This is a genomic window from Arthrobacter sp. 05T420 (assembly GCF_056396305.1).
In genome coordinates this window covers 1-55548 of record NZ_JBFTLG010000025.1, presented here as the reverse complement: position 1 = coordinate 55548, position 55548 = coordinate 1, and the positions used below count along the sequence as shown (strand labels likewise).

General features: G+C 63.3%; 53 protein-coding genes and 2 pseudogenes (1 of these 55 only partly in view). 21 read left to right on the top strand and 34 right to left on the bottom strand.

All coding sequences use genetic code 11. The annotated features are described in order from the left end of the window. Positions 1-1977, top strand: partial view of a DEAD/DEAH box helicase gene (locus AC1DEM_RS20370; RefSeq protein ID WP_476886102.1) — the 3' portion only. Its footprint begins 1143 nt before the window's first position; only the last 1977 of its 3120 coding nucleotides appear in the window; its start codon lies off the left edge, out of view; its stop codon occupies positions 1975-1977. Positions 1978-2057: 80 nt separating this feature from the next. Here the strand turns inward: AC1DEM_RS20370 and AC1DEM_RS20365 are convergent, their stop codons facing one another. After that, positions 2058-3812 carry a hypothetical protein gene (locus tag AC1DEM_RS20365; RefSeq protein ID WP_476886099.1) on the bottom strand — a complete coding sequence of 585 codons (1755 nt, stop codon included), beginning with the start codon at positions 3810-3812 and terminating at the stop codon, positions 2058-2060. 577 nt (positions 3813-4389) lie between these two features. Here AC1DEM_RS20365 and AC1DEM_RS20360 point away from each other — a divergent pair. Both AC1DEM_RS20360 and AC1DEM_RS20355 read left to right on the top strand, forming a co-directional pair. Continuing rightward, positions 4390-4986 (top strand): NYN domain-containing protein, encoded by a 597-nt coding sequence (locus AC1DEM_RS20360; RefSeq protein ID WP_476886098.1) that lies wholly within the window; start codon positions 4390-4392, stop codon positions 4984-4986. A 24-nt stretch (positions 4987-5010) separates the two neighbouring features. Further along, positions 5011-5388: a BRCT domain-containing protein gene (locus AC1DEM_RS20355; RefSeq protein ID WP_476886097.1), complete on the top strand. Its 378-nt coding sequence runs from the start codon at positions 5011-5013 to the stop codon at positions 5386-5388. An 88-nt stretch (positions 5389-5476) separates the two neighbouring features. Here AC1DEM_RS20355 and AC1DEM_RS20350 read toward each other — a convergent pair whose 3' ends face one another. The 9 genes from AC1DEM_RS20350 to AC1DEM_RS20310 all read right to left on the bottom strand — a co-directional run bounded on the left by AC1DEM_RS20350 (position 5477) and on the right by AC1DEM_RS20310 (position 22546). After that, the gene (locus AC1DEM_RS20350; RefSeq protein ID WP_476886096.1) at positions 5477-8629 is read right to left on the bottom strand and encodes a DEAD/DEAH box helicase; all 3153 of its coding nucleotides are present in this window, start codon (positions 8627-8629) and stop codon (positions 5477-5479) included. Continuing rightward, positions 8619-10499 carry a phospholipase D-like domain-containing protein gene (locus AC1DEM_RS20345; RefSeq protein WP_476886095.1) on the bottom strand — a complete coding sequence of 627 codons (1881 nt, stop codon included), beginning with the start codon at positions 10497-10499 and terminating at the stop codon, positions 8619-8621. The genes AC1DEM_RS20350 and AC1DEM_RS20345 overlap by 11 nt, the downstream gene beginning before the upstream one ends. Then, positions 10492-11700: a DUF6361 family protein gene (locus AC1DEM_RS20340; RefSeq protein ID WP_476886094.1), complete on the bottom strand. Its 1209-nt coding sequence runs from the start codon at positions 11698-11700 to the stop codon at positions 10492-10494. The genes AC1DEM_RS20345 and AC1DEM_RS20340 overlap by 8 nt, the downstream gene beginning before the upstream one ends. A gap of 99 nt (positions 11701-11799) precedes the next feature. After that, positions 11800-15012: a type III restriction-modification system endonuclease gene (locus AC1DEM_RS20335; protein ID WP_476886093.1), complete on the bottom strand. Its 3213-nt coding sequence runs from the start codon at positions 15010-15012 to the stop codon at positions 11800-11802. A gap of 5 nt (positions 15013-15017) precedes the next feature. Beyond that, entirely contained in the window at positions 15018-16868 is a 1851-nt protein-coding gene (locus AC1DEM_RS20330) for a site-specific DNA-methyltransferase (protein ID WP_476886092.1), read from the bottom strand. A gap of 18 nt (positions 16869-16886) precedes the next feature. Next, entirely contained in the window at positions 16887-17549 is a 663-nt protein-coding gene (locus tag AC1DEM_RS20325) for a DUF4391 domain-containing protein (protein ID WP_476886091.1), read from the bottom strand. Next, on the bottom strand, positions 17542-20820 hold the full coding sequence (locus tag AC1DEM_RS20320) for a helicase-related protein (RefSeq protein ID WP_476886090.1): 3279 nt from the start codon (positions 20818-20820) through the stop codon (positions 17542-17544). Before AC1DEM_RS20320 ends, AC1DEM_RS20325 begins: the two co-directional genes overlap by 8 nt. A 257-nt stretch (positions 20821-21077) precedes the next feature. Continuing rightward, positions 21078-22040 carry a GIY-YIG nuclease family protein gene (locus tag AC1DEM_RS20315; protein WP_476886089.1) on the bottom strand — a complete coding sequence of 321 codons (963 nt, stop codon included), beginning with the start codon at positions 22038-22040 and terminating at the stop codon, positions 21078-21080. Further along, positions 21980-22546, bottom strand: a complete 567-nt coding sequence (locus AC1DEM_RS20310) for an alkaline phosphatase D family protein (protein WP_476886088.1) — start codon at positions 22544-22546, stop codon at positions 21980-21982. The genes AC1DEM_RS20315 and AC1DEM_RS20310 overlap by 61 nt, the downstream gene beginning before the upstream one ends. A 167-nt stretch (positions 22547-22713) precedes the next feature. On the opposite strand from AC1DEM_RS20310, the gene AC1DEM_RS20305 reads away from it, so the two are divergent. Beyond that, entirely contained in the window at positions 22714-23481 is a 768-nt protein-coding gene (locus AC1DEM_RS20305) for a hypothetical protein (protein ID WP_476886087.1), read from the top strand. A gap of 22 nt (positions 23482-23503) precedes the next feature. Here AC1DEM_RS20305 and AC1DEM_RS20300 read toward each other — a convergent pair whose 3' ends face one another. After that, positions 23504-24073 (bottom strand): hypothetical protein, encoded by a 570-nt coding sequence (locus AC1DEM_RS20300; RefSeq protein WP_476886086.1) that lies wholly within the window; start codon positions 24071-24073, stop codon positions 23504-23506. A 174-nt stretch (positions 24074-24247) separates the two neighbouring features. Further along, positions 24248-24406, bottom strand: a complete 159-nt coding sequence (locus AC1DEM_RS20295; protein WP_476886101.1) for an HNH endonuclease — start codon at positions 24404-24406, stop codon at positions 24248-24250. Between AC1DEM_RS20295 and AC1DEM_RS20290 the strand changes: the two genes are divergently transcribed. Together AC1DEM_RS20290 and AC1DEM_RS20285 are read left to right on the top strand one after the other, a co-directional pair. Then, positions 24353-24523 (top strand): hypothetical protein, encoded by a 171-nt coding sequence (locus tag AC1DEM_RS20290; RefSeq protein WP_476886103.1) that lies wholly within the window; start codon positions 24353-24355, stop codon positions 24521-24523. The two genes, AC1DEM_RS20295 and AC1DEM_RS20290, sit on opposite strands and share 54 nt — an antisense overlap. Positions 24524-24537: 14 nt before the next feature. After that, positions 24538-24663 (top strand): annotated as a pseudogene (locus tag AC1DEM_RS20285) (VOC family protein); the annotation flags it as partial. Positions 24664-24709: 46 nt separating this feature from the next. Here the strand turns inward: AC1DEM_RS20285 and AC1DEM_RS20280 are convergent. Further along, the gene (locus AC1DEM_RS20280) at positions 24710-25183 is read right to left on the bottom strand and encodes a BBE domain-containing protein (RefSeq protein WP_476886085.1); all 474 of its coding nucleotides are present in this window, start codon (positions 25181-25183) and stop codon (positions 24710-24712) included. 828 nt (positions 25184-26011) lie between these two features. Here AC1DEM_RS20280 and AC1DEM_RS20275 point away from each other — a divergent pair. Next, a complete protein-coding gene (locus tag AC1DEM_RS20275) occupies positions 26012-26914 on the top strand; it encodes an amidohydrolase family protein (protein WP_476886084.1) in 903 nt (300 codons plus the stop codon). Between the two features lie 249 nt (positions 26915-27163). Here AC1DEM_RS20275 and AC1DEM_RS20270 read toward each other — a convergent pair whose 3' ends face one another. Continuing rightward, complete coding sequence (locus tag AC1DEM_RS20270) at positions 27164-27559, bottom strand: winged helix-turn-helix transcriptional regulator (RefSeq protein WP_476886083.1); 396 nt, start codon at positions 27557-27559, stop codon at positions 27164-27166. 98 nt (positions 27560-27657) lie between these two features. Between AC1DEM_RS20270 and AC1DEM_RS20265 the strand changes: the two genes are divergently transcribed. Then, complete coding sequence (locus tag AC1DEM_RS20265) at positions 27658-28521, top strand: SDR family oxidoreductase (protein WP_476886082.1); 864 nt, start codon at positions 27658-27660, stop codon at positions 28519-28521. Between the two features lie 142 nt (positions 28522-28663). Here the strand turns inward: AC1DEM_RS20265 and AC1DEM_RS20260 are convergent, their stop codons facing one another. Continuing rightward, complete coding sequence (locus tag AC1DEM_RS20260) at positions 28664-29410, bottom strand: haloacid dehalogenase type II (RefSeq protein ID WP_476886081.1); 747 nt, start codon at positions 29408-29410, stop codon at positions 28664-28666. Positions 29411-29454: 44 nt separating this feature from the next. Between AC1DEM_RS20260 and AC1DEM_RS20255 the strand changes: the two genes are divergently transcribed. Then, on the top strand, positions 29455-30075 hold the full coding sequence (locus AC1DEM_RS20255; RefSeq protein ID WP_476886080.1) for a flavin reductase family protein: 621 nt from the start codon (positions 29455-29457) through the stop codon (positions 30073-30075). 84 nt (positions 30076-30159) lie between these two features. Here the strand turns inward: AC1DEM_RS20255 and AC1DEM_RS20250 are convergent, their stop codons facing one another. Continuing rightward, positions 30160-31551 carry an SLC13 family permease gene (locus tag AC1DEM_RS20250; RefSeq protein ID WP_476886079.1) on the bottom strand — a complete coding sequence of 464 codons (1392 nt, stop codon included), beginning with the start codon at positions 31549-31551 and terminating at the stop codon, positions 30160-30162. 12 nt (positions 31552-31563) lie between these two features. After that, positions 31564-32382, bottom strand: coding sequence for a maleate cis-trans isomerase family protein (locus AC1DEM_RS20245; protein WP_476886078.1), 819 nt, complete (start codon positions 32380-32382; stop codon positions 31564-31566). Positions 32383-32558: 176 nt separating this feature from the next. Between AC1DEM_RS20245 and AC1DEM_RS20240 the strand changes: the two genes are divergently transcribed. After that, a complete protein-coding gene (locus AC1DEM_RS20240) occupies positions 32559-33344 on the top strand; it encodes an IclR family transcriptional regulator (protein ID WP_476886077.1) in 786 nt (261 codons plus the stop codon). Positions 33345-33639: 295 nt separating this feature from the next. Here the strand turns inward: AC1DEM_RS20240 and AC1DEM_RS20235 are convergent, their stop codons facing one another. Together AC1DEM_RS20235 and AC1DEM_RS20230 are read right to left on the bottom strand one after the other, a co-directional pair. Continuing rightward, positions 33640-33918 carry a hypothetical protein gene (locus AC1DEM_RS20235; RefSeq protein ID WP_476886076.1) on the bottom strand — a complete coding sequence of 93 codons (279 nt, stop codon included), beginning with the start codon at positions 33916-33918 and terminating at the stop codon, positions 33640-33642. Between the two features lie 115 nt (positions 33919-34033). Beyond that, positions 34034-35332: a flavin-containing monooxygenase gene (locus AC1DEM_RS20230; RefSeq protein ID WP_476886075.1), complete on the bottom strand. Its 1299-nt coding sequence runs from the start codon at positions 35330-35332 to the stop codon at positions 34034-34036. A gap of 434 nt (positions 35333-35766) precedes the next feature. Between AC1DEM_RS20230 and AC1DEM_RS20225 the strand changes: the two genes are divergently transcribed. The 3 genes from AC1DEM_RS20225 to AC1DEM_RS20215 all read left to right on the top strand — a co-directional run bounded on the left by AC1DEM_RS20225 (position 35767) and on the right by AC1DEM_RS20215 (position 36992). After that, positions 35767-36264 carry a hypothetical protein gene (locus AC1DEM_RS20225; protein ID WP_476886074.1) on the top strand — a complete coding sequence of 166 codons (498 nt, stop codon included), beginning with the start codon at positions 35767-35769 and terminating at the stop codon, positions 36262-36264. Positions 36265-36465: 201 nt separating this feature from the next. Then, positions 36466-36669: an antitoxin MazE family protein gene (locus AC1DEM_RS20220; RefSeq protein WP_091564276.1), complete on the top strand. Its 204-nt coding sequence runs from the start codon at positions 36466-36468 to the stop codon at positions 36667-36669. Further along, positions 36666-36992 (top strand): type II toxin-antitoxin system PemK/MazF family toxin, encoded by a 327-nt coding sequence (locus AC1DEM_RS20215; protein ID WP_476886073.1) that lies wholly within the window; start codon positions 36666-36668, stop codon positions 36990-36992. Before AC1DEM_RS20220 ends, AC1DEM_RS20215 begins: the two co-directional genes overlap by 4 nt. Positions 36993-36997: 5 nt before the next feature. Here AC1DEM_RS20215 and AC1DEM_RS20210 read toward each other — a convergent pair whose 3' ends face one another. Together AC1DEM_RS20210 and AC1DEM_RS20205 are read right to left on the bottom strand one after the other, a co-directional pair. Then, positions 36998-37195 (bottom strand): Wadjet anti-phage system protein JetD domain-containing protein, encoded by a 198-nt coding sequence (locus tag AC1DEM_RS20210; RefSeq protein WP_476886072.1) that lies wholly within the window; start codon positions 37193-37195, stop codon positions 36998-37000. After that, entirely contained in the window at positions 37188-37334 is a 147-nt protein-coding gene (locus tag AC1DEM_RS20205) for a hypothetical protein (RefSeq protein WP_476886071.1), read from the bottom strand. The genes AC1DEM_RS20210 and AC1DEM_RS20205 overlap by 8 nt, the downstream gene beginning before the upstream one ends. 399 nt (positions 37335-37733) lie before the next feature. On the opposite strand from AC1DEM_RS20205, the gene AC1DEM_RS20200 reads away from it, so the two are divergent. After that, entirely contained in the window at positions 37734-38471 is a 738-nt protein-coding gene (locus tag AC1DEM_RS20200; RefSeq protein ID WP_476886070.1) for a hypothetical protein, read from the top strand. On the opposite strand, the gene AC1DEM_RS20195 is transcribed toward AC1DEM_RS20200, so the two are convergent. Next, positions 38468-38860 (bottom strand): TfoX/Sxy family protein, encoded by a 393-nt coding sequence (locus AC1DEM_RS20195; protein ID WP_476886069.1) that lies wholly within the window; start codon positions 38858-38860, stop codon positions 38468-38470. The genes AC1DEM_RS20200 and AC1DEM_RS20195 overlap by 4 nt on opposite strands. Before the next feature lie 322 nt (positions 38861-39182). On the opposite strand from AC1DEM_RS20195, the gene AC1DEM_RS20190 reads away from it, so the two are divergent. Both AC1DEM_RS20190 and AC1DEM_RS20185 read left to right on the top strand, forming a co-directional pair. Continuing rightward, positions 39183-39386 carry a cold-shock protein gene (locus AC1DEM_RS20190; RefSeq protein WP_011690916.1) on the top strand — a complete coding sequence of 68 codons (204 nt, stop codon included), beginning with the start codon at positions 39183-39185 and terminating at the stop codon, positions 39384-39386. A 156-nt stretch (positions 39387-39542) separates the two neighbouring features. Then, positions 39543-41177 (top strand): alkaline phosphatase D family protein, encoded by a 1635-nt coding sequence (locus AC1DEM_RS20185; protein ID WP_476886068.1) that lies wholly within the window; start codon positions 39543-39545, stop codon positions 41175-41177. Positions 41178-41217: 40 nt separating this feature from the next. On the opposite strand, the gene AC1DEM_RS20180 is transcribed toward AC1DEM_RS20185, so the two are convergent. The 3 genes from AC1DEM_RS20180 to AC1DEM_RS20170 form a co-directional block, all read right to left on the bottom strand. Further along, positions 41218-42375, bottom strand: coding sequence for a DUF6226 family protein (locus AC1DEM_RS20180; RefSeq protein ID WP_476886067.1), 1158 nt, complete (start codon positions 42373-42375; stop codon positions 41218-41220). Positions 42376-42484: 109 nt separating this feature from the next. Then, the gene (locus tag AC1DEM_RS20175) at positions 42485-42667 is read right to left on the bottom strand and encodes a PspC domain-containing protein (RefSeq protein ID WP_476886066.1); all 183 of its coding nucleotides are present in this window, start codon (positions 42665-42667) and stop codon (positions 42485-42487) included. Positions 42668-42760: 93 nt separating this feature from the next. Beyond that, positions 42761-44608 carry an AfsR/SARP family transcriptional regulator gene (locus AC1DEM_RS20170; RefSeq protein WP_476886065.1) on the bottom strand — a complete coding sequence of 616 codons (1848 nt, stop codon included), beginning with the start codon at positions 44606-44608 and terminating at the stop codon, positions 42761-42763. Between the two features lie 308 nt (positions 44609-44916). On the opposite strand from AC1DEM_RS20170, the gene AC1DEM_RS20165 reads away from it, so the two are divergent. Beyond that, positions 44917-45090, top strand: coding sequence for a hypothetical protein (locus tag AC1DEM_RS20165; protein ID WP_476886064.1), 174 nt, complete (start codon positions 44917-44919; stop codon positions 45088-45090). A gap of 302 nt (positions 45091-45392) precedes the next feature. Here AC1DEM_RS20165 and AC1DEM_RS20160 read toward each other — a convergent pair whose 3' ends face one another. Further along, entirely contained in the window at positions 45393-45665 is a 273-nt protein-coding gene (locus tag AC1DEM_RS20160; RefSeq protein ID WP_476886063.1) for a DNA gyrase subunit A, read from the bottom strand. Between the two features lie 225 nt (positions 45666-45890). Here AC1DEM_RS20160 and AC1DEM_RS20155 point away from each other — a divergent pair, with 225 nt between their 5' ends. Then, entirely contained in the window at positions 45891-46454 is a 564-nt protein-coding gene (locus AC1DEM_RS20155) for a dihydrofolate reductase family protein (protein ID WP_476886062.1), read from the top strand. A 138-nt stretch (positions 46455-46592) separates the two neighbouring features. Here AC1DEM_RS20155 and AC1DEM_RS20150 read toward each other — a convergent pair whose 3' ends face one another. Together AC1DEM_RS20150 and arr are read right to left on the bottom strand one after the other, a co-directional pair. Further along, positions 46593-47033, bottom strand: coding sequence for a VOC family protein (locus AC1DEM_RS20150; RefSeq protein WP_476886061.1), 441 nt, complete (start codon positions 47031-47033; stop codon positions 46593-46595). A 195-nt stretch (positions 47034-47228) separates the two neighbouring features. Next, positions 47229-47639 carry an NAD(+)--rifampin ADP-ribosyltransferase gene (gene arr / locus AC1DEM_RS20145; protein ID WP_476886060.1) on the bottom strand — a complete coding sequence of 137 codons (411 nt, stop codon included), beginning with the start codon at positions 47637-47639 and terminating at the stop codon, positions 47229-47231. A 267-nt stretch (positions 47640-47906) separates the two neighbouring features. Here arr and AC1DEM_RS20140 point away from each other — a divergent pair, with 267 nt between their 5' ends. Continuing rightward, a complete protein-coding gene (locus AC1DEM_RS20140) occupies positions 47907-48524 on the top strand; it encodes a DinB family protein (RefSeq protein ID WP_476886059.1) in 618 nt (205 codons plus the stop codon). A gap of 169 nt (positions 48525-48693) precedes the next feature. Here AC1DEM_RS20140 and AC1DEM_RS20135 read toward each other — a convergent pair whose 3' ends face one another. From AC1DEM_RS20135 to AC1DEM_RS20120, 4 genes and pseudogenes are all read right to left on the bottom strand, one after another. Continuing rightward, positions 48694-49449: an ASCH domain-containing protein gene (locus tag AC1DEM_RS20135; RefSeq protein WP_476886058.1), complete on the bottom strand. Its 756-nt coding sequence runs from the start codon at positions 49447-49449 to the stop codon at positions 48694-48696. 68 nt (positions 49450-49517) lie between these two features. Continuing rightward, positions 49518-50570: pseudogene (locus AC1DEM_RS20130) on the bottom strand (S66 family peptidase). 193 nt (positions 50571-50763) lie between these two features. Beyond that, on the bottom strand, positions 50764-51480 hold the full coding sequence (locus tag AC1DEM_RS20125) for a hypothetical protein (protein ID WP_476886057.1): 717 nt from the start codon (positions 51478-51480) through the stop codon (positions 50764-50766). After that, entirely contained in the window at positions 51477-51863 is a 387-nt protein-coding gene (locus AC1DEM_RS20120; protein WP_476886056.1) for a PadR family transcriptional regulator, read from the bottom strand. Before AC1DEM_RS20120 ends, AC1DEM_RS20125 begins: the two co-directional genes overlap by 4 nt. Before the next feature lie 667 nt (positions 51864-52530). On the opposite strand from AC1DEM_RS20120, the gene AC1DEM_RS20115 reads away from it, so the two are divergent. Beyond that, positions 52531-52998 (top strand): hypothetical protein, encoded by a 468-nt coding sequence (locus AC1DEM_RS20115; RefSeq protein ID WP_476886055.1) that lies wholly within the window; start codon positions 52531-52533, stop codon positions 52996-52998. Between the two features lie 7 nt (positions 52999-53005). On the opposite strand, the gene AC1DEM_RS20110 is transcribed toward AC1DEM_RS20115, so the two are convergent. Then, a complete protein-coding gene (locus AC1DEM_RS20110; RefSeq protein ID WP_476886054.1) occupies positions 53006-53188 on the bottom strand; it encodes a PspC domain-containing protein in 183 nt (60 codons plus the stop codon). Positions 53189-53295: 107 nt separating this feature from the next. Continuing rightward, the gene (locus AC1DEM_RS20105; RefSeq protein ID WP_476886053.1) at positions 53296-53601 is read right to left on the bottom strand and encodes a DUF1905 domain-containing protein; all 306 of its coding nucleotides are present in this window, start codon (positions 53599-53601) and stop codon (positions 53296-53298) included. Between the two features lie 108 nt (positions 53602-53709). On the opposite strand from AC1DEM_RS20105, the gene AC1DEM_RS20100 reads away from it, so the two are divergent. Beyond that, complete coding sequence (locus tag AC1DEM_RS20100; protein WP_476886052.1) at positions 53710-54960, top strand: plasmid pRiA4b ORF-3 family protein; 1251 nt, start codon at positions 53710-53712, stop codon at positions 54958-54960. Positions 54961-55548: the final 588 nt, after the last annotated feature.

Sequence of the window (55548 nt, the reverse complement as noted above, 5' to 3'; positions counted from 1 at the left end):
GAACTCTACGTCGGTGAGCACAAACCGCAGCAATGGAAGCACCTTTTCGCCTCGGTCCAGTCGCTCTCGTCTCTCGGAATCGACAAGCTGGAACCAGACTTCTTCGACGTCGTGGTCATCGATGAATTTCATCACGCCATGGCGCCCACCTACCGCAGGCTGCTGGACCACCTGAAGCCGCAGCAGCTCCTCGGGCTGACCGCGACGCCGGAACGCGGCGACGGCGTCGACGTCGCCCAGCAGTTCTTCGACGGCCGCACCGCCAGCGAGCTCCGGCTCTGGGACGCGTTGGACGCCGATCTGCTGGTGCCGTTCCACTACTTCGGCGTTTCGGACGACGTCGACCTCAGCCAGCTGGAATGGAAGCGCGGCAACTACGACACCGCGCAGCTGAACAACCTCTACACAGGCAATGATGCCCGCGCAGCGAAGGTGATCCGCGAACTCCGCGACAAGGTCACCAGTACTGAGCAGATGCGGGCCATCGGCTTCTGCGTCTCGGTCCAGCACGCCCACTACATGGCTGAGGTCTTCAACCGCGCCGGAATCGCCTCCGTCGCCGTCGACGGCAGCACCTACGACGCTGACCGAGCGGCGGCGCTGAAACGACTCGCCGCACGCGAGATCAACTGCATCTTCGCCGTCGACCTCTTCAACGAGGGCCTGGACCTGCCACAGGTGGACACCATCCTGATGCTCCGGCCCACACAGAGCGCCACGATCTTCCTCCAGCAGCTGGGACGCGGGCTGCGCCGCGCCGAGGGCAAGGCGGTGCTGACGGTCATGGACTTCATCGGCCAGCAGCGCCGCGAGTTCCGCTTCGACCTGCGCTACCGGGCACTGACCGGCTACGGGCGCAAGGAGCTGGAAAAGGCCGTCGAGGACGAGTTCCCGTACCTGCCGTCCGGTTCTCAGATCGTGCTGGACCGCGTGGCGCAAAAGGTCGTGCTGGACAACATCAAGGCGCAGCTGCGGTTCAGCCGAGCGCAGCTGGTCCGGGACATCGCCTCGTACGCGGAGACCCAGCTCGAGGCCTATCTGGAGCGGTCCGGGAACGACGTGAAGTCGATCTACCGTTCGACCAAGGATTCATGGACCGGCTACCTCCGCCAGGCTGGCCTGATCGAGGGATTCTCGCCGTTGGAGTCGGTCCTGAGCGGAAGGATCCAGGAACTCTCCGACGCTGACGAGAAAAGGCTCCTCGGCCGGATGGCCGCGCTGATCCACGTGGATGATCCGGAACGCGCCGCGGCGTACTCGATGCTCGTTGATGCCGACGCGCGCCGCTACGCGGAGCTCGGCATGCGCGAGCAGACGTTCGCCCGCATGCTCTTCTACACGCTCTGGGACGACGGCGGCGATTTTCAGTCGTACGACGCCGGCCTCGACTATCTGCGCGGCTACCAGTTTGTCTGCAACGAGATCCGCCAGATTGTGAAGCTCGGCGTGGCGGCCTCCAAGCATGCCGCCAAGGGCCTCGGAGCGGGCCTGCAACACGTCCCGCTGCTCTCGCACGCCACCTATCGGCGCGAGGAGATCCTTGCGGCCCTGCAGTACGGTTCACTGGAGCTTGGTAAGAACGTGCAGCACCGCGAGGGGGTAGCCTGGTGCCCGGTGACGTCCACGGACGCCTTCTTTGTCACGCTCAACAAGGACGACAAGAAGCACTCAGCAACCACGATGTACAAGGACTATGCGATCAGCCCCGAGCTGTTTCACTGGGAATCGCAGAACGCGACATCGCCGCGGAGCCCGACTGGCAGGCGGTACCTGGACCGGGCAGCGCACGGTTCGAACATCCTGATCTTTACGAGAGACACCTCAGAGGACGAGACCGGGCTGACTGTCCCCTACACGTGCCTTGGTCAGGTGGACTATGTGCAGCATGCGGGGGAGAAGCCGATCGCGATCACGTGGAAGCTGCACCGGCCGATGCCAGCGGATGTGTTTGCCACGGCTGCTGCGGTGGCTCAATAAAGCGCCTCGGCTCCGTGAGGGCCATTTTCGGATGCCGTTGGGTTCGATGCCGGATGCTGCCGCACGCCCAGCCTTCGCCGCTATTTGTCACGCAGGATCGTCACCGTCGGCATGAAGCCAATGTCCCCGACGTCGTAGCCCCCGCGCGTGTGGGCGCTTACGTGCACTGTCTTCGGATCGTTTGCGGAGCTTCCCGGTGCACGGCGCACAAAGCTTCGGACGCCGTGGGCTGTTCTACCGCCATAATTGGAGAAGAAACCCTCGCGGAGGCCTCCAGTGACAAACCCATCTTCGATGACAACGGGGATCAGCCAATCGCTGTGCGGCTTGTACGTGAGGTTGCGCTGAGTATGTGAGCCTGGGCTGTCGAGATAGTTTCGTGCCCGTGGTTGGTCTGCAGTCGGCGAGCTTCTTTGAACGTGCGCCCCTTTTCGGAGCTTGATAGCAGCCTCAACCATGAACTGCGCATCTTCACGGTCGTCTACTCCCAGCCTGGTCCCGCGAGCCACCGCGATGAGGCGCCCTCGCAGAGGGACATACTGTCCACGGTCAATACCGAAAACCCAGTCAGTGACGGCACTGAAGGTGATAATAGCCAGAGTGGTACCGTTTTGTTCCACGTGCCAGAAGATGAATCGACTCTTGCCCAAGTCCGTCAGGACCCCCGTATGCATGGGACGGAGATTTGTAAGCGCGTTCGCCATCACGGCCGGCGTGGAGGCTTGGCCGTTCTTCCGCGCGGATGCTCGGACGTTATTACTGACCTCGTGGTACGCGAATAGCCCGAACTTTCCGTGGCATACGAGACGCATCAAACTTCGGAGGGCACGGTCGGTAAGGCGGCTACTTGAGGTGATTGCCGGAAAAGAGCGGACAATTTTCTCATCCAAATCAAGCACTGCGCTCAGTTCGCGGAATAGAACGGCGTGGTCCTTTGGCGCGAATCCACCGAGAGTTTGCCGCAGCGCATCGACTTCGGAGGATCCTTTGCCGATAGCCGAGGTCATAGGCGGTACGTCGAACAATACTTTCACGCCCCCGACGGTCGGTTTGCTCTCTGGGTCCAGCTCCACAGCCTTCGAACGCGCGACTAGAGCGCGCTGGATGTCAACGACGGCGGCTGGCTTCGGCGGCGTTAGCGCGCCAGCAGAGGGAATAGTAGTGCTCGCCAGACGGGCGAGTCGCGGCGCGGCAAAGCTGGTTCTTTGAGGCGCCAACGGAATGCGGTTTCCGGCTTTGGAATCGATCTTATAGGCCGGCTGCTGCCGAGTATGGTCAGCGAGAGCCGAGGCCTGATGTGCTGCCTTTGTAGCCAAAGCTGGAGTTTGGATTGAACCAACCGGTGGCCGCGTCCTCCACACCATCTTATCCGGCCGGGAGGCGGCGAGTTGCCTGAGACGATCAGCTTCGAACTCGAACAGCATGAACGCTTCGCGATTACCCCTAACCGGAATTCCAGATCGCCTAGCTTCCAGGGCTAACAGCTGCACGTCCACGTCGAGTTCGGTCGCCAAGAGTGCGAGAGACACGGTCGGCCGTGAGACAGCCGAATCCGGGGCGTTCCATTGCTCACGTACGGCCTCGGCTTCGGCTACGGTCAGGCGCGAAGCAGGCGTCGTCTTCGGGTGTCCCAACCCTCGTCGGATCTTTAGGACATCCGCGACCTGACATCCTACGACTCGGGCGACTTCAGGAACCGGGAGGTGTCCACGGTCTGCAAACATGGGGGACTGTGTTGTTGGTAGCGAGAGGCCCGCTTCGGGCGGCAGAACACCCAATGCATCTTGTTTGAACTTCCGCAGTGCGGCTTGCTGTTCGTCGTCGAGCCGGGCCATGATTCCCCCAAGTATCTTTGCAGTATCGGCGTAAGAATATCTGCCTCCCCAGACAATTGCCGAAGTCAGCGACTCGCCAGCGAAAAGAAAGCGCCGACGGCCGGCGGCTGATTGTTTTAACCGCGGGTAAGGGGCGCATGGACTACGTGCGGCACTGGAGCAGTAGCCATCGCCATTTCGTGGCAGCGGGACCACATTGGAGTCCGGGGGCGGGGTGCGCGACTACGGCAGCGGTGGCGCGGAAAGGCTCGCTAGTGCGTCGGTCGTTAAGACGGGGAAGCGTTGGAAGCCCCTGTCCGCTGTCGCCGGTCCAGGGATAATTCAGGCGTGCACCGACGAAAATTTGACAATTCGCACGTTTTGACCCACACTCATATCAACGGAACTCCCTGCACCTTCAAGGTGTGGGGCTTCTTTTGTATCTGGCCGATTTACCTATTCGGGATATCCTCCGAATGGCACCGAAAGACATGCTGTAGTTCGAAGAACGATTTAAATCTTGTCGCATCAAAAATCATAGATCTAAATGCCGTCACGTAAACCGTGGCGGCTTCACCTGTTAAAGGAGATAAATACTATGGAAAGAATTGCAGTTTTTCTCGATTATTCGAACGTCCACCTTGTGGGTCACGATCTCTTCGCCAGAGATTTCGAGAAGTGGACCACACATGTTTCGCCTCGCCGCGTTGCTGAATCAATCATGTCGAAACGCACGAAGGAAGGCGAACTGGCAGGGGTCTTCCTCTTTCGAGGCAGCCCAGAGCGATTCTCGGATCCCGAAGCCACGAAGATTTTTCGGGACGAGCAACGCCGATGGGGCGCCGACCCCTTGGTCCATGCCACGTACTTGCCCCTCCATTACGCGAAGTATCGCGTTCAGCCCAAGGAATCAGGTGTCGATGTTCGTCTCAGCCTGGATCTTGTGAAGACGGCCGAGTCCCATCGATTCGACACGCTCATCCTCTTCTCAGGGGACAGCGATTGTTTCCCGGCTGTGCAGGACGTCGTCAAGACCACGACTCATCTGGAACTGGCAGCGTGGTCCGACGGCAGGGGATGCCCGGGAAATCGCATCACCCAGCAGGCGGCAAAGCACTTTCGCCTGTGGACGCATCGCCTTTCAGAGGAAGACTTCTGGGACTGCCAAGACAACCAAGACTTCATCGCGGCCTAGACCCAATCGGGCAGGAGGACAGAAATGTACAAGTACTCAGGACCGTGCAGCGGCTTCGTGACCACCCTTCGCGGACAGACAGTGACGATGACAGGAAGGGTTGTTGTGCGCGGAGAGCACATCAAACGGGACACCCTGGCAAAGATCATCGAAACCAAGGGAGCGAGGTTCAAGAATGATCTGACTGGCCAGATATCTCTCCTCGTTCATGGCGACTTAAGCGGCCAGGTTGTTGCAGATATGCGAATTCAGTTCAGCGACAAACTACTCGACGTCATCAACCAAGATCGCCGCAAACACCACGTGTGCGTCGTCTCCTCGGCGGGGTTCTCCGAGTTGCTGAACGGCGGAACTACCAAGTGCCTCCATGACCCTGTCGCCGACCGTGCGTCTGCGGTTTGAGCTCGCAGTCTCAGTGCTTGCTTTGTCTCCACGCTTCGCGGGCTGCGAAGCGTGGAGACATCGTTGCCGCCGGGCTCGGCATACCGAACTAAGGCCGCAAATCCAGTGGTTTTGTCTCCGCGCCATCTTTAATTAGCCCCAGCAAATCGTCCTGCCGAGCCTGACCAAGCGTCAGCCGGTACTTCGCCAGGCCGGCCAGCATGTGCTTGGTTCGAGGCACGTCGCGGCTCAGTGGGTGGTCCAGCAGCCGCCGCTCGATCTTGTGCGCTCCCGGATGGATCCAGTGCGGAGCGAACTCAGTACTGGAATCTTCCGGGTGCGCGGCGACGTCGGCAGATGCGACAGAAAACAACGCTTCCCAAGGGTCCGTAACCCCGGGCTTCAGCACCTCTGCGCCATGGGCCTCCGCCACATTCTTCCGCACCGCGTGTCCCAGGTACCGGTGCACCCGTCCCTCGCGCTGTTCGAAATCAACCGGGTTGCCGGGCACGTTCCAGTGGATGACCGAGTGGGCCCACCAGTGAAAGTCGATGCCCTCCTGGCCCACCGACGTCGACGCCAGCACAAACGGCCAGAACGGACTGTTGAAGGCCCGGCGGACGTCGGGCATACGGTTGCTGTCGCCGTCGTCGGTTTTGGCGTTGCTGTACCGCACAGCGAAGCGGCTGCCCATGCGGAGATCCTCGTGCGATCCGTCCGGATACTTCGCGAGCATCTGCGCCGGCTTGATGGACAGAGAGCGCCGAATGTCATCAGCCAGGGTCCATAGCTGCTCGGTGGTGATCTCCCCGGGGGCCTGCTGGCTGCGCAGCTGGAAGACGTACTCGTCCAGCACGGCCTGGAGGTTTCCGGCTTCGCAGTAGCGCAGTACTTTCTGCCAGTAGTCGCCTTCCGGGTAGAGCTTGTCCAGCAGTTCTGTGGCGTCGAGCCGGTTGAACAGGGTGCGCAGGCCGCTTGCCGCAAACACGGCAGCCTTCCACAGCTCAGTGCCGTCGAAGTCGTCCGGCACCACGCGGTTCAGGGCACGGTAGAGGCAGTTGGCGGGGGAGTTGACGGCCAGGTCTTCAATCCCGTCCTCCCAGCCCGCCGGTTCACCGGCCGCTGCCTCCAGCATCCGGTCAACGTGGGCCAGGTAGAGTCCGGCCTCGGAGCCTCCATCCTGGTCGGCGTCAGCGGCGTCCGAAGTCTTGCCGAGCTGCTGGGTGTACTCGTCTAGCTGCCGAAGTTCACGCGTAACCAGTTTGGCATTGTTCTTCCACTCTGCCGGCAGCGCACCCTGTAGGGAGAAGTAGGACGCCCAGGTGCCGAGGCGGCTGGAGGCGTCGACGACGGCGCCGCCCACCATCGCGGTGCCGGCCGCTGCCGCGGCAGCTCGCACAGTTCCGCTGGGCACCACGGAATTGCTCAAGGAGGCGCTCTCCAGCGGATCGCCTGCAAGTGCGAGAGCAGTATGGGGGATGAACAGAGCCAGCGTGGACATGGCCTGGGGCTCCCCGTCGCGGACCCGGAACCTGAGCCTGCCGCGGAAGCGTTTGCGGGCCTCCGCCGTGTTTTCACCGTGCAGCGGCGAACCCTCGAGGATCTGCCGTTCGGCCTCGTAGGAGAGCATCGTGGTGATTGCCGTCGGGGCGGCGTTCCACGCTGAGAAGACCAGCTGCTTGGTGACGTCCGGGCCTACCTCGGCGAACGCGCCGGAAGGGGCCACGTAGGGGAGCGACGGCGGCATCCACAACAGCTTCCACCAGCCTTGGCCGACGGTGTGCTCGCGCACCGCCCGGAACTTGGCATTGTCAGTCTCGACAGCGCCGTAACTGCGATACGCATCCGCGTCGATAGTGGACAGGGCCGGCAGCACTGGGTCAACGGCCTCCCGGTCGCAGTGGATCCTGCCGTCCAGCATCCTGCCGACCTTGTAGTCGGTGAGGAAGTGCGCGAACATCGGCACGGATTTCCAGTACTCCATCGGATTGCCGGTGCGCGTGGCCCGGAACAAAGCGGACAGGGACTTGTAGCTGGTGAGGTCACCGGCCCGGACGTCCGTCGGTGCCATCTCGATCACCGCCAGCATGTCGTCCTTGCCGAGCTGGGGCCGCTCCGTGCGGCTCATGAACAGCTTCAAGCCGTCCTCGATGCGGTGCGTGAGCGCATCGTCCGGGACCTGCCTCAGCAACTGGGTCCGGCGGCCGTCGAGGTCTGCCTCAAGTCCTTCCATGTACCCTGGCCGTTCGCTGCTCAGGAAACGCAGCAGCTGCCGGAAGTCTGCGGCGTGGTCGTCGCCGTCGGCTTCGTTCGCCCCAGTGTGCGCCTTATACGGCGTGGCGGAGAGCAGGATCAGTTTGGCGCCCTTGTAGTTCAGGAACTGCCGCGCCAGCTCCGCCGCGGAATCCTCGTCGTCGGGCGCGGTGCCGGGGGAGTAGAGCAGGCCGCGGAATCGCTGGAACTCATCCAGGATGATCAGGTCAGGCTCCAGGCAATCCAGCCCGGCCTGGGCCAGGTCTCCCCGGAGTCCGCCGGTGATGGCGCTCATGCGGGGCCGGACCGTCTCCGCCCCATCGCGCGTTGCTTCGCGCAGCGCCTTGCGGAAGGCGGGCAGGTTGCCGCTTTGGTGCGCCAGCGTGCGGAAACGGTTCCGCACGGCGACGGCGAAGCCGTCCGGGAACTGCTCGTGCATGTACTTGACGCGGCGCGCGAAGCCCTCGGTGGAGGCGCCCGCGCGCAGGAGCTCGACGGCGTCGTCGAACTGTTCCTCGCCGATGACCCCAAGCTGCGCAATGATGCGGAAGAGCACCGCCCGTTCCTTGGCCTGGCCGGTTGCCCCTCCAACGTTGAATGACGTGCCTGGCGTCAGCGAGATGAAGTTGACGCGCTTCCGAGTACCCGGCGCGGCCGGAGCGTTCAGCTTGGCCAGTTCGGTGGGCAGCAGTGTGAGCCGGCCGGACTCGATGATGTCCTTCTGCCCGGTGACGTTCAGCCGGCTGAGGTTCTGCTTGGCCAGGTCAGCGTTGGAGCAGACGTAGACGACGTCGATGCGGTTCACCCCGGAGTCTGGCCGGTCGAGCAGCTCAATGGCCTTGGCTATGACGCCGCGGGCCACCATGCTCTTGCCCAGCCCGGTCTCGTCCGCGACGAGGAAGCGGTCGGCGGCCTGGTCGTCCAGGTAGAGGCGTTTGAAGACATGTTCCACTGTGCGGCGCTGAAAGCCCCTCAGTCCGTCCAGCGCGGGCGTGGCATCAAACCCCATGAAGTTCACCAATTTCCAATGCTTCGGTGGCTGCCGTCCAGAGCGCGTGCAGCTGCTGAATCTCCGGGTCATCGCCCCGAAGGGCGAGCAGCCGGTCCATAACGACCTTCAGATCGGGGAAGACCGAGCCGGCGTCCGGGCCGGCCATGGCGCCAACCATTGCTTCGAAAAGCCCGGCGGTGGAGCCGTCGCCGAACCCTGAACCGGCGAACCATCCCGTGCCCGTTCCGGACCCAGGTAGGGCGTCTTCAGGGGTCAGGAACAACAGCAGGAACTGGCGAAGCTTCTGGGGGTCGTCCAGCTGGCGGGCGATGATCTCGTCCAGTCTTCCCGCAGGATCGGTGCGCAGACTGCCCTGGATCACGGTGCTCTTGGACAGCCCAGCCGCCGGGTCCTCCAGCGTGAGCACCAGGTACGGCGTCACATCAGCCAGCGGGATGGCGCGGAAGACATGTTCGTGCTTACCGCCGGACGGCTCGACGACGGCGCTGGGCTGGGGGAGCGAAAGGAGGCGCAACTTCGCGGTCAACTCAGGCTTCGGCGACCAATCATGCGAGACGGTCACCGTGAACGTGTTCTTGGTATCGCCGTCGGGGACGGCATCGAGGAGGAACCGTTGCGCCGCAGCGTCCCGCAGGGCGTTCTCCAGCCGGAAGGCTGCCACGTCTTCTTCCGAGCGGGCCGCACCGCCCGTGCCCAGGTAATCGGCGAAGGGCACGTCCTTGAGGCTCTCCCGGATGCGCTGCACCCCCAGGCGCTTTTTGGCTCCCCGCATTTCCAACAGAAACTCCACGTTCCTGGTGAAGCCCGCCTCGGTGGCGTTGGCCGACCCGAGAAGCGCGTAAGTATGGTGGTCGAAGTCGCAGAAGTAGGCCTTGGCGTGCAGTCCGGTCAGATCGTCGGCAACGCGCTGGAGTCCGGTCTCGTCCACATCGCTTTGTCCTGACGCCGATGATTCGGGGATGCCGAGTTCGTCAAAAGCCTTGAACGACATTCGGGTATCACCCACCGTTTGCTGGTTGAGGAGATCCAGCTGGTCGCCGCGTGAGTAGACGTAGAGGTTGTCCGTCCACGGGTCCCGCAATCGGCCGAGCATCGTGTCGTCGAGGAAGGGCGTGATTACCAGCTTCTCTCGGCCAAAATGGGCCCCCTCCCCGGTTTTACCGTTGAGTGCACTGAAGTTCTCCGGATCGCCGAGGTGGGCAGTGATGGAGCCCTGTTCGAAGTTCTCGCCGATACCCATGGGCCGGAATGCCAAGCGCTGAATATCCTCCGGCAACTCCCAGCGGACATCCGCCAGGCGCGAGGCGAGCCCGCGCACCCTGGCCAGCCTCCCGGCGTCGGGCGTCACCGTGCAGAGATCGGGGAGACCGGCGATGAAGCGGGCCAGGGGGCCGCTGTCCGGGCCAGCATCTTCGGCATCCTGCACGGGTTCGCCGTCCAGCCGGACGAGGAGGTCCCAGCTGGCGTCGGTGGTGAGGTTGCGGCTGCTGCACAGGAAGCGGTAGCGGCGCTCGGTGTCGTTCTCGAACTCAAGGAGCCAGACCTTGGGGTGGAACAGTCCGCGCTTGATGCTGACTTGATGGACCATGGGCTCCAGCAACGCGAGCAGGTCTGAGGCGCCCGAGGGCGCCTTGATGTGGCCTGCCTGGCAGAAGATGTCTACACGGTCGGAGACTTTGCGCAGGGCGCTGAGCACCGCCACTGGATTGGTGAATTCCTCTCCGGAACCCGCCACGAAGCTCAGCGGTACCGACAGGGCGCTGGTCATGTCCAGGGTGAAGGTGGTGCCTACGGCGTGGGAGAGCCGGAATCCTGCCGGCGGACGTAGCTGCTGGGTGAGTGCCTGCCTGTTTGCTGCCTCAAGCATGTGACTGCCCTTCCAGTGCGAGTCCTGCGTGGATGTCCAGGACGTTCCGGCGTACTTGCGTCCAGCGGAAGGTCAGGGCGCCCACCCGGGCGGGCGGCTGCCAGGCACGGAGCCGGCGTTCGTTGCGGAACCGCGAGTTGGACTTCTTCATCAGCTTCTCTCGGGTTTCGACGGCGGCACGGAAGTCTTGGTTGTCGATCAGTTTGCCGGGGTTCATGGCGGCCTCGCCCATGGCGCGCGCGAAGTCGGCGGTGTTGCTGTTGATGCCGCGGTTCAGTGCTTTGGCACGGTCGATGTAGCCGTTCACATCCCACCCGGCGAGGAGATCGCGCTTGCTGTCCCGCTGGTCTTCCCACGCTGCCAGGAGCTCGTGTGTGGGCTCCAGGGTGTCCGCTCCAGTGGAGAAGACCTTTGCCGAGAGTTCCGCGAGCAGGTGCTGGTAGAGGATGGTGGCGCCGTTGTGGATGAAGGAGAACGCCTCCGCATCCTTGAGCCACTGCGCGGGGTCGCCCTCCGCGCTGCGGCACGCCGGGTCCAGCCAAGGTGCCCAGAGTCCCGGAGTGGGGCTGACCTCGGATCCGACGACGTGGGCCAGCATGGTGCCGGGGCAGGTGGTCAGGATGCGTTCCTGGAGCCAGCGGGCTTCGTCGTGGGACAGCTTAAGTCCGCGATCTTCGGACTGCGGAAAGCCGGCCGGCGGCTTGGGGAGGGTCTGGTTCCAGACCGAATAGCTGTTTTCGCCGTCCTCGGGGGAGGGGGCGTCTGCGCACATGAGCTGCGCGACGGCGGAGCGGTCGGTGTCCGGGCTGACGATGCCGTAGGTGCGCAACGCGGTCCAGTACGCGGCAGAGGGAAGCTGCTGGACGTTCCGGCCAGCGTCGCGGCCGATGTAGCTGTCCTCGCCGATCTCCTTGAGCCTGCCGATCAGCTGCCGCTCGGATTCCTCGGACCGCTTCCGCAAGTCGTCCGGGTTTCGGGTGCTCCGGTGGGCGGTTTGGTAGGTCCACGGGACGAGGAGCATGTAGCGCGCACCCAGGTGCAGCACGGAAGTGCCCGGGAACAGGCTGTTGCTGATGGCGTCGCGCAGCTGGCCCATGCCGAGGTCATCGGTGGTTTCCGGCGTGCCGAAGAGCTTGACTAGTTCGCGCATCTTCGAGTTTTCTTCTGTGGACGCGTCGAGCCATGAGATGAGGGAGGACATTCGGCTAATTCTCTCGCTTTCTATTCGGAACTTGACCCTGCCCGCGGCATGGATCGACGGAGTTACCGCACCACCGCTTCACTTCACGTCGAGCTCAGATCAGCTCGCATCGCCCGCTATCGCGAACTCCGTATGTACAGCCACCTGCGCGTTCGGTCCAACGAGCTGCATGAGCTCGCTGTAATCCGTGACGACGTCGTATGTGACGTCGTTACGGTTCTTCTCGTTCAGAGATGCGAAGAACTTGCGGGCGCATTCGATCTTGGCGTCTTCGACGCCCTTGAGCTGGAGGGTCGAGAGGGAGCCCTTGGTCTCCGCGACAAAGTAGACGTGCTTGACGCTGCCCTCGGTGAACGCAATTGCCCAGTCCGGGTTGTAGTCCCCCACCGGGGTTGGGATGAAGAACCCGCGCGGGAGCTTCGCGTAGACCGCGACTTCCGTGCTTGTATCCAACTCATTTACGAACGCGCGCTCGATTTTCGAGTCGGTGACGACGTAGTCGTAGATGTGCTTCGTCAGCTTGCTGCCTGCGTGAGTGAGGTCCTGCTTTGTTTGGTTCTCGGTGAAGATCGCCGAGTCAAAGCGGTCCTCCAGCGCGTCATAGGTCAGATGTTCGACGATGACGGTGGCCTTCTGTTCGTTGATGAGCCGGGCGGCCTCGGTGATGAACTGCTCCGGGTTGAGTCGGAACTTCGCGAACGTGCCCGGTGCAACCCCGCCGACGATCTTGGCCATCGTACTCCGAGTGAGCTGTGTCTTCTCGGTGATCTCACCCAGCAGGTCGTACTTCACTTGGGAACCGGCCGTGACCGTTTCGGTGTGCGTCTTCGTGCTCGACACATTGAACCCTGCACCGCTCATGAGGTCGCCCGCCTCTAACGATTCACGTTGCTGCCCGGCCTGCACGACGTACTGCATCGCAGCAACGTTGAGGTGCCTGTCGAGCACCGTGATGCATTTACGGATCAACTCCAGGGAGTCGAACTCGACTTGGTAGACGGCCTTATGGTTGATTCGGGCCCAGAGTTCCTGGAACTCCTTCTTCGCATAATTCGCTTCGTTGAGCGGGATCTTCTTCGGCTTGCGGTCGTCGACCGGTAGAGGCACATCGAGGTATAGCGCATCCACAAGCGGCCAGACGAAGTCGATGACCTGCCGGAGCACTTCCGAGGTCGGCTCGGCAAGAGTTCCGCTCTCAGTCGACTGTTTATAGATTTCGGAAATAGTGTCGTCTTCGTTGAGGTAATCATTCTTGATGAGGTACTTGTACAGCGCCTGCGCAAGTACCTCATCGACGACGGCCTCACCGGACGGTGTCTGGATAGTCTTGCCGGTGAAGAACTTGGCACTCGCCTGGCGCGGTCGGGCGGCCAGAGACTCGGAGATTTCCTTCTGCAGCCCGACGACGAAATCGGTGTACGACTCATCGGTGACGACGGTCAGCTCGTTGATGTCGTGAACGGTGACTGGGTTGTCCATCCTCTGACCGTGCTGGTCCACGGCGAGGCGAAGCCCGCGGCCGATCTCCTGCCGACGAGAGACGATGTTGTCGCTCTTCTTGAGCAACCCCATGACGAAGACATTTGGGTTGTCCCATCCTTCACGCAGCGCGGAGTGTGAGAATATGAATCGCACCGGCTCCGTGAATGACAGCAGCCGCTCCTTGTTCTTGAGGATCAGATCGTAAGCATCCACATCCGTTGCCTGCCCGGCATCTTCGCCTCGATTGGCGACGGTGGGATCGACTTGGCGCCTGGTCTTCTTGTCGATGGAGAAATAGCCCTCGTGAACGTCTCGTACCAAGTCCCGCCGCAGATACTCTCTGTAGACCACTGTGGCGTCGTCGAGTTCCAGTTCACCGAGGGTCTCCTCGACGATCGCCATGTACTCCTCCTCGAAGTATCGAGCGTAATCACCGAGGGTGTTCTCACGGTCGTAGTCGCGGTACTTGGCGACCTCGTCGATGAAGAACAGAGAGAGTACCTTGATGCCCTGGCTGAACAACTCGCGTTCCTTGTCCAGATGGGCGCGGATCACCTCGCGAATTTGGATTCGGCGTTTGGTTTCCTCAGTCACGTCGCGGTCGGCGAGCTGACCAGCGACGACGATGTCGCCGTTGCTCAGGTGGAGAGTATCGTCCGTGGCCCGAATATCTTCAACGTAGAGCCCCTTATAGGCTTCGATCCCACCCGACAGTTCGTGGAATCGCGCTCCCTTCTCGACCCGCTTGACCATCCTCTTAATCTGCCCGGCTTTGGTCTGTACGTCGATCTCCACTCGGGCACGGGGCTTAGCGCCCTTGGCGATCTCGATGGCGTCCATGTAAAGGTATGCGGTTGAACCTGAAAGACCCTTGACAGTGATGCCGCGCACTGCGATCTTCTTGACCAGCTTCTGATTGTAGGCGTCGAGAGCGTCGAGTCGGTGAACCTTTGTGTACTCATGATGCGGCTTGTGCGTGGCCGAGTATCGCAGAATCATCAGTGGGTTGAGCTGAGACAGCGACTCGATAGAAGTCGACGGCTTCTTTGGTCGCCCACTCTTGATATCAAACTCTTCACCGAAGCGCTGCGGCTCATCGATGATCACGATCGGACGATTCGCGTTGATGATGTCGATGGGCTTACGCGATCCAAAATCGTCGAGGCCCACCATCTCTGAGACGCCTTGGAAGTTCACACGAGGCGTGCCGAAGATTCGTCGGTTTTCTGCACCCTTGGAATTGAATGCTTGGATGTTGATGATCATCACCTGCACTCCCGAATCGGAGCTGAACCGCTCCAGCTGGTGCAGCTTCGAGGAGTTATAGATAAACGATCGCGGCTTTGTGCCGTAAAGCTGCTGAAAGTGCTCTGCCGTCACGTCGAACGACTTCTTCACACCCTCTCGGATCGCGATCGACGGGACAACGACTATGAACTTCGACCAGCCGTAACGCTTATTCAGCTCCATGATCGTCTTGATATAGACATACGTCTTGCCCGTGCCGGTCTCCATCTCGACAGTAAGGCTCGGGGCACCTGGGGCCGCTTTGCTGTCGAAAACCTTCGCCGAGAGTGGAAGATTCCGGGACCGCTGCACCTTGTGGACATTCTCCAGCAGCTGGGCACCGGACAGAGCGATCTCGACGTTCCGGAGGCCAGAGTCGGGTGCTTCGCTCACTTCGAACAGGGCGGGGTTGGAGACTGACCTTACCCGGCCGGGGTCGATCCGGTATGAGATGCCGTCGTGTTTGGGCTGACCCTCGAAGACGTCAACGACCGTGTCTACGGCATCGGTCTGATACTGCTGGACCTTAAACTGAAGCTTCATCCGGATCAGATCGCCTTCACGTCTGTCGCCGGAGAAACCTCGCGGAAGACTTGCTCCGCGTTGATCCGCGCGTCGTCCGAAGCGAAGCCGGAGTCGCGGAACACAGCGCGGAGTGGCTTGCGCGTGGCGATGGTGCGCACAATTTCCGGAGTGACCGGCGATTCGAAGCAGGCGATCAGCGCACCGCCTTCGACGATGAAGACCTCCTCGCCGCCTATCTGCTCAACTTCGATGGGCATGGTCAGTTCGAGCCCCCAATCAAGCAGCACTTGGAACAACAAGTCCTCGCCCGTGCGGTCAGACTTGACGCTGGCTTCCAGCTGTTCGAGCGCGAGTTGGTCGGTCTGGTCGGGAGTCCGCAGCACATCGACCATGTTGGTTGTGTCCACGCGGACGAGGCGATATCCGACGTCAGGGACAGGCATCTGCTGGGAGAGTTCAGCAGCAACGTTCTTGAGGCGTTCGAGACTCATGCCGAGAATTGAGTCAAACGTCGGCTCGGGTGTCGACAACGGCTCGTGGATTTGCACGGAGATGAATCGGCGGTTACCGCCGTCTGCTGCGTTCTGAGCGAGGACAGCATGCGGCGTTGTCCCACTGCCGCTAAAGAAATCGAGGACGATGTCTTCAGAGTGTGCGGAAGTGGCAAGCTGAAGGATGCGCTGGACGAGCTGCACCGGCTTCACGGAGTTCAGGACATTCTCGGTATGCTCAAACGGCACATACTTGAGGAGGGTCTTCTTCGCGTCCTGGGTGTGACCGACCTCCGAGAAAGGCCACAAGGTTTGAGGAGTACGCCCGCCGGACATCTCTGCAAGAAACCGCTTCAGCCGCGGCATATTGTCGCCATTTTCGCCCCACCAGATGCGGGAGTCGGCGTCGAGTTCCTTGAACTTCAATTCTGAGACACCCCAGTAGCGGCCACGCGGCGGGCCTTGGATCACCCGTCCGCTTGGCGTCGTAATCGGATACAGACCTGCCCTGTATGCGTTGCGGGCGGTAAGGTTGTCCGATTGCCATGGCCCGCGCAGATCGCTGTCAGGATTCTTGTAACGCGCATCCATCTCTGCTGTCCTGGGTAGCCCGTTAGGCACCCACTGAGACTTGTCACGCGCGAATACCAGAACGTAGTCATGGTCTTCGGAAAACCACTGCGCGGAGTTCTTCGGCGAGAACACCTTCTGCCATATTATCTGGGCAACAAAATTCTGCGCCCCGAACACCTCGGCGCAGAGTTTGCGAAGATTGTCGACTTCGTGATCGTCGATTGAAATAAAGATGACCCCGTCATCGCGAAGCAGGTTACGGGCGAGCTTGAGGCGGGGATAGATCATGCTGAGCCAGTCAGAGTGGTACCGGCCGTCGGTGTCAGTAAGGGCAACCAGCCGGCGTCCATCGTCGTCGGTCTGACCCGACCTGATCAGGAATTCGCGGGTGTTCTCAGCGAAGTCGTCGTCGTAGATGAAGTCGCGCCCAGTGTTGTAGGGAGGGTCGATGTATATCAGCTTTACCTTGCCGAGGTAGGACTCTTGGAGCAACTTGAGGGCGTCAAGGTTGTCGCCCTCAATGAAGAGGTTCTTGGTGGTGTCGAAGTCAACAGACTCCTCGCGTAAAGGGCGGAGAGTCTTGGCTATAGGAGCATTGGCGGCGAAAGCGGCGGCGCGCTTGCCCGGCCAGTCGAGCTGGTAGCGTTCCTGGGGACCGTCAACGACGTGGTCGGAGAGTTCTTGACGCAGCAGGTCGAAGTCGATTGCCTTCTTTGGATTGCCGTTTGTGTCGAGCACCTCGGTGACGACGCTTGGGAACAGGTCGGCAAGCTTGTCGATGTTGGCGTCGGTCAGGTCTGGCGACGTCATGAGCAATTTCTCCACGGGTTACCTCTGCAGTTCCAGTTCTTGTTGCTTCGTCTTCAGAGTGCGGCGAAGCTCGATCTTGCGGTTGAGTTGCGGCTCGGTGCGGAGCTTACGCTCCAGGACGGCTATCTCGCGTTCGAGCTTGTGCACGGCCTGTAGTCTAACGGCGAGGTCCGACACTTCCTCGCCTGGCCGACTCGACACTGGGGTTAGCGGCTCCAAGAGCGCGGAGTAGAGGGCGGGCAGGGTGATAGCCGTCGGGAGGGGCTGCCGCTCCGTGTCGGCGGGCTGCCACCCGGTCGAGTAGTAGGCGCTGAGCTTGGGTGCGCCAACGCAAAGCTGCTTGAATGCGGCCACCATACGCACGGATCCATTGGTGCCATCGCGGGCGATCTCGAAGAGAACGGGGAACGGGATCGCGTTGTCGATCGCAGTCAGCACCGGCTCGGACACGTCGTCCATCTTAGCGTCGATCTGGAAGACCTGAACCTCTGGCGCCACGGGGCTGCCGGGGAGGTTGATCGTGATTTCTGCGAGCTTGTACGCCCAGGTGATGCGCTGGACCTCAGACACGAATTTCTCTCGGACGGTGTTGGAGACGGTGCCGCGCTCGTAGAACTTCTCCTTCGGCACGCGGCTGCCAAACTTTGCCGCGACAGGCCACCGGTATAGCAGGTCAGTCATCAACGGGCACCCCGAGTGCGCGGTCGACGACGGCGATAAAAGCGATCAGTTCGAAGTCGTCCAGACCTGCGATGGTCTGGGTCAGGGCTGTTGTGTGGCCTCCGCTGAAGAGGCTGTCGATGTCCCGTTCCTCAGTGACATCGATCATCGAGTGGATCGCATCCGTGAGTAGGACGGAGTATTTGCCCATCTCGGCGCCCTCACGCGTAGCGGCGTTGAAGATACGCACGACGTCGGTGACGGGTTCGTCGTAGGGGCGGGATCCCCCGCGGACGAGGTCTAGTAGGTGCTTGGCTTCAGTATGGTCGGCGAGGACGTTCCCGTCGTCGTCTAGGTACACGAGGTAGTGCGGGTGGAGCCGGTTGCTACGGTTGATGTTCTCGGCGGTATTTAGTATCCGCAGCACGAAAATCACGCCGGGCTTCAGCCCGCTGGCGGAGTCGGCGGGGATGACGGCGTGGAGGCCTTTCGGGGCCGTGGCAATATCGCCGTATTCCTTAATGTAGCCGAGCAGGTCCATCCGGAATTCGTTGAGGCCCAGGTCGGTGATCGAGACACCGGTGCGGACATCTTCCAACTCGATGACCTCGTCCTGGAGCTTGCGGAGCTGTTCTTTGCGGAAAGCGGCGTCGGAGTCTTCGACCTTGAGGATGTTGTCGTTCGCGGTGCCCGCGAGGTCGGCGATGACCATGCGGTTCTCGACGCGCTCTTTAAGATTGATGTACTCATCAAGGGAGATGTCGGGCCAGAAGTTCACCAGCTGAATCTGGGCGTTGATGGAGCCGATACGGTCGATACGGCCGAAGCGCTGGATAATCCGGACTGGGTTCCAGTGAATGTCGTAGTTGATCAGGTAATCGCAGTCCTGAAGGTTCTGGCCCTCGCTGATCACGTCCGTTCCGATGAGCACGTCCAGATCACGGGTTTCGTTCGGCATGGTCAAGTGGCGTTGCTTTGAGCGCGGGGAGAACAGCGCCATCACCTGCTGGAAGTCGAACCCGGTACCCAAGCTCGTCTTCGAGCCATGGCTTCCGCCGGTAATGACAGCGGTCTCGAGCCCAGCCTTCTGGAGGCTGGGGGCGAGTTCGCGGTAGAGATAGTTGGCGGTGTCGGCAAAGGCGGAGAACACCAGCACCTTGCGGTTGCCAGCGTTGATCGGATGTGCCGCTTTGTCGGTGATGAGCTGCTTAAGCCTCTGTAGCTTCAGGTCGTGGGCCGGGATGACCTTGCGCATCTCGTCGAGCAGCTCCCGCAGCGTCTCGCGGTCGTTCCACAGGTCGCGCTGCCAGGACTCGATGTCGAGGTCATCGAGGTCGATCTTGATCTTCTCGCCGAAGGAGAGCGCCTCGATATTCGCGTCGTCCTCGTCGTCTACGTCGAAGTCGAGATCTGCAAGGTCGGCGCTGAGTTCTGTGAGTGGGCCCGAGTGGGAGTCCAGGCGCTGCAGCGTCCGGTTCACGGAGTCCTCGATCTTAGCCAGCGTGAGCCGGAAGGCCTCAACCGAACTCTCCAGCCGCTTGAGGAGGTTCACGGTCATAAGCTTCTTTAGCCCCTGCTCGCGCCCCTTCTGGCCGAGGTTGGAACGGGCGCTGCCTGCGGTGACGTTGTAGAGGTCCTCGTACTTGCCGCTCCTGCTCGGGAACACGTAAGCCAGTGGGGTGTAAACGGCGAGGGTGAGGGCTTGGAGCTGCTCAAAGATGTCATTGAAGCTCGGCGTGTCCGCCAGGTGGGTCAGCGGCTCACGGATTGACATTGGTGCCAGCCGTTCGGGGAAGGCGCCAATCTCGGTGGTGTCGTAGAACGCCTGGATGTGCTTGCGTGACCGGGCGATCGTCACAGAATCGAGGAGTTCGAAGAAGTCGAAGTCGAGCATCTGGAGGATGCGCTGGCTCGTGCGGTCTTCAGGGACGAGCTTGGACCACTCGTTGAAGACGCGCTGGGCGTCGCTGAAGACCTTCTCTACCGTCGTCGAGATGTTCAAGTGCTGGGCAAGGTTCTCCGACTCGCCCTCGTAGGCGAGCTGGAGCTGGTTCTTCAGATCGTTGAATCGGTTGTTCACGGGGGTCGCCGACAGCATCAGCACCTTGGTCTTCACGCCCTCGCGGATGACCCGGCGCATGAGCCGCTGGTAGCGGGACTCTTTCTCCTCGGCGTAGTCGGCGTTGCGGAAGTTGTGCGACTCGTCGATGACGACCAGGTCGTAATTGCCCCAGTTGATCCGATCCAGTCGCAAGCCCAGAGACTCGCCGCCAGTGCGCGAGAGGTCGGTATGGGCGAGGACGTCGTAGTTAAACCGGTCTTCGGCAAAGATGTTTGTCGTGAGGTTGGCGTTGTAGTTCGTCCAGTTCTCTGCGAGCTTCTTCGGGCAGAGCACCAGCACGGACTTGTTGCGCAGCTCGTAGTACTTGATCACCGCTAAAGCTGTGAACGTTTTGCCGAGGCCGACGCTATCGGCAAGGATGCAGCCATTGTAGGTCTCCAGTTTGTTGATGATCCCCGTCGCCGCGTCGCGTTGGAAGTTGTAGAGACTCTGCCACACCGTAGTGTCTTGGTAGCCGGTGCGATCGTTCGGCAACACGTCCTCGTTGAGGTCATCCAGGAACTCGGCGAACAAGTTGTAGAGGACTAGGAAATAAATGCGCGCCGGGGAGTTCTCCGCGTAGACACTGGCGATGTGGTCGTGAACCGCCTCGGTGACGTCGTCGAGCTGGTCCGCATTGTTCCAGATCTGGTCGAACAGCTGGATGTACTGCGCGGTCATCGGGGTCTCGTCGATGCGCTGCACCATGTTCGAGACTGCGTTGCCGCGCTCGTAACCAAGGTCGGCGGTAGTGAACCCTTGGAGCGGCATGTACGCGGCCTTGTCGTCCACGACAGCGAACTGCTGCATCGGGTTTCCAGTCGCGTTTGACCGGAATGTGACCTTGCGGCGCACCCAGTCGGCGCATTCCTTCGCGATTGCGCGCTGGGTGAGCTTGTTCCTGAGCCGCACTTCGAACTCGGAGCCGTACAGGTTCGACTCGGCTCGACCCTCCACGGGGATGAAGAACTCGCGTCGCTCTTTGGGGAGTTTGCCGGTGACCTGAGTCGTCAGGAACGACGGCGAAGTGAAAATGAAATCAAGCTCATCGACTTGCTCAAGTTCCTTGCGAAGTGCCTCAAACGCGAAGATCGAGAACGTCGACGCTGCGATGCGCACCTTGGACCCAGATGTGATCTCGGTCTTGAGATCGTCGCCGAGCAGGTCGTTGACGTTGTCGATGATCTTCACAGGCCCCCCGGCAGAATGTAGAACCTCTGCTAGTTCAGGGCTCACTCAGCCGAAATTTATCACGAATCGTGGCAGTTCTCTCTCTGAAATAAAGTGGACCACGACCCGTGGGGAATCGTTCGCCGTGCACTGGACCCCGTAGGTACCCTCGGCTGGCGTTCGCTGTGATTCGCGAGTTGTGTCAGCACCAGCCGAACAGTGAGCGTTTTTGTGATCCCCGAGATTGGCTCGGCTTTCCACCGTCGCAAGTAAAGGCATCAGGAAATGACGGCAGCCTTGATCTCTGCCACGGTCTGGGTAGAAGCTTTCTGATCGAGGGAGGCGATCCCCTGCTCCTGCCATTGCCCGTAAGTCAACCCGATTGCCGGAACTCGCCAACTAGTTCGCCCGTTCGTTGCCCTTCCGGCTATAACGGCCCCTGCGGCGCTCGGACTCTTAAACACGTGCGATTTCGTGAATCGCGCCGACGCCCCGTCAGCGACAAGAACGCCCGCGGTCACTAGCTTTTGGTGGAGCTTTGCATAGCCATGCATTGCCCCAATCCACGAGGCCCTGGCTCTGGAACCTTCAAGGACGGCGAATTCCCCGTCGGTTTCCTGCGCCTGTGCCGTGATGCCTGTTCCTGAAATAGACATCTCAAAAATTGGAGAGGAGGCTGTGTTTTGAACATAGGGGTTGGCAGAGTCGGACGGAGACGGGACTTTCCGTAGAGCATCGACCCCGAGGACGGGGAGGATGATCTTGGCCTGATCTACAAAATACTCCATGTCCGATTTGTCCGCTTCCGGCAGCGGGAGTGGCTGGGGCGCCGTTCCATTGGTAACTGTTGCCCGGCCAGCAGCCGTAGCGATGGCTATGAATCGGCTTTCCAAATACCTCGCGTGGGCCTTCGTCAAGTTAGCATCCTTGCTTGTCAGAACGATGGCGCGGTTCCAAAAGTCTTTGCCACCTTTCTCTTCCGACTTGTGGTGCATCTTCAGCCGTTCACCGACGTTGTCACCTTCACCGATATAGATAAGAGTTTCGTCTATATCGGCGACCCCGTCCCCCAAGAGCAGGTAGACGCCTGTGCGCTGCACTTCTTCACGACTGAGCAACACAGCCAGTTCGGACCTGCCGGCGGCGATGACATGTCCTGTCCAGTTCATGATTTCTGCCGTCAGCATCCCCCCGGGCGTGCCATCGACCAAGAACAACCGAACTTGTTTTCCAACCGCCATCTTCTTCTTCCTTTTGATGCTCGTGCCTGATTGCAATCCCAATGGGGCAGACAGGATTCCCTGATTCTATGAGCACAGGAAGCCAGGCGGTCACAAATTCGCCAAGTGTGGCATCCAGGCCGACCCGCAATCGATCGACTAATCATGCACTCCCAGTGGACCCAAGCTGGCACCGTCTGAAGTCCGGACATTCTCCGACTGATGCATGCACCCGGCCGACCGTCTCGTCTTGCAGGCGTACGCGGAGCAGCGAAGTTTGTTGAGAAAATTGAAACTTGCAGACCGGGCCCATACATCGGACGGGGCAAAATGCAGCTTTTACCTCGACTCGGAGTCAGCTCCGAGCCCAGCGCGGGCAATGCCGGGTCCTTGTAGTCCACCTTGAGGTCGTTAGCCCAGTTGCAGTGCACGTCGCCGGTGAGGGCCACGGCTTGCGGACGTTGGCGTCCACCCAAACCCTGCGTGATGCGGTGGTTCGACGCGGCGCAGCCGTCCCGCCCGTCCATGGAGACAACCTCAATCCCCGGAGGTGAGGCCGCTCCCTCAGCGCCGAAGGTCCGGTTCCCCCAAAGTGCGGGACAATGGAAGTCCCGACCACGAAAGCGGGCCACCTTGATTTGTCTTCAGCAGGATGCCGACGGCTTCACGCGGCTGAACCAATGCGGCTGACCCCATGGGACTGAGCGGGGCCGGCGGCGCCGGCCATCTCGATCCGCTGCTGTATCCGTGGGACCCGCCCGTGGCCTCGGGGGTCATGGACGGAAATGAATTCCGGCTCCTTGAGCTTTCAGCCGGACTGGATGAGGCCCTCGCGCAGGCCAGCGCGGCACCGCTGGAAGCCCGTTCCCTGGTGGTCTCCATCGGCTCGAACTCAAGCGCCGACGTGATGCGGCGGAAATTCGCCAACTACCACCAGCCTGTCAGCACGGTCCTGCCGCTGGTCCGGGGGCAGCTCCACAACATCGCCGTTGGCCACTCCGCCCACGTGAGCAAGGCCGGCTACATCGCCGCCGCCCCGTATCCAATGCTGGGAGAGTGCACAGCGGTCTGGCTGTCGTGGCTGGACGATGTCCAACTGATGGCCCTCGACGAAACCGAGCCCAACTACCGGCGGATCCAGCTCGACGGCGACGCCTGCCCGCTCATGACGGACCACGGGGAACGGCCGGAGGAGTTTTCGCTGTTCACCTCGCGCTGGGGCGTGCTGACCGACGGCGACGGCGGGAAGCTTCCCTTCCTCGACCAGCCTGCCCTCTTCGGGCTCCTCGCCGGCAGCGGCACCGGGGACCTCTTGGAGGAGGGGAAGTCAGTGTTCGACGGGGCCCCGGAGCTTGTTGCCGAGCGACTCGCGATGCCCTCGGTCCAGGCCTGGGCCAGGGAATGGTTCAGTTCGGCCGGCCTCGCCGCACTAGCGGACTTCGACGGGCTTTACGCGGAGTAGCCACCCCTTTGGAACGTCGCCTTCACCGGGCGGCGGTGTTCTGTGGATTGTTCTCCGCGATGTGATGCGCAATGTATTCGGCGTCGCGGCCCACGCCCGCCACGATGGACGAGCCGTGCCCGGTCAGCCGCGGCAACCCGACGGCGTACAAGCCCGGGTGTTCGGTGGCGCCGCGGGAGTGCCGGGGGTAGTTCCATTCGTCCAGCACCGGGATGTCCAGGATGCTGAAGTCCAGCCGGTAGCCCGTGGCCCACAGGACCGACGTGACGTTGGCGGCCTCGAGGTTCAGCCGCGCCGGCTCCGAGGGAAGCCAGTCGTCCTTGCGCGGCGGTTCCGGCTCCGGCGCCGCCATGCCGGTGGCGGCAATATAGCTGTCGAACATCGGTTTCATCCGCTGGTAGAACGCCGTCTCCACCAGGCCCAGGCGTTCCGGAAGGTCATCGCTGTAGATGAGGTCGCCGTCGTCGGCTGCTTCCAGATGGCCGTGCAGCCGGACGCCGCGGCGGCCGAGGTCCCGCAGGTGGATGTCGTGGCCGCCGCCGGCGCCGGACACGCAGGCGAACCGTGCCGCGGGGGAGGGCAGCTGCCCCACGGTGAGGCAGTTCGGGGTCGGGGCCGAACTGTGCGAGCTGCATCAATCAAGAGAGCAGGTGCATGGACTGGCGCCTCCGCACAGGGCAGCTCAGGCTAGGCGTCGCCGCTCGCCGACGTTGACGGAACCGTCGGGCGCAACGTACTCCCGCCGTCGTCGTTCTATCCTTGCTTGCTAACCGGGCGACGGGATCCTGGCGCCTTTCGTCCGGTTGCACCTGGCGCAGGCGGCGACGAAGTTCTGCAGGGTGGTGGATCCGCCCTTGGACCATGGAAAGAAGTGGTCACCATGCTCCGCGGGCCGGGAGCACCGACGCCCGAGTCCGGCCTCCATCTCGCACTGACCGCCGGCCCGCGCCATGCCCTCCCTGCGCTGCTGGCGATTAAAACGGCGGACCGGATCCCGCCGCCGGACGTCCCGGCCGTGAACAACCGCCGCGACAATGAATAGAACAAGGATCAACAGCCGCGAGGCACGGATGCCACCCGCTACGTAGCGTCGCGACGTACGCGGACCTCTGCAAGCTGACCTACGTCCGCGGTCCCAGCGGCATCCTCGTGATGCTCGCCGAGGAGCTGAAGAAGAACTGACCGCCGCGTCGGCGCACGACGAGCACGCGTCAGGTTGTATGAAGTGTCAGCCTGCGGGCTTGATGTTTTGGTTGATGTGGAAGAGGTTGCCGGGATCGTATTTGGACTTGACTTTGGCGAGGCGGGCGTAGTTCCCCGCGTAGGTGTCCTCGATGTGTGACTGGTCGTCGGCGTCGAGGAAGTTCACGTAGCCCGCACCGGATCCGAGGGGCTGGAGCTCGGCATAGTAGTCGCGCACCCACTTCCTATTGGCCTCATTGTGGGCCGGATCCTCCCAATGGCAGGCAATGTCCACTGCGAAGTCGGCGTCGCGGTACGGGAACGCGGTCTCGTCCCGTCCGACCCGCTGGACGGCACCGTTAATCGGATAGAAGTGGTTGGCCGTTTGGACGCTCGGAATGGCCTCGCCGAACTTCGCAGCGACACGGACGACGTCGTCGGTCAGGCGGGGCAGGAATGCGGACTTCCAGTAGGCCTGCAGGCCCTTGGGATACATGGGGTCGAAGAGTGTGTTGAGCACCGTGTAGGGAAGGGGACCCAGGAAGGAGCCGGCGACGGGCGCAACGTCAAGGAACGGCTGCCATTGACGCTCCCCTTCGTCGTGGGGCCTGCCCAGCCGCCCACCACCACCACCACGGGCTTCCCGTGATACTCCTCAGGCAGGGAGGGGACTGGCGGTCCCTGGTGGAAGCCCAGGAACACCCCCATTTCTTCCGGTGCGGTGGCGATGTAATCCCGGTAGAGCCCTGCCACCGCCTCGGCGTGCTCCAGAAGGTAGATGATCACTCCACCGTAGAGAACATCCACGGGGTGAAGGTTGAACTCAAAGGAAGTCACGACGCCGAAGTTGCCGGTCGGCGGTCAATAACCTGATGCGCGGCTCCCGCCTTGTCCGTTCGTCATGGGCGCGGAACTATCGCCCGGCGCTTGAGAGGCCGGGTGCCGGGCGGGCCGTTGCCTGGGCCGACCCCTAGCAAGGACAGGACCAGCCGCTGCTTGAGGGTGGGACTTGCTGTGCCGCTGTCATCCAGACTCGCGGCCATTTAGACTTTCAATCTATGGCGCCTCGCCAGCTACAGCCAGGGCATCGACCACGAGTTGAATGTCTGCCGTGGCGGTTTTCTAGCGGGCGTTGCAACACTCAATGAAAATTGGAGTTGCGACGACCGTGTGGTCTTTGACGTCAGAACGACGAACCAGCAGGAAAACAACGCGGGAGCAAAAGTACGAGTTTTTCTCGGTTCTGGATAGGGTCGGGAGTGTGGCCAGAGCTGCCGAGTCGCTGGGCTTGAGCCGGTACACGTGCCGGAAATGGTGCTGATGAGATGTGGAACGCAGGAGGTTCATCTTGGCTGTAGCACTTGCACCGCGGTCAGACGCGGAGGTCCGCCCGTACCTCGACTCGCTGGGCTTGCCGGGGATCATTGATCTGCATGTGCACTTCATGCCTTCCCGGGTGCTGGAGAAGGTGTGGGCGTTCTTTGACCGCGTTGCGGACAGCGGGGCTCCCGCGTGGCCCATCGCCTACCGGGACTCCGAAGAGGAACGGGTGCGAACGCTGCGGGATATCGGAGTGAAGGCATTCACCACGCTGAACTATGCGCACCGGCCCGGCATGGCGCAGTGGCTCAACGACTACTCGACGGCGTTCGCCTCGCGCCATGCTGACGCCATCCACTCTGCCACTTTCTACCCAGAGCCGGGTGTGGAAACCGTCGTCGCGGACAGCTTGAAACAGGGCGCCCGAATCTTCAAGGTACACATCCAGGTGGGAGGGTTCTCACCCTTGGACCCTCAGCTTGCACCCGCCTGGGAGCTCATCCAGGACTCCGGTACGCCGGTCGTCATCCACTGCGGCAGCGGTCCGCACCCCGGGGAATTCACCGGACCTGAACCCGTGCGCGAACTCGTCAAGAGGTACCCCTCCTTGGTGCTCATCATCGCGCACGCAGGCCTGCCGGAGTACCAGGAGTATGCCGAGCTTGCCGCAAACAATCCTCACGTCTACCTGGACACCACGATGGTTGGCACCTCTTACATGGAACAGGTCGCCCCGATCCCGCCCGGTTACCTGGACACCCTTGCCGGGCTGTCCCACAAAGTTGTCTTGGGCACGGATTTCCCGTCGATTCCCTACTCCTACAGCCACCAGATTCAGGTACTCGAAGGCTGGGGACTCGGAAGCCAATGGATGAAAAATGTCCTCTGGCACACCCCGCAGACACTCCTGGGGCTGGACCGGCTGCCTTAGCCACGCCTGTCTTTGCAGGCGTCCAGCATCACCTCCATCCGCTGCCCGAACCCTGACTCCGCCTGCGCCAGAGGGGCCGGGAGGTCGCCGCTGAAGGCGAGGACGCCGTCGTCCTATCTTCCCCGGTGCTGCGCTGCGCCCGGACGCCCCGGCGGCTCACGTTCCGCGGGGGATGCTGTGGCCGCCCGTCGTTGCCCGCTTCTTCACGCGGGTACTGGCTCGCTGAGGCGCCCGCTGATGCGTGTTAAGTTAGTCGGTGCGCTGCCCGTTGATGATGTCGTCAGCGTTTTCGAAGGCCCAGGCCACCAGCGGAACCAGCAGGGCGCTCAACTCATAGCCGCGCTCCGTGAGGCTGTAGTCCACCCGCGGCGGAATGACCGGCTGGGCTTTCCGGCTTACCAGGCCATCGCGCTCAAGGGTCTTCAGTGTCTGGGCCAGCATTTTCTCGCTGACACCCTCGGCGCGGCGTCGCAATTCGCTCCAGCGCTGCCCGCCCTCGGATAAGGCGAGCAGAATCAGTACGCCCCACTTACTGGTGATGTGGTCGAGCAGGGTGCGGCTGGGGCACCCGGCCGGGAACACGCCGTCGGCAAGAGCGGCGGGGAGGCGCATGGCGCGGGCAGGATCAGCCGTACTAACTTCCATGCCAGTACCTTACCTCAAAGTGCGTACTCTCTTTCGGGAAGTAAGTTGAAGAACCCCTTGTTGTGATCGGTGATAGACCACCATCGAAAGGAAAATCCATGAGCATCGTCATCACCGGCGCAACCGGCCAGCTGGGCCGCCATGTAGTCGAGGCCCTGCTGGAGCGCAACGTTCCTGCGGCGGACATCGTGGCCACGGGGCGCTCCACCGAAAAGCTCGCGGACTTCGCCGCGCGCGGCGTCCAGGTCAAGGCCATGGACTACACCGATCCCGCCTCCGTGGCGGAGGCGTTGAAGGGGGCCCAGAAGGTGCTCCTCATTTCCGGCAGCGAGGTGGGGCAGCGGGTGGAGCAGCACCGAACTGTCATCGCGGCCGCGAAGGCAGAAGGTGTCGAACTGCTCGCCTACACGAGCATCGCCAACGCGGACACCACCACGATGAAGCTGGCAGTGGAGCACCAGGAAACCGAGACCATCCTGCGGGAAGCGGGCGTTCCTTTCGTTCTGCTTCGCAATAGCTGGTACCTGGAGAACTACACCGATCAGCTGCCCGGCACGCTCGCGCAGGGTGGGATCGCCGGAAGCGCAGGGGAGGGCCGGGTCAGCGCAGCTTCCCGCGCTGACTACGCCCACGCCGCAGCTGCTGTGCTGGTAGCCGGGGACCAGGCCGGCAAAATCTATGAGCTGGGCGGCGATGAACCGTTCACCATGGCTGAACTCGCGGCGGAGATTAGCGCCGCCACCGGCAGGGAAATCTCCTATCAGGACCTCCCCGCGCAGGAGTACGCCGGAATGCTGGCGGGCGTTGGAGTGCCGGAGGCCTTCGCCGACATCCTCGCCGACTCTGACCTGGGGATTGCCCGGGGTAACCTCCTGGTCAGCACCGGAGACCTGCGCACGCTGATCGGACGCCCCGCCACTTCCCTGGCCGAAGCTGTCCGCTCAGCAGCTGCCTCGGCCTGACCGGCAGCCGAGGGTCGCGGCCTGCTTGCCCCGACCTCAGGTGGGCCTCCTGGTTGCCCGGCCTCCTGGTTGCCCGGCCGTTCCCCGGCCGGTCCCCGGCCGGGCAACCAGGGCTTGGTGCCGGTGACTCCGGACGGGCAGCTCAGGCCCCGAGCTCGTGAGCCAGTTCGGTGATGCTCGACGCCGAGAGGTCCCAATCGCTCGCCGGCGTCAGATCCGCGACCTGGCCCGGGCCGTATTCGGTGGGGCGGGCGATGAACGCCGTCGCCAGCCCGGCCTCGCGGGCGGCACGCAGGTCGTTGTTGTGGGCGGCCGCGAGCATCACCTCACCGGGCGTGAGGTCCAGGAACTCCGCAGTCCGAAGGTAGGCCGCCGGCAGCGGCTTGTACGTGCGCGTCATGTCCGAGCCGATGATCACGTCCCACGGAAGCCCGGCGTCTCTGGCCATGTCCAACAGCAGCGAGGTGTTGCCATTGGAGAGGGGACCCACGATGTAGCCGCGGCGGACGGCAGTCAGGCCTTCCACGCTGTCCGGCCATGGGGGCAGACGGTGCCAAGATGTGTTCAACTCTTCCAGGAATCTTGCGTCCAGCCGGTCCGGCTCGAAGCCGTGGTGGCGGAGCACCTGGTCCAGGTTTTCGCGGTGGAGTGTGTCCAGGGTGGCGAATTCGCGGGAGCCGGAGCGGATGGCCTCCATTGCCGGCTGGTAGAGGGCGCGCCAGTCATCGGCGAATGCCTCGGCGTCGAGATGCTGCCCGTGTGTCGCGGCGAAGGCTGCCGCCTGCCGGGCGACGCCGGTACGCCAGTCCACCACTGTGCCGAAGGTGTCGAAGAGGACGGCGCGTATCCCGCACCCGGTTGACGGTGAACGGTATGGCTGGATCGTCATATCTTGTTTCCTTCCCAATGTTTCCTGCCCGATAGTCTGGCAGTATGCGCACTGATTTCGATCCCGCTGCCACGTCCGCCCGCGATTTCTACCGGCTGCTCACCGCGGTGGTGGTGCCCCGGCCCATCGCTTGGGTATCGAGTGTTTCCCCGGAGGGCGTTGACAACCTTGCCCCGCACTCGTTTTTCACCGTGGCTTCCACAAATCCGCCCATCGTGCAGTTCACCTCGGTGGGGGAGAAGGATTCACTCCGCAACATCACCGAGTCCAGAGAGTTCGTGGTGAACCTCGCCCCGGCCGCGCTGCTGGAAGAGGTCAACGCCACCGGCACCAATTTTCCGCCCGAGGTCAGTGAGTTTGACGCCGCCGGCGTCACGCGGGAGCCGAGCCTCACCGTGGGGGCGCCGCGGGTCAAGGAATCGCTGGCGGTGCTCGAATGCCGCCTGCACTCGGTCCTGCCGATGGGAGACTCCATCCTGGTCTTCGGCGAAGTGACGCACGCTGCCGTGAGCGACGCGGTTTTGGACGGCAACCACCCTCGGATTGACCTGCTGGAGCCGCTGACCCGGCTGGGCCTGGACGAGTGGGGCACGCTGGGCACCATCCAAGAACTCAAACGGATCCGGCTCAAGGACTGGCCGGGGCCTTTCCGCCCGAAGGCCTAAACCGGCGGAAGCCAGGGGCACGTTAATAAAGGGAAAGGGATGCCCTGCGTGCAGGACATCCCTTTCCCTCCCGATGTACGGTGATCAGCCGAGGCCGAGCTGGACGAACACGAACCACACGAGGAGCGGCACCACACCGATCATCGCGATGGCCCAGAGCAGCAGCGCCCGGAAGAACATCCGCTCGTCTTTGGGCTGCGCGCTCGCCATCAGCAGGGCGCCGCTGGTGGACATCGGGCTCACGTCTACTACCGAGGAGCTGATGGCGATGGCCGTCACTACTCCGATGGGAGTGAGCAGCGGATCCATGGCGATGGGTGCGACCACCGGGCTGATGACGCCGAGAGTGCCGGTGGTGGAGGCAAAGGCCGAGACTATGGCCACCACATAGCTGGTGATCAGGGCGGCAAGGGAGCTGTTGCCCAGGCCGGCGATGCCTTCCTGCAGATGCTTCAGCGCGCCCATCTTTTCGAGCATGCCTACGTAGGTGACGATGCCGGTCACCAGAATGATCGCAGACCACGGCATGCTTTCCACCGCCGGCTTCTGCACGCCCGAGTCCAGGACGATCAGCACCGTGGCAATGATCAGCGAAGCAACTCCGACGTCCAGGCCCAGGACAGTGGTAAGCACCAGCAGAGCGGCGATGCCCACCAAGGTGAGGATCCGCATCGGCGTCGCGGCTACCTTCTCGGGGCCGGTCCTGGTGGTGCTTGCGGCAGCCACAGAAGTGGGCGCCTGGGCGGTGAGCACAGCTGTTCCGGACCCGGACGGACCTGACGCGCTGCTTCCAGCGGGAGCGGCAGCGCCGCCGTCGTGCTTTGCATCCCCAGCCTCACCGGCCTGGTGGCCTGCCTCGGCGTTGGCCAGGCGGCGCTTCATGATGGCCTGGACCAGGACGTAGGCAATCGCGGCCAGGATGGCATTGAAGACGAAGCAGTAAGCGTAAAGCTTGAAGGAACCGTCCGCGGCCCCGGCGCCCTCCAGCATCTTGTTGGCCAGCACCCCGAAGGGGTTGACCGGGGAGAAGGCTCCGGCGTTGGCGCCCTGGACGATGACCAGGCCCATGGCCAAGGTGCTGATGCCGAACCGCATGCCCAGCGCCAGGCCCACCGGCGCCACGATGGCGATGGCGGCGGGAGTGAATGCGCCGGCCGACGCCAGACCAGCCGTCAGCAGGAACATCAGGATGGGGACCAGAATCTTCCGGTCGCCGGCGAGTCGTTCAGCCCAGTAGGCCAGCAGGTCGATGGTGCCGTTGATCCGCACAATGGCGAAGAGCAGCGTGGCGCCCACCAGGATGAAGAACAGCCCGGCGGGGAACTGGCCGATGACGTCCTTGATGGACATGCCGGCCAGGAGGGTTCCGACGCCGAACGCGGCGACAGTGGCAAGCAGGCCGGCGTTGATCTTGGTGAAGGAACCGATGGCAAAGGCCGCCACCAGGACCAGGAACGCGATAAGTGACAGGGACATGGTGCCGGCCGCCTACGTGTTCGCCGGCGTGAGGACGCCGGCGCCGGACAGCAGGCTGCCGGCTCCGGTGATGGCGGGCTGGTGGCCGAGAGCCTTAAGGATCTCGTACGTGGTGGCGGTGGCGGCGGTGATGACCGGCAGTCCGAGCTCGTCCTCCACTGCCTGGACCGCAGCCAGCGACGGCATCTGGACGCAGGCGGAAAGCACGACGGCGTCCGCGCCTTCGCGCTGCAGGCTGCGGGCAAGGGCGGGCAGGTTCTGCGGATCAAGGCAGCCGACCTCGAGGTTGTCCGCCACCTCGAGGCTGATGGCCTCCAGTACGGTGATGCCGGAGCCCTCGATGTAGTCCACCACCATCTTGGTGAGCGGCTTCATGTAGGGGGTGATCATAGCCACCTTAAGCGCCCCGATTTCCTGCAGGGTGCGGACCAGGGCGCCGGCGCTGCTGGTGACAGGGGCAGGGTGCCCGTTGCCGGCGGCCGCGTCAGCGATGACTTTCTCCGAGCCCTCATGGGCTCCCGGACCCTGGGCCATGACGGCGACCAGGCAGGCGTAGGCGATGACGTCCACATCGGCGTCGGAGACTGCCTCGGCGCAGCCAGCTGCCTTACCCACCATGGCCAGCAGCTCTTCCCGGGTGACCTTCTTCATGCCGGCGCGGGCGGAGTGGAAGGTGTAGCTGTGTCCGGTTGCCTCGGCCTGGCGCCGGAACAGCTCGGGCAGCTCCGTCTCCATAGTGGTGTTGGAGCTGGGGACGATCAATCCAACCCTGGAGGAGCCCGGGCGCTTGGGCTCCTGAGCGGTTTCGCAGGTGGTTTCGGGGATGCTCATGGTTTCTCCACGTCGTTGTGCTTAGGGGGCTTCGGGAAAAAACCCACTAGGTGGGTTCGGCTCCCATGATGTGGGTCACGCGAGTAGGATGTCAAATGGGTCACGTTACGGTGCCCACTTCCGACTTACTAGGCTGGAGGCTGCTAGCGGAAAAGTAATGAAGGGACGTTGAAACTGTGGCGACGGAGACGGGCGCCGGGGCATCACCCCTGCTTGTGCTGCATAAGGTGGCGGAGATCCTGGACTGTTTTTCGGTCGAGGCTCCGGAACCGACATTGCAGCAGATCATCCGGAAGACGGGCCTGCCGTCCAGCACCTGCCAGCGGCTTGTGCAAAACATGCTGCGGGAGGGGTTTCTGGACCGCGACGGCGACCGGTACCGGATCGGCATCGGTCTGGTCCGCTGGGCTACCCCGGGAACGTTCGGGCTGGACGTGGTCCGGCTGGTGAAGCCTGTCTTGCAGCAACTGCGCGACGAGACCGGTGAAACTGCCTGCCTGTATGTCCGGGACGGTGCGTTCCGGACCATAGTTGCCGTAGCGGAGACGCGCCACGTGGTGATGCGGCCGTTCATGGTGGGCATGGTTATGCCCCTGCATGCGGGAGCCCCGGGCAAGATTTTCTTGGCGTTCGACCCCGAGTCGTGGGGCGCCCTGGACGAACACGGACTGGACCGCTTTACCCCCGACACGCCGGCCTCTTTGGAGCTGCTCCGGCAGCAGGCGGCGGTGGCGCGGGAGCACGGATATTATGCGGCTTTCGGGGAACGGAACGAAGACGTGGGTTCCATCAGCGCACCCGTGTTCGACCACGCGGGGCGGCTCGCCTGCGCAGTAGGCCTGGGATTCCCGACCCAGCGGATTGGGCCCGCCGACGTGGAGCGGCTGGGGCCCTTGGTAGCCCGCGCGGGCCTGGAAGCAAGCCGCGCGCTTGGGTATGACGGCAGTCAACCAGCAGGTTGATGTCGGTTACCGGTCAGCACTTCGCGGACGAGCCCGGTAGGCACATCTGGGCGCCGCGCCGCCGGCGTAGATGCCGGGAAGTCCGCAGCCGGGCGCTGGTTCACCTGATGATAGCGACGGCTACAGACCCGACCGCCGCTTTAGCGCCCACCCCACCGGATCAACTCCGGCTCGAGGCGAACCCAAGTTCCTCATGCGTCCCGGCAGAGTGCCTAGCAACCACGCTCGCCTCAGCATTTAGCATCCGAAGACAGCCTTGGACGCTGTGGGTTCGCTGCCATACAACTGCGATGCTTCACCAGCGTCGATGGCCCTCGACTACACGGAGCCCAACTACCGGCGGATCCAGCTCGACGGCGACACCTGCCCGCTGGTGGCGGACCACGGCGGCCGCCCGGAGGAGTATTCGCTGTTCACCTCGCGCTGGCGCGTGCTGACCGACGGCGACGGCGGGAAGCTTCCCTTCCTGGACCAGCCTGCCCTCTTCGGGCTCCTCGCCGGCCGCGGCACCGGGGACCGCCTGGCGGAGGGGAGGGCCGTGTTCGGCGGGCCGCCGGAGCTCGTTGCCGAGCAACTCTTGATCCCCTCGGTCCAGGGATGGGCCAGGGAATGGTTCAGCTCGGCCGGCCTCGCCGCGCCAGTGGACTTACGGGCCTGGCGCGGGGTAGCCACCCTTCTGGAACGCGCCGTCACCGGGCGGCGGCGTCCTTCCCAATGTTCGCCGCGATGTGTTGCGCGATGTATTCGGCATCGCGGCCCACGCCCGCCACGATGGACGAGCCGTGCCCGGTCAGCCACGGCAGCCCGACGGCGTACAAGCCCGGGTGTTCGGTGACGCCGCGGTGGTGCCGGGGGTAGTTCCATTCGTCCAGTACCGGGATGTCCAGGATGCTGAAGTCCAGCCGGTAGCCCGTGGCCCAGAGGACCGAGGTGACGTTGGCGGCTTCGAGGTTCAGCCGCGCCGGCTCCGAGGGAAGCCAGTCGTCCTTGCGCGGCGGCTCCGGTTCCGGTGCGGACATGCCGGTGGCGGCAATATAGCTGTCGAACATCGGCTTCATCCGCTGGTAGAACGCCGCCTCCACCAGGGCCAGGCGTTCCGGAATGTCATCGCTGAAGACGAGGTCGCCGTCGTCGGCTGCTTCCAGATGGCCGTGCAGCCGGACGCCGCGGCGGCCGAGGTCCCGCAGGTGGATGTCGTGGCCCCCGTCGGCGCCGGACACCAGCGGGTTGCAGGCGAACCTCGCCGCGGGGGAGGGCAGCTGCCCCACGGTGAGGCCGTTCAGTCCGTAGTCGGGGCCGAATTCTGCGAGCTGCATCATCCAATAGAGGAGGTCCTGTCCGCGGTACCGGCGCGGTGCTTCCGGGCACGTGGATACCGCCAGGTGGATTTCGCGGCCGACGGCGAGCAGTTCCTCGGCGATCTGGCCGCCGGACTGGCCGGTGCCCACGATGAGCACGGCACCGTCCGGCAGTTGGCCCGGGTTGCGGTAGCTGTCGGTGTGAAGTTGCAGGATGTGGCCGGGCAGTTGCGCCGACAAGGCAGGGATTTTCAGCCTCTGGTAGCCGCCGGTGGCGAGCACCAGGTTCCTGGCCCGCCATTCGCCCTGGGTTGTGGCCACGCTGAAGCCGCCGCCCTCCGCGGGCGCGATACGCGTGACATCCGCACCCGTTCGGACAGGAGCGTCGATGCGCTCCGCATAGTGCCGGAAATGCTCGATGAGGTCATCTCGCAGCATGAATGCTTCCGGGGCGGGGCCGTCATACGGCATGCCGGGCAGCGCGAGCGAGAAGTTCGGCGTGTTCAGGCAAAATGCGTCCCACCGGTCCTGCCACGCCCCGCCCAGCGTTTCGCGCCGTTCCAGCAACTGATGTTCGACGCCTTGTTGGGTGAGCCAATAGCTGGTGGCCAGACCGGCCTGCCCGGCCCCGACGATCAGGGTGTTGACGCTGTGCGGAGCCGCGTGTCGGGCGGCCGTCGGGGTCTCCATGGTTCTTCTCCCGTAGCCAAGATGCAGGGCTGGCTTTGTTGGCAGGATATGCCCGCAGCATCGCCACGTACAGGTGCCCGACGACGGCGCGGGGTCGCTCCGCTGCGGGCGGCAACCGTCGCAAACCTTGCGCCGCCACCCACGGCATCAAGCCCCTGCAACGAGAACCTCGGTGTCGGGACGATGTTGGACAAGGGCAGAAGCTGTCACGACAAGTACGACTAGACATGGCGCCCTTAGCCTTGCCGAACTTTCGAACACCGGGGTACGCTCTGATGCCTCGGCCGTGTTCGGCCTGCAAATTGTACGCAGCCCACTCTGGGGGGTGGCAGTCAGGGCATGACCCGTACGGTTATCGGCGCGCGTTCTCCTCCGATGCTTGGTGGCGCGCCATCAATGAAGAAGCCCAGCTTCTTACTCGATGGAGAAAAATCATGAACAAGACGATGCGGCGCCTTGCGCCTGCTGCGATGCTTACGGCCCTGATGCTCGCGGGAGCACAACCGGCTTCCGCCGCCGACTTTCCGACCTCCGACCCCGTTCCTGGCTGCCCAGGGTTTGACATCACCGTGAGCGGCACCAAAGGCGACCAGAGGGTGAAGGTGACCCGGGAGAAGAACGGTTTCATACGCACGGTTGCAGGCGGGAACGGCTTCATCCTGACCTTTACCAACGTGAAAACAGGCAAGGCCATCACGGTGCCCACGAACGGATCCGTGACACACACATTGGCGCCGAAGCCCCCCGCCACCGGAACGACCACGTTCACCCTGACGGGTCAAAATGTGTTTATTTTCTTCCCGACAGATACGGGTGGTGCCCGCACGATTCTCTACACCGGTAGGGCTGTGATCACGAACGACGCGAACGGAAAGTCCACATTCCAAAGCGCCTCAGGAAAGCAGAGGAATCTGTGCGACTCCCTGGCCTAGGGCGTTTAACTGCTCTGTACGCCTGAAGACGGGGATGACCAGCAAGCTCAAGGCGTTTTGCTCCGACGTGGTCGCCTCCTCGGAGTGATAGGGGTTGTGGTTGCAGGCTGCCGCCGCACTGGTGGCAGCCTGCAACTGCGACAGGCAGGGCGACGGCAAATACCGCGGGCCCCTGGGTGGTGTTACATGTAACATTGACTCATGAGCGTCAGAGATCGTGTAGCACGGCACCGAGCTGCCATGCGGGAGCGGGGCTTCCGGCAGATTCAGATGTGGGTTCCGGATACGCGGACAGAGGAGTTTAGGCGTGAGGCCCGGCGGCAAGCGCTGGCAGTCGCGGCCTCCGACCATGCCAGCGACGACCAAGATTTCATCGAACAGATTGCGGAAGACTGGCCGGAGTGAATCGCGGTGAGCTGTGGACGGTTTCGGGGGGAACATATGCGCAGAAGCCCATGCCAGCACTCATCATCCAGGATGACCTGTTTGCGGCCTCGGAGTCAGTCACCCTTCTGCCGCTAACGACTCACTTGACGGATGCCTCGCTGCTGAGGCTGGCCGTTGACCCCGGGCAGCTCACCGGCTTGAAGCAACCCAGCCAGATCATGGTGGACAAGCTCACAACAGTGCGGCGCGCCAACCTCGGGCAGCGGATAGGCAGAATCGATTCCAAGACCATGGCTGCCGTTGAGCAGGCCCTTGCCGTCTTTCTTGGGCTGGGGCATTGATTGGTTCAGCCACGAAGCCGTTCCAGAGCCCAGTCCCAGCGGATCAGTTCCTGTTCGAGGCGGACGGCTGGTCCGTAGTTGTCATTGCCAAGCGCCTGGTACAGCGCGGCTTCGTCGGTGGTCAACCGGGTCAGTGCAGCCCTCGACGGCGACGGCTCCCTGCCCCAGGCATCCCGGTGGGCGAGGAACGTTGCCTCATCCATCAGCACGCTGGCCACGGGCCTGGCGCGGAAACTTGTCCTCGCCGTAGGCATCCCGCAGGCCGAACAGCACATCGTCCAGGCTGTCGATGAGCTGCTGGCGGCCAAGGTTGCGCTGGTTGGGGCCGGTGAAGGCGGCCATGAAAAAAAGACGGCGAGCGGCCCGTTCTGTGCGCGCAGCAGAGACCAGCCTGCATGGCTTTCACGCAGGGCGTTGATTGCGTAGTAGTCCATCCGGTCCTCGTGGTGTCGCCCGTCTCACATCCTCTGTTCACTCTAGAGGGAGCCGCGGACATTTTCTGTGGAGGAGAAGTCACCACGACCCGAAACGGGCGCCGGCAGATGAGACGGAACGTACCTTCGCTGGCGCCACGGCAGGCGGTGCTCGTCCAATCGCGGTGTTAGCCGAGGGTGTTCTGGTTCAGGGCGGACTGCCCTATCTTTTCCTATGGCCATGGGCAAGTCTTTTTCGTATGGCCATGGGCAGCAACGGCGCTCTGACCCCGACAGGAATTTCTACTCAGAAGGAGTGGGAACGGTCATGAATCGGCGAACCAAAATTTTCTTTGGTGTGATCGCCTTGGTGCTGGTTGTCGGCGGGGTGACATTGTTTGTCTTCGACAACGCAAGCAAGAGCAAGGCCGCGGACTACAACCCGCAGATCAACCCAGCAGATTTCACCACTGAAATCACCAACAAGTACTTCGCCCTCCCGGTCGGCAAAAAACTGACGTACGAGACCATGCAGCACGGAAAAGTCACCGAGAGGATCGAGATCGAAATCCTGCCGGAGACCGTGAACATAGCGGGTGTTGAGACTGTGGTCTATCTGGATAAGGAGTACAAGAACGGGCAGCTGGTAGAGGAAACCCGGGATTACCTGGCGCAACACAAAAACGGCGACGTCTGGTATTTCGGCGAGGACGTGGACAACTACCTAAATGGGATATTGGTGCACCACGCAGGTAGCTTTCGCCATGGAAAGGACGGGGCTAAAGCCGGCATCTGGATGAAGGCGGAGCAGCGGCCTGGCGACTCCTACAGGCAGGAATTTTACGTTGGTCACGCGGAAGACATGCGGGACACCGTAGCTACCGGCGAGACCGTCTCCACCAAGTCCGGCACCTACACCGATTGCGTCAAGGTCTACGACTGGACGCCGCTGGAAAAGAACTCTCGGGAGTATAAGTATCACTGCCCCCAGATCGGTGCGCTGGCCCTTACCGAGGACCTGGAAACCGGCAGCCGGTCAGAACTCGTGAACGTTGTCCTGCCCTAGCCTTCTACCTTTTTCGGCCGGGGCTTAGAAACCTTCGGCTCCTTGGGCGGCAGTCCGGCCACATACGAATAAGCCTTCTCCACCCAGGCCTTGGCCCGCGCCTCATCGCCGGAGCCCTCGGCGTTCCAGACCTCCGGCAGTCCGGTGTAGCCACCCATGGGGCGCTCCGGCGGCCCGAACGGAACGGTCCGCTCGCTGCCTTCCAGTAGCTCCTTGTCCGCCTCGGCCAGCTTCACGCCGATGGTGGGGCCGAAGAGGCCGGCGAACATGTTCCCGTGCACGAACGCCCCGAGGTTTCCGAACATCGGCTTGATGACCACCTCGGGATGGTCCGGGAGCACCGAGCGGAAGTGCTCCTTGTCGGCGTCGGACGCTTTCGGCATTTCCATGGGTCTTCCTCCGGTAACTGACGGGCACGGACTGGTCTTCCTGCAGGATATGCCTGCGGCCGGGCGCGGCCCAGGCGAGGCGCGCGGACGGCCGGCGCGGTGCCGGGCGGACGGCCGCGGACGATGGCTCGACGGGGCCGTGGTAAATCGTGTCCGGAATCTCCTGTATGGTTGATCCTGTTGTTGTGTTTATGCAGTTCGTAGTTCAGGCAGTACGCATGGTCGAAAGCCCATGTTCTTCTGAAGCAGCGGTTTTGAGCACCCCAAACAGGAGGACCCGAAAGTCGGGACAGTTCCTCCACCTTCACGAAGGACAAAAATAATGGCTACTGGTACCGTCAAATGGTTTAACGCTGAAAAGGGCTTCGGCTTCATTTCCCCCGATGACTCCTCACAGGACGTTTTCGCACACTACTCTGCGATCAACTCCTCCGGCTTCCGCTCCCTCGAAGAGAACCAGAAGGTCTCCTTCGAAACCGAGCAGGGCCCCAAGGGTCCCCAGGCCACCAACATCCAGGCTATCTAATTTCCTTTTAGATACCCGGGACCGTTAGGTTTCGAGCAGGGCCCGTCTTCGGACGGGCCCTGCTTTTTGTTTAAGTCCTCAGATTATCTCGTTGCCATCGGACGGTGTTAACGCCCCCGTCCCCGCCGGTTCACCCGGGCCGTCAAGGCTGGCTGCATGACTTCCTTCACCCGCCGCAATGTCCTCAAAGGTGCCCTCGCCGCCACGGCCGCAGCCGCCGTCGTGCCCGCTCAGGCAAGCGCAGCCCAAGCAAGCGCCCGGCCCTCCGCCATCCCGCTGGTCCGGAACCGCCTGACCCTTCCGTCCGGCATCGCCACTGGCGACGTCACCAGCGGCTCCGGCGTGCTGTGGTCCCGCGCGTCGGGCCCGGGACGGCTGGTGGCGAGCCTGCTTGCGGTCGACGACGGCGGGTCCCCGCTCCGCGGCGGCCGCGCCTTCCAGCGCGTGCTGCGGGGGAGCGCCGCCATGGCGGACACGGACTTCACCGCCCGGATCGACGCCGACCTCCTGCCCGCCGGGACACGCTTCGCCGTCAGCATGTACTTCGAGGACGCCGAAGGCAACGCCGGCGAAACCGTGCAGGGCTCCTTCAGCACCGCCCCCGGCAGGGGCCTGCTCAGCAGCGGGCGCCACTCCCGCGGCCAGAGCTTCGTCTGGTCGGGAGACACCGCCGGCCAGGGCTGGGGCATCAACGAGGACATCGGTGGCATGCGCGGCTACGCTGCCATGCACGCCACCCGGCCGGACTTCTTCATCCACTCCGGCGATACCATTTACGCCGACGGGCCCATCACCGCCCAAGTCACCGAGCCGGACGGGCAGATCTGGCGCAACCTCGTCACCGAGGAGGTCGCCAAGGTGGCCGAGACGCTCAACGAGTACCGTGGCCGGCACCGCTACAACATGATGGACAAGAACGTCCGGGCGCTCTACGCCGAGGTGCCCGTGATTGCGCAATGGGACGACCACGAAACCCACAACAACTGGTACCCGGGCCAGATCCTCACCGACAGCCGCTACACCGAACGCCGCGTGGACGTCCTCGCCGCCCGCGGCCGCCGGGCCTGGCAGGAATACCAGCCCATCGCCGGCCTCGGCAACCGCTTCACCGCGCGCAGCACCGGCTTCGAACCCGCCCGCATTTACCGCAAGATTGCCCGCGGACCGCAGCTGGACATCTTCTGCCTGGACATGCGCAGCTTCAAGGACCCCAACACGGACGGCAAGGAACCGCAGCTGATGCACATCCTCGGCCAGGAACAGGCCGACTGGCTGATCAAGGAGGTCAGCAAGTCCAAGGCCACCTGGAAGGTCATCGCCAACGACCTGCCGCTCGGTGTGGTCGTCCCGGACGGGCCCGTCAACCAGGAATCGCTGTCCAACCGCGACGCCGGCGCCCCCTTGGGCAAGGAACTCGAGATCGCCGGAGTACTTTCCGCGTTCAAGCGCAATCGTGTTAAAAACGTTGTCTGGCTCACGGCCGACGTGCACTACTGCGCCGCCCACCATTACGCGCCCGAGCGGGCGGCCTTCACCGACTTCGACCCCTTCTGGGAATTCGTGGCCGGGCCCATCAACGCCGGCACTTTCGGGCCCAACGCCCTGGACGGCACCTTCGGACCCGAGGTCGCCTTCTTCAAGGCCGGCGCCTACGCCAACGAATCCCCGCGCAGCGGCGAAAGCCAGTACTTCGGCCACGTGGACCTGGGCGAGGACGACCTCTTCACCGTGAGCCTCCGCAACGCCAACGGCACAGTGCTTTGGAGCAAGGAACTGCAGCCGGAGCGGTGACGCGCTTTTTGGTCCGCTGGCGCGCTACCGCCGTCGACGGTCAGCTCCCGCGCAGCGGCCACGGACCCCATGGGCCGGTTACATCCCGAAGCCGGGTCTCTGCGTCGTGGAGTCGGGCGGCGGCGACAGGGCCGGGTTCGCCACTCCCGCTTTCCGAGCCGGAGCCGTCGAACGCGGTGAGTGCGTATTCGCTCCACCGCCGGCTGCCCACCGGGTAGCGTTCGGCGTATCCCCCGGCCGCGACCGAGAGCACCAGCCGCTCCATCCGGTCCGCCGTTGTCTCAGCCGTTTCGTCGCATGCGTCGCAGCCGCACACGGGAAACGGGAAGTCGTGCAGCACGCCGGCGTGGACCACGACGCCCGGATAGCCGGTCAGCACAAACGTCAGTGCCGCCGCTCCGGAACGCCGCGGGGTGACCCGGACCGCGTGCAGCACGTCCCGGACGTCGATCAGCAGGTCCCTGGCATGGGCCGGATCCTCATGGACCTCGACGTCGTACGCGGTAGCCAGATGGTCCATCAGGGCATGCGCGACGACGTGAAGTCCGGCGAAACGCTCGGGGTGGCTGTCCACGCTGTAGGAATCAGGATCGGGCCCCTCAGCGCCCCACTGCCGGCCGTAGGGAATGGGTTCCCCGTCCGCAGAGTAGTAGGTGGTCGTCGGCAGGTTCGGCCGGACATAGCGGGGCTGTCCTGCCGTCGGTGGTACTGGGACGGGCTGCACGGCTGGGGACGCATCCACTTCCTCCCGGGCCCAGTCCAAAAGCGCGGAAACGAACCCGCGCAATGATTCCTCGTCCGCGCTGCGCACAGCCACCAGCAGACGGTCGACGTCGAACTGCCGGTGCCGGTTTCCCACCGTGGGAGATGCGCCTTCGTAGGCTGTCCACTGCGCGTCCGGTCGCAGGCGCGCGATGGCGTTCCCGGCGAAGACGGCTGCCGCGGCACTGAGCGTGCTGTCGTTTTCAAAGTAAGAGCCGAACGTGCGCAGGAAAGCAATGAGCCGCGCAGGATCCGAGGCCAGTTCTTCGGCCCGGACTCCGCGGCCGGTGCAAAATTCGATGAACGGGGCGTAGCCTCCGACGTGCCCGACCTTGGCCGGTTCGCCCGCCGCAGGTTGATACCGGGCCCTGCCCCGGGGCATTGGCTCCGGCAATCCGGACGGTTGCCCTTCGAACAAGTCCTCGGTTGGCCCCATACCGCGATCCTAGGGTACAGGGCAGCGGCCATGGATGGGTTACTCAATTCCAGTGATGACAGCTGGGCTCAGTGCGGCAGTCCTGCGCTGTGCTGAAGTCGTGCTCGGGCTAATCGTCCTGGGGAATGATGATCCACAGCGCGATATAGACGAACTCGCCCACGCCGAAAAGGCCGAAAAACATGAACCCGACGCGGACGAACGCCCGCGGGACCTCGAAGCGGTCGGCGAGGGCAGCACACACTCCGGCGAAGACCTTGCCACGCCGGGGACGAACCAGGGTTGCTGCCATTTCGTCACCCTAGCACCGGGTGTCCGTCCCGTCAGCAGGAATCTTCGCCTCCGCCCAGCGGTGACACGGAGACGCCACGGCTTGGCCACGTCGTCAGAGCTGGCCGCGCCGCGCCAGGTACTCGTTCAGCGCCGGGTTGTCGATGTCCTTGGCCAGCCACGGGATGGTCTCGGCGGCGGCGGTGTCGCCCAGGACCGCACGGTGCGAGTGCGCCCGGACCAGGAGTTCGCGCAGGGCGCCGCGGCTGGCCATGGTGCCCAGCCGGTCGGCGTAGTCCCCGGCGGCGGGGGAGCCGGCGTCGATCGCGACTTCGGCGGCCGTGTCCAGCAGCCGCGCCCGGTACCAGAGGTACCAGGGGGTGGTGTCGAGGCCGCGTTTCAGCCAGGATTCGGCCTCGGCCTGGTCATTCAGCGCCATGCTGAGCCTGGCCTTGGCCCCGGCGGCCAGCGTCAGGTAGCAGTGGTCGCCGGCGACGTCGGCCATCACCCACGAGCGGTCGATCAGCGGAGCGGCGTCCTCCAGCTTGCCGGCGGCGAGGAAGGTCTCGCCGCGGAGTCCGGCGACAAAGGGTTCGAACGCCGTCCAGTGCTCGGCCGCGATCAGTTCCTGGGCCCGGTCCAGGCATTCAGCGGCCGGCTCCAAATCCCCGCGCAGCAGATGCACCCGGCCGGTCAGGGCCTGACTGAACGCCAGCAGACGGCGGCCCCCCGAGGCGGCGGCGAGCCTACTCGATTCGGCCAGGGCCGCCAGCGCCTCGCCGTAATGTGCGGTGTCCGAGGCCGCCATGCCCTGGATGGCCAGGATCCTGGACCGTTCATCATCGAACCCGTCCGCCGCCCGGGCAGCCTGTTCCAGCCAGCCGGCCGCGCGGTCCGGAATGCCCCGTTGCACGGACAGGTACCCCAGTTCCCGGTACGCCGCGGCCGCCACCCGCGACCCCGGCCGGCCGGGATTGTGCGCCTTTGACAGCGGCTCCGGGTCCAGTTCCTCCGACTTCAGCGCCTCTGTTTGTAAAGCTCTGTGCAGGAGATCGGCCACCTCGGCGCCGCGGCCGCCTGCTTGGTGGATCAGCGCCCCGGAGAGTGTGACCAGGGATTCGGCCAGCAGATGGTGGTCGCCGGTCCGTTGCGCGAGCTCGGCCGCGAGGCGTAACTGCTCCAGCCCGCGGTCCACCGAGCCTGCCGAGAGCGACGCCTCTGCGGCATCGAGGTAGGACCGCACAGCGGCCGAGCTGGCCGGCAGTCCGGGCTCAGCCGGGGGCGCCGCGTCGGACAGTGCCCGGCGCACCTCCGCGGGCACGCCGAGCCCGAGCTCACGGCGGTACAGCTCGCGGCACTTGTCGGCCTGCTCCCGCGCCCGCCGGTACTCGCCCAGGGACACCAGGGCCTTGATCAGCACGGCGTGGCAGTCGGCGTTGAAGGGGTCCAGGTGCAGCGCGCGGGTGGCGAGGTCGACGGCGTCGTCCGCCCTTCCGGCCGCCAGCGCGGCGAGCGAGGCCTCATACAGCAGCGTCAGCACGCAGTTCTCGAGCCGGTGCCGCTGGTCCTCCAGCCAGGACTCGAACGCTGGGCATTCTTCGAAGGTGAGGCCCTCCAGGAGTTCGCCGTCGAAGGTACGGGGGTCGGCGTCTTTGCTGGGGGCCAGGGCCGCCACCACATCGCAGTTCCAGCCGGCGGGCAACACCAGCCGCAGCGGATCGCCGCCGACCGATTCCCCTCCGAGGGTCCGCCGCAGCTCGGAGAGGTTCCAGCGCAGGGCACCGAGGGGGTCCTCGGCGTCGGGGAACAGCAGCGCTGCCGTCCGCGCACGGCCGGTGCCGCCCGGCTGAAGCGCGAGGTGGGCCAACACAGCCCACGCCTTGCGGCCCCGGGGCTGCCGGGGTGCGGTGCCAGCGGACTCGATCCTGGGCGGACCGAGGAGCCGAATCCAAGTCTCGGCCATATCAGTCATGCTACGCCGCTGGTGGGGGAGCGGGAGGGGCTGACGGTCAGGCTGCTAGCCGGCATGTGGCGGGGCAGATCCGGGCGCATGACCGTCGTCGAAACGCACACGATTCCGGGCGAAAAACCCTCACACGGTGGCTCACACGGTGGGCGCGGAAACTGGACTTGTCACCACAAAAGGACCGGAAACCTGAACCACTACCGCAGGCCGAACCCGCACCGATCACTCCGGAACCCGGCCCGAACAACCTGATCCATCATCCGCCCCAACAACCAACTCCATCACTCGCCCGAGGTGCTTCTCACATGGAATTTGCCACCATCCTGCTCGCCGGACTCCTGGTCTTCGCAGCCGTCGCCACTTGCCTCGCGGTGTTCCGCGACGGCCGGGGCCACACCCCGCCCGTCCGCTCCACCCGCCCATGGATGGCCGGCAACCTCCCCAGCGAACCGTACGCATCTCTGCGGTCCCTGCGCTGACCGAGTCCCAGCAGCCACACGCCAGTAACCACACGGCAGTAACGGCACGGGCCTGACCTCCCGCCTCCAGCGTTGGAAGCGGGGGGTCCCGACGTCGTGCGGTGCCTTTGTGGAGTTCAGCGCTTCATGGCGGCGTTCTGTGATCGCCTGGTGTCGCTTACCGGGCTTTGAGTTGTCTTGCATCGCTAGCGATTCGAGACGGGAAGGTTTCGAGACACCGAGTTAGCTGGGCATAACGTGAGCAGCTGCTTCCTAGTGGCGTCGCGCTGAGGGACCAGTAATCGACGGAGAACACGTAGTCCTCAGCGGCCATCAGGCAACTTTGATCTAAGTTCTTTTGCACGGGCAGCGAGGGCTTGACGCTGGTCCCGGGTCCATCTTCTTACCTGCATGTCGAGGACTACCCGGCTGCCCAACTCTCCCACACTCAACAGCTGACCCACCCGGCGCCTTGCTTCGTCCGCGTCCTCCGAATCCTCAATTATCTGGAAGACCTCGTCACGCCGATCCATCGCCTGTTCAAGGGCATCGAGGATCATCAATTCATCCCTTGCATGCCGCTCATCCTCATCCATGCGGTGATTCTTGCACGACGGAAGTCATTGGGGCATTGCGTCCAGTTGGGGATCCTTCACCAGACGGCTAAGTGAAAACGAGGACCGAAGGCTATGGCATCCATATCATTGCCGTTACGATGGCGCTTTGAGGGACAGGATGCTGCTGATCGTGTGCGGGACGACAGAGGTTCCCGCGCCGTGCTAAACCAAAAGCTGGAGACCGACTGACGGAAGGCTGGCGCCATGCGGAAACTGAGCTACGGCATGAATCTGACCCTGGACGGCTACATCGCCGCGGCCGGCGATGACATCGGCTGGAGCGGGCCGAGCGACGAACTCTTCCAGTGGTGGCTCGACCAGGAGCGGGCGAGCAGCCTGACGCTGTACGGGCGCAAGCTGTGGGAGACCATGAGCTCCTACTGGCCCACCGGCGACCAGCAGCCCAACGCCACCCCGGCGGAGATCGAATTCGCGCGGAACTGGCGGGACACGCCGAAGGTGGTGTTCTCGTCGACGATCGACAAGGTCGACTGGAACACCCGCCTGGTCACCGGCGACGCAATCGCCGAGATCACCCGGCTCAAGGCCGGGGACGGCGGCCCGATGAGCGTCGGTGGCGCAACGCTCGCCGGGGCCGCCATGCGGGCCGGGCTGATCGATGAGTACATGCTGGCCACCCATCCGGTCCTGGTGGGGGGCGGCACGCCGTTCTTCACTGCGCTGGACAGTTGGGTGAACCTGAACCTGGTGGAGACGCGGACGTTTCCCGGCGGCGTGGTCCTGACCAGGTTCGAGACGAGGCGCTGAGCGCGATTCCTCTGCACGGTCGGGGAAGTACATCCACCACCAGCCGCCCCATGGCGGAGCACGCGTTTCACAACGCATAGGTTACGAGGCGCTGGGGTTGCGCGACACCAAACCAGGGGCGCCACGCCGGTCCGGGCGTCAGTTCTTCGTCTTCAATTCCTCGGCGAGCATCACGATGATGCCGCTGGGACCACGGACGTACGTGAGTTTGTAGACGTCCTCGTAGGTCGCCACGCCGCGTAGCGGCCGGCAGCCGTGCCTCGCGGCGATCTCAAGGGCTTCGTCAATGTCGTCGACTGAGAAGGCGACGCGGTGCATGCCAATCTCGTTGGGACGAGTGGGGCTCGACTCGATTGCTTCGGGGTGGATGTACTCGAAGAGCTCAAGGCGGCCGTGACCGTCCGGGGTCTGGAGCATCGCAATTTTGGCATGGTTGCCATCAAGGCCCACGGCAGTATCGGTCCACTCACCACTGACCGTGTCACGGCCGACGACCGTGAGACCGAGGTCGGTGAAAAAGGCGATCGTTGCTTCTATGTCCCGAACGGCGATGCCGACGTTCTCAAGTTTAATGGCCATGCACCGCACGCTACCGAGTCGGGCCGATTAGCTCTAGTGGGGAGCTGGGACTCAATCGAACAAGTCCCGTGGGCAACCAGGGCAACGGTAGTCCTGGCATGGGCCAAACCCGAGCTGACGGCGGCGAACCCTGATGCGGTCGCCCTCCCGGGGGGTCCGCTTACGTTCTGTGCCCGTGAAGGAGCGTGATCCTCGTCAGTTGATGATTTCGCCTCGCTCGTCCGCACGGAGTGCTGCCAGGCGTTCTTTCCACGCCTGTAGCGCTTCAGGCGCCTGGCGTGTCCAGTCGGTGACTTCGCCGACGACCCTGAGCGGGGCACTGCTGCGATATGACCGGGTGGGGTTGCCGGGGAATTTCTTGTCGGTCACGTTCGGGTCGTCCTCGAATGCCCCGGTCGGCTCGACGGCGTAGACGCGCGGGGCGCCCTCACCCGCCGCGAGTTCGGCAGCGAGTCCCGCACCGTTCGGAAGAGCGGTGAAATAGATGTGATTCATCACGACTTCGGGACGGTAGTTCGACCTGAAGCCCGCCCTCAGCAGATCACCGTCCCGGAGGTCGGCTTTTGTGCCGTGAAAAAACGGCCCCTCGTCCAGTGGTTCGCTCACAGCTACAGCCTAATCCGACGACATCGCCGAACAGCCCCCGCCCCGGCAGACGCCCGATTTACGGGCGATGAGGACGCCATTTATTGCTGCGATAAAGCCGCCATCTATTGCGGCGATTCAGTCCAGTCAGTCCTGATGTTTGTATGCGGCCCGTAAGGGGATCCCTTGGCGGGCACTTGGTCGTGGACAGCCAGCAGATGCCCCGAAGACGAACATCGACCGTGCGTAGGCGCCTAACGGCATCTCGTGGAGTATAGGCTGCATGCCATGATGACCAACCAGCGCCTCAAGCCACTGCTCGAGCAGTACGACTGGGCGACGGAACGACTTCTCACTCGCCTCGCCGGGCCCACCAGCAACTCGGGTGATGACAGCGACGTCGACGTACCGGTACTGACGGACGCCGAGTACCTCTGGGAACCGGTCGACGCGTGCTGGTCGGTACGGAGGCGCGCCGATGGGCCCGGACCGGGCGCCGTCAAGCTCATCGGCGCGGGTCAGTGGGGGCGTGACGGCGCCCCCGAAAGTCCGTGGCCTCCGCCCCTCACGACGATCGCCTGGCGGCTTGACCACATCTCCGAGACGCTGTTGGGCCGATCCAACCACCTCGGGGGCGACCGAACGTTCGATCGGGCGACGTACGAATCACGACCAGATGCAGCCGGCGCTATCGAGAGGTTCCGGCAGGCCGCAGCCGACTGGCGCCGGGTACTACTCAGTGTCGATGAGTCCGACTATGACCGGACCGGGCTAAGCAGCTACCCGTACGGCAGCGATGCCGAGGAGACGTTTCCGTCGATCGTGTGGTGGGAGAACCAGGAGGTCCTGCACCACGGAGCCGAGATCGCGCTGCTCCGCGACCTCTACGTTTACCACGCTCCGTAGCGACGAGCGCGCACCGCGGACAGCGGACAGCTCAGCTGGCGGAGTCTCTACGAAGTCGGCAATTCCATGAATGTGTCCCGCGTCATAGAGAATTTAGCGTCATCTCGTGCACGAGATGATAAAGGGGATTACGTCCGCGTCGATGCATAGGTGCCCGCAAGCCGATCGCTCACCGGGCGGTGGCGTTCTGTGCGTCCTCGGCATGATCGGGGTCGGACGAAGCTACGTGAAAGTCCACGACGTCGACGAATGCGTCGGCCGGCATAGCCGGGTAGTGCCGTCGAAGACCTTCGAGGTAGCCCTCGACTGTTCCACCGTTAGAAAGGCGGAGTCGTTCGGGAGTTAGGTCATTAATCCGGTACCGCTGGATCTCAAGGATCTTCCCACGCAGTGGTGGACACTCCGCATCATCCTCGAAATAGAAAATCGCAGGCCCAACTGCAATCCGCTCGTCCCAGCGGACCGAAGAGGTTTTCCGTCCGCTTGCGACCGCGTCATAGTAGCGCCGGTTGAACCGGAACACTCGCTCGGCCTGCGCATCTGGAAAGAAGTATGTGTCCGAAAGGAGCTTGGCGATAGAGTGCATCTGGGGACCAGCAACGGTTGGCACCGCGACAAGAATATCGGGGTGCAGATCGAGCATCACCTGCCGACAGCGGCCACACGGCGAAATGAGACCACGTCCTCCATCGCCTGCGGCTGCCATCGCGACCAATGGACCAGCTTCGGCGGTTGCGGCAACCCCCAGCGTGACAAGCTCGGCGCAGGGTCCGCCGGTGAAATGATAGACATTCACAGCTGTGTGTATCCGGCCGTTGGTGTCCATGGCGGCGGCTGCCACGGTGTGGTTTGGGTCGTTACCGAGCGATCGAGCCAGCGCCTCGGCCGCCTCGATGACGCGGCGTTCCATTCCCAAGGGTTCCATGAGTAACAGCATCCCATGAGCCGTGCGACTCGCTAAGGCGTCCGAAAGGTGATCCTTTACCGGGCGCCTCAGCTGTAGTCAGCGGTAATTGTTTTGGTGATTCCGTCGAGCCGGATCAATCCTCCGTGGGGAAGGATCCATCGGGGTCGGGTGTGGCCGAAGGGAACTCCGACGCAGATGACGGCGTCCGGGTTGTACGCGCTGATCTGCCCGATGATCGCTTCGCGCTGTTCGGCGCGTAGTCGGGCTCGTTCGTCCGCTGCCGGAACAGGTGCCCCTAACCGGCTGACTGGTGGGCGGGCGACCAATACGCCGGCGGCGGCTTCGAGGATTCCCCTCTCGCCCAGGGCCCGCACTCATCCCTTCACCTCGTCCGCGGCAGGCAGTTCCTCGCTAGTCTCGAATAGCAGGACCGCCCCTTCGAGGTCGCCCACAGCAGGCATCCGGTCAGCCACCGCGATCTGGTCAATCACCTCGAGGCAACCGCCCCACGATCGTCCTTCCACGACAGACTTCGGACCGGACCAGGCCCACGGTTCCGTCGCCTCGCGGACACCGAATTGGGTCAGAGCGCGGGGGTCTGTCCAGGAGATGCCGTAGTCTTCTGACTCTTCCGGATCGGTAAGCTCGATGGTTCCGCCGTCGATTAGTGCGGCGCGAAGCGAGACGAGGTGCACGTCATCCACGCGTGGACCTGCTCCCAGGTGCACCTGCGTGGAACCGCCGTAGTAGCTGGGGATCCCGAGGCCCCACAGGAAGTTGTGCAGGTTCGTGTTGTCGCTGTAGCCGAGGAACGGCTTCGGGTTGTCGGCGATGACCTCGGCATCGATGTGCTTGATGACGGTGATTTGGTCGTTGCCACCGATGGTCGCAAGTACTGCCCGGATAGTGGGGTCGGCGAACGCGGCAGTGATGTCAGCAGCCCGGGCTTGGGGGCTTGCGCCCAGTTGCCTTGTGGTTGCGTACTCGACTGGTATCAGCCCGGTGGTTTCCGTCAGTCGCTTCATAGCCTGCTCGTGAACAGCCTCCGAGACGGCTGGTGCCGCAAATGCTGGAGAGAGAATCGCAACCCGATCACCAGCGCCGGCCTTCGAGGGGGCAGTCAGTTTCTGTGACGTCATCAAAACATTAGAGCAGTCAGTCATCCAATCTCATGGCTTCCACGCCGGTCCGCAAGACGTCCGCTACGCCCACGGGAAGGACATCCCCAACACTTCGGCTAACCGCCCGGATCACACCAGCGCCCCAACGGGCGCCGTGGTGCCCGTTAACCGATCCCCCACCGCGACAGGATGTTGCAGGTATCCCGCTGATCTAGCGGAATGACAGCGCGAGGCCGAGCATGGCGATGGCGAGTATTGGGAACAGCCAGTTTGTTACCAGAACGATTGCCCTCGCGCTTCGTCCGGCGCTGCCTGTCGTCCCGGTGAGCGGATCGGTGATGTCGTTGTCGTCCTCAGAGTGGGATGACCGGATGGTGTTCATGATTGAAAGTGCCACCATGACGAGAGCGCTTCCTATGAGCCAGGGCAGCGGGTCGATCGCTAGCCATGCTTCGGCCCGGCTCTTGGGAGTCGCGAAGGCTGAGAGGAGGCCTGCCACGACGCAAACAGCAGTGATTCCGATAGCGACCCAGATGCGCCGCATGACGGCGTCGAGGTAGAGCGGCAGGAGGGCCAGGAGTACGAGTGGTGTTGTGAGGAGAGCTAGCTGCGCAGGTGAAACCAGCAGCGGTTCCGACCCTGCCCAGGGGACCACTGCCTGGTTGAAGAGCAGGAAGGCCAGGAGCCCGAGCAGTGACGGCCAGAGTGCTTTTCGCACCCAGTCGTGCTTCGACTCGGACGGGAGTTCAAGCGCGGCAGCATAGTCCCGGGCTGGCCCGAACGCTTCCTCGGCCGGTTGGCCGGTATCGCCGAGGAGCTCCTTGGCGCTTGCGATGGTGTCTCCGATGGCACTCCCGCGCACCTGGCGCACACGTAACTCCAAGACGAGCTGGTCGAACCATTTCTTATCGTTGGTTTGCTGCGTCATGCGGGGATCTCCTTCGTGAGCCGCTCGGGGTCGAGGTAACGAGTGCTGGTGACGGCGAAGCGGAGCCAGTCAGCGCTCAGGCGGGTGAGTTCGGCGCGGCCCTGAGCTGTCAGTGCGAAGTATTTGCGGCCGGGCCCGCCGTCGCCGGCGCGCCATTCCGTGGTTACCAGGCCGGCCGTCTCGTATCGGGTGAGGAGCGGGTACAGGGTCCCTCCCTTTACATTGCCGAACCCGTGGCGTTCGAGTTCGCTGATGATTGCGTATCCGTATGAGGGCCCGGCGGACAGTGCGCGGAGGGCAAGGAACCCAAGTGTGGCTCGGAGCCAATCACTTGGCCAGTCCGCGCTTACTGTGGGTTGCGGATCAGAGGCCGAATCAGTCATGGCTAGATTGTCTATCTAAGTAGTTAGCCTGTCAATTGTGCCTTCGAGTGGGCGTGGATGGGCAATGGCGACACGAGCACTTGCCCGTAAGCCGGTGGTCCACCGATCAACCCAAGGACTATTTACGGGGCGGCGACGCTTTAACTTCCGCGGTCGGCGATTCCCATAACCATGTCTCGAAACCCGCTGACTGAATGGGTGTATTCACCGTTAGTTACGAGACACATCGAAGCAGCCTGTTATCACGACTCTGGACCGTCTCGGGCGATTCACCAAGCACGTGCTCGCCCACGCTGACTAACTCCGCGGTCGACACGCGACCCCGCCGGGTCACTGACAATCAGATTCGAAGCGCTGTCCGCCTGGTCGAAGGCAATAACCCGCTGCGCAGTTTGCCTGCGATCTCCAGAAAGCCGCTGGCATCCCGGCGGCAAGCCTTCTAGTTCCGGTTGAGGCCAAACTGTCGAGTGAGCAGAGCCTCCTGTCTAGACACCCACAGTGGCGCGGGAGCATCCTAAACGTGTGCGTTTCGGGAGGAGAGCGGCAACGGGGCAGGGAGATCCCGCCCCGGCTGGGGAATCCGGAGGGAACCTGTGGACCGCTGGCAGTCGGATCCCCACTTTCCAGGCGTGCGGACACGATCGGCGAGGGAAGCTGGTACCAGATCATGGACGAAACATCGGATACGCGGCAGAGACTGTCCAACCGCATCGACCAGAAGCAACGAGACCTTCAGTCCTACCTCGGCAGGGAGCGGCCGCGGCGCACGCGCCTGGCGAGCATCAGTATTGTGGGCAGCGCGCTGGCCGCCTCGCTCACGGCCGGTCCCGCCGTCGGGGGCACGGGGTTCACCGAAGCGGTGGCGAACATCTTCAACTTGGCCGACGACTCGATTGTGTGGCGCGGGCTGTGTCTGCTGGCGGTGATCTGTTCCGTTGCCGCGGCGCTGGCCACGAATTTTGCCACGTCCCGTTCGGTGGCGGACCGTGTGAGCGCGGCCGAGACCGCCAGCGCCCAGCTTGAGGGGCTGCAGGTCTCCCTGAACTTCGGCCACATCGACATCGACGAGGCCGTCAAGCTGTATCAGCAATATGCCACCCAAGTGGCCTTCGTGGAGGCATCGCCAACGCGGTGACTTTCCGCTACCGGTCCTTGGGGATGATGATCCACAGCGCAATGTAGACGAGCTCACCGACGCCGAAGAAGCCGAAAAACACAAAGCCGAGGCGGACCACGGTCTTAGAGATACCGAAGCGCTTCGAGAGGGCGGCGCACACTCCGGCGATAATTTTGCGGTTCCTCGGCCTGACCAGAGATCGTTCCATCCAGTCAAGCTAGCAGTGCCGTAGCAGCGAGTGAATAGCGCGGCGGGGGTGGCCGTTCCTGGGCGGTCATCGAGGTTGGCCGCGCTTTCCGCGCACTGCCGCCGCACTCAGCCCTGAAACTCCGGCTCGACTTCCACGTCAACCTCGTCTCCGGCATGGATGCCGGCCGCGGTCCTGATGGCCTTCTTGACGGGTAGAAGGTACGAGTTGCTCTTGCTGTCCGGGAAGAGCGACGTCGACCACCGCTGCCCGGCGACGCAGGCGCTTACCTTCACCGAGCCGAAGCCCTTGCGGAACGGGGCGGTTTCGTCCCTGAGTTGCTCCGCAAGATCGGGCGGCAACGTGATGAAGTGCCAGCCGGCTTGCTCGGGGTAGTGCCACAGCTCGGCACGGAACGCGTACGACGTCGTCACGCTCCGAGTATGCCACGCGGGGCGAGGCTGGCTGCCGCATGCCTCGGATATCCACAACGCCGACATCTGGGCCTTGAGCGGCGCTGGACTTCTGGCAAGATGGCCAGCATGCAGACCGTCCCGGCTTACGACCTCCGGATCAGCATCCAAGGCACTCAGCCCGAGATCTGGCGCCGTCTCCTTCTGCCGGAGACCGTCACCGTCACACAGTTCCATGAGGCAATCCAGTGTGCGTTCGGATGGGAGGACCGCCACCTATATGGCATCCGCTGCCATGACCGCAGCGGCCAGCCCCGCGTCATTGTTGGCCCTGACGAGGCGGCAGATGGCATCGACGCGGAGCCGGCCGCCGGCGTCGTCCTCGCTGAACTGATAGATCCCCACGGGACCGAACTGGCTGATTTCGAGTACACATACGACTTCGGTGACGACTGGACGCACAAGGTGGAACTAGTGGGATCCGCACTGGTCCCGGAGGGGACCATCACATGCGTGGAGGGCGCCAACCGCGGCCCAGTAGAGGACTCCGGCGGTCCCGACGGCTACCGACGTCTGGCGGAGGTCCTCTCAGATGAGAGGCACCCGGAGTTCTATAACGCCGCCACCTGGTTTTCGGAGGTCACCGGCGAACGGGCCACGGCATTCGACGTGACAGCTTTCGACCTCGACGCCGTCAAGCGGGGTCTCGGGCGGCTCAGCCTTCAGCTGTGGCCTCGGCCACTCACACCGGCCGAGCGGGATGCCGTGCTGCGCCCCATCATGTGGTTCCTGAAAAGCTCGGCGGGGGAGGGGCTGGACCTGACGAAGAGCGGCTTCCTGAAGCCAGCGATGGTCCGGGGGACGCTGGATGAGCTCGGCTGGCACGACGAAATCATGGGCAAGGGCAACCGTGAACTCAACGCCACACACGTGCTCAACCTCCGCTTGCACCTGCTGGACTGGAAGCTGCTGCGAAAGCGCAACGGCAGGATGGTGCTCGGCGCCGTGGGCAAGATTGGCCTTGAGGACCCGGACGCGCTCTGGGACTACATGGTTAAGACGATTGGAGCCCCGCAGAACGACGCCTTGAAACTCATGACCAGGCTTGCCACACACTGGCTGGTTCAGGGATTTGCCCCCTCCTACATGCTGCGCGACCAGGTCATCTTCACTGCCCTCGAAGGCTCCGGCTTCGTCAATCGGTCCGGTGACCCGATTCCGGAATCCTGGGCGTGGGACATCGACCGCACGGTGCGGGAGTCTCTGGATTGTCTCCAGCTCACGGTCCCCGGCCCACGCTTCGCGCTCGCCGAGAAAGAGCTGACCGCCGGTGGCCTGAAGTTCCTTCTCCAGGTACAGGCGCTGCTGGGGGACAGATAGCCGCCGGTGCGGCTAGCTCAATGAGTTCAAGAGCGGGGATGGCGGCAGTCGAACGTCAGCTCTGCGGCGTGGCTACGCGCAGGTCGACAGGCATGTGACCCACTACATAAAAGTCCGACGGCGGCCGGCCGGCCTGTGGGGGCTGTTGGGGCGGCCGGATTCCGCGAGGTTCCGGGGATTATGACGCCAAGAGGCGTCTCAGGGGGCGGATTTGTGCAGGGTCCTCCCGGCGTGTAAAGTAATTCGAGTCGCCGCCGCTGATGCGGAAAGAAAGCGACCGACCCCCTTCTAAACAGCCTGAAAATGGTTCGCGAATTTGCGTGCTAAATAACGGTGGGGACCTTCTTGAGAGAATGTAAATCGCAGAAATGCGAATTTGCAAACACTCCCAAGATCGGGTAAGTTTGAAAAGTTGCTCCGGAGCGATCCTCGACTGTARTGGTTGTGGTGGTGCCGGGTGTGTCTGTTGTTTGAGAACTCAATAGTGTGCCAAGTTTGTTGATACCAATTTATTGTATTGAATTGGTTGAATTGACCAGGTTGCGCCATCCCGTGGTGTGGTCTGGTTTTTACAGCTGGTTTCAAATT

Excerpts from the sequence above, each read along its gene's own strand:
- AC1DEM_RS20365 (WP_476886099.1), bottom strand. The coding sequence starts at position 3,812 with ATGGCCCGGCTCGACGACGAACAGCAAGCCGCACTGCGGAAGTTCAAA.
- AC1DEM_RS20360 (WP_476886098.1), top strand. The coding sequence starts at position 4,390 with ATGGAAAGAATTGCAGTTTTTCTCGATTATTCGAACGTCCACCTTGTG.
- AC1DEM_RS20355 (WP_476886097.1), top strand. The coding sequence starts at position 5,011 with ATGTACAAGTACTCAGGACCGTGCAGCGGCTTCGTGACCACCCTTCGC.
- AC1DEM_RS20350 (WP_476886096.1), bottom strand. The coding sequence starts at position 8,629 with ATGGGGTTTGATGCCACGCCCGCGCTGGACGGACTGAGGGGCTTTCAG.
- AC1DEM_RS20345 (WP_476886095.1), bottom strand. The coding sequence starts at position 10,499 with ATGCTTGAGGCAGCAAACAGGCAGGCACTCACCCAGCAGCTACGTCCG.
- AC1DEM_RS20340 (WP_476886094.1), bottom strand. The coding sequence starts at position 11,700 with ATGTCCTCCCTCATCTCATGGCTCGACGCGTCCACAGAAGAAAACTCG.
- AC1DEM_RS20335 (WP_476886093.1), bottom strand. The coding sequence starts at position 15,012 with ATGAAGCTTCAGTTTAAGGTCCAGCAGTATCAGACCGATGCCGTAGAC.
- AC1DEM_RS20330 (WP_476886092.1), bottom strand. The coding sequence starts at position 16,868 with ATGACGTCGCCAGACCTGACCGACGCCAACATCGACAAGCTTGCCGAC.
- AC1DEM_RS20325 (WP_476886091.1), bottom strand. The coding sequence starts at position 17,549 with ATGACTGACCTGCTATACCGGTGGCCTGTCGCGGCAAAGTTTGGCAGC.
- AC1DEM_RS20315 (WP_476886089.1), bottom strand. The coding sequence starts at position 22,040 with ATGGCGGTTGGAAAACAAGTTCGGTTGTTCTTGGTCGATGGCACGCCC.
- AC1DEM_RS20310 (WP_476886088.1), bottom strand. The coding sequence starts at position 22,546 with ATGGACGGGCGGGACGGCTGCGCCGCGTCGAACCACCGCATCACGCAG.
- AC1DEM_RS20305 (WP_476886087.1), top strand. The coding sequence starts at position 22,714 with ATGGGACTGAGCGGGGCCGGCGGCGCCGGCCATCTCGATCCGCTGCTG.
- AC1DEM_RS20295 (WP_476886101.1), bottom strand. The coding sequence starts at position 24,406 with ATGGAGGCCGGACTCGGGCGTCGGTGCTCCCGGCCCGCGGAGCATGGT.
- AC1DEM_RS20270 (WP_476886083.1), bottom strand. The coding sequence starts at position 27,559 with ATGGAAGTTAGTACGGCTGATCCTGCCCGCGCCATGCGCCTCCCCGCC.
- AC1DEM_RS20265 (WP_476886082.1), top strand. The coding sequence starts at position 27,658 with ATGAGCATCGTCATCACCGGCGCAACCGGCCAGCTGGGCCGCCATGTA.
- AC1DEM_RS20260 (WP_476886081.1), bottom strand. The coding sequence starts at position 29,410 with ATGACGATCCAGCCATACCGTTCACCGTCAACCGGGTGCGGGATACGC.
- AC1DEM_RS20255 (WP_476886080.1), top strand. The coding sequence starts at position 29,455 with ATGCGCACTGATTTCGATCCCGCTGCCACGTCCGCCCGCGATTTCTAC.
- AC1DEM_RS20250 (WP_476886079.1), bottom strand. The coding sequence starts at position 31,551 with ATGTCCCTGTCACTTATCGCGTTCCTGGTCCTGGTGGCGGCCTTTGCC.
- AC1DEM_RS20245 (WP_476886078.1), bottom strand. The coding sequence starts at position 32,382 with ATGAGCATCCCCGAAACCACCTGCGAAACCGCTCAGGAGCCCAAGCGC.
- AC1DEM_RS20230 (WP_476886075.1), bottom strand. The coding sequence starts at position 35,332 with ATGGAGACCCCGACGGCCGCCCGACACGCGGCTCCGCACAGCGTCAAC.
- AC1DEM_RS20225 (WP_476886074.1), top strand. The coding sequence starts at position 35,767 with ATGAACAAGACGATGCGGCGCCTTGCGCCTGCTGCGATGCTTACGGCC.
- AC1DEM_RS20220 (WP_091564276.1), top strand. The coding sequence starts at position 36,466 with ATGAGCGTCAGAGATCGTGTAGCACGGCACCGAGCTGCCATGCGGGAG.
- AC1DEM_RS20210 (WP_476886072.1), bottom strand. The coding sequence starts at position 37,195 with ATGGATGAGGCAACGTTCCTCGCCCACCGGGATGCCTGGGGCAGGGAG.
- AC1DEM_RS20205 (WP_476886071.1), bottom strand. The coding sequence starts at position 37,334 with ATGGCCGCCTTCACCGGCCCCAACCAGCGCAACCTTGGCCGCCAGCAG.
- AC1DEM_RS20200 (WP_476886070.1), top strand. The coding sequence starts at position 37,734 with ATGAATCGGCGAACCAAAATTTTCTTTGGTGTGATCGCCTTGGTGCTG.
- AC1DEM_RS20195 (WP_476886069.1), bottom strand. The coding sequence starts at position 38,860 with ATGGAAATGCCGAAAGCGTCCGACGCCGACAAGGAGCACTTCCGCTCG.
- AC1DEM_RS20190 (WP_011690916.1), top strand. The coding sequence starts at position 39,183 with ATGGCTACTGGTACCGTCAAATGGTTTAACGCTGAAAAGGGCTTCGGC.
- AC1DEM_RS20185 (WP_476886068.1), top strand. The coding sequence starts at position 39,543 with ATGACTTCCTTCACCCGCCGCAATGTCCTCAAAGGTGCCCTCGCCGCC.
- AC1DEM_RS20180 (WP_476886067.1), bottom strand. The coding sequence starts at position 42,375 with ATGGGGCCAACCGAGGACTTGTTCGAAGGGCAACCGTCCGGATTGCCG.
- AC1DEM_RS20175 (WP_476886066.1), bottom strand. The coding sequence starts at position 42,667 with ATGGCAGCAACCCTGGTTCGTCCCCGGCGTGGCAAGGTCTTCGCCGGA.
- AC1DEM_RS20170 (WP_476886065.1), bottom strand. The coding sequence starts at position 44,608 with ATGGCCGAGACTTGGATTCGGCTCCTCGGTCCGCCCAGGATCGAGTCC.
- AC1DEM_RS20165 (WP_476886064.1), top strand. The coding sequence starts at position 44,917 with ATGGAATTTGCCACCATCCTGCTCGCCGGACTCCTGGTCTTCGCAGCC.
- AC1DEM_RS20160 (WP_476886063.1), bottom strand. The coding sequence starts at position 45,665 with ATGGATGAGGATGAGCGGCATGCAAGGGATGAATTGATGATCCTCGAT.
- AC1DEM_RS20155 (WP_476886062.1), top strand. The coding sequence starts at position 45,891 with ATGCGGAAACTGAGCTACGGCATGAATCTGACCCTGGACGGCTACATC.
- AC1DEM_RS20150 (WP_476886061.1), bottom strand. The coding sequence starts at position 47,033 with ATGGCCATTAAACTTGAGAACGTCGGCATCGCCGTTCGGGACATAGAA.
- AC1DEM_RS20140 (WP_476886059.1), top strand. The coding sequence starts at position 47,907 with ATGATGACCAACCAGCGCCTCAAGCCACTGCTCGAGCAGTACGACTGG.
- AC1DEM_RS20135 (WP_476886058.1), bottom strand. The coding sequence starts at position 49,449 with ATGGAACCCTTGGGAATGGAACGCCGCGTCATCGAGGCGGCCGAGGCG.
- AC1DEM_RS20125 (WP_476886057.1), bottom strand. The coding sequence starts at position 51,480 with ATGACGCAGCAAACCAACGATAAGAAATGGTTCGACCAGCTCGTCTTG.
- AC1DEM_RS20120 (WP_476886056.1), bottom strand. The coding sequence starts at position 51,863 with ATGACTGATTCGGCCTCTGATCCGCAACCCACAGTAAGCGCGGACTGG.
- AC1DEM_RS20115 (WP_476886055.1), top strand. The coding sequence starts at position 52,531 with ATGGACGAAACATCGGATACGCGGCAGAGACTGTCCAACCGCATCGAC.
- AC1DEM_RS20110 (WP_476886054.1), bottom strand. The coding sequence starts at position 53,188 with ATGGAACGATCTCTGGTCAGGCCGAGGAACCGCAAAATTATCGCCGGA.
- AC1DEM_RS20100 (WP_476886052.1), top strand. The coding sequence starts at position 53,710 with ATGCAGACCGTCCCGGCTTACGACCTCCGGATCAGCATCCAAGGCACT.